The sequence below is a fragment of the Streptomyces sp. NPDC006393 genome (assembly GCF_040628575.1).
In the GTDB taxonomy this organism is placed as follows: domain Bacteria; phylum Actinomycetota; class Actinomycetes; order Streptomycetales; family Streptomycetaceae; genus Streptomyces.
Genome location: NZ_JBEXZD010000004.1, coordinates 55,464 through 112,528 on the forward strand (window position 1 = coordinate 55,464; position 57,065 = coordinate 112,528).

Consider the following 57,065-nt stretch of genomic DNA (forward strand, 5'->3'; position numbering starts at 1 on the left):
CCCTGGTGCTGGCCGGCGCCCGCGGACACGGCCGCTGGCATCTGGACAACATCCGCCGGCTCCAGGCCAAAGGGCTGGTCCGGCTGGCCGGGATCTGCGAACTGACCCCGCTCACCGAGGCGGAGCTCCCCGCGGGGCTGGGCGCACCGGCGCAGTCCGCCGACTTCGGTGCCCTCCTGGACGCCACGGGCGCGCGGATCGCCGTGATCTGCACCCCCATCCCCACCCACACCGAGCTGGCGCTCGCCGCGGCCCGGCGGGGCGTGCACCTGCTGCTGGAGAAGCCGCCCGCCCCCTCCTACGCCGAGTTCCGCCGCATGGCCGACGGCGTCGCCGCGGCCGGTGTCGCCTGCCAGATCGGCTTCCAGTCGCTCGGCTCGCACGCCGTCCCGGCGATCCGGGAGCTGATCGACCAGGGCGCGATCGGGCGGGTCGCGGGCGTCGGCGGGGCGGGCGCCTGGGCGCGCGACGAGGCGTACTACCGGCGCGCACCCTGGGCGGGCAGGCGCCGCCTGAACGGCGCCGACGTGGTCGACGGGGTGCTCACCAACCCCCTCGCGCACGCCACCGCCACCGCCCTCGCCCTGGTCGGCACCACCGGCGCCGGCGACGTCACCGGCATCGAGACCGAGCTGTGGCGGGCCAACTCCATCGAGTCCGACGACACCTCCTGCGTACGCGTCACCACCGCCCGCGGCCCGGTCACCGTCGCCGCGACCCTGTGCGCCGAGCGCCCGGACGAGCCGTACGTCCTGGTGCACGGCGGCAGCGGCCGGATCACCTTCTGGTACAAGCAGGACCGCGTGCTGGTGCAGCGGGCCGGGCACGGCCCGGAAGAGCTCCACTTCGGCCGGACCGACCTGCTGGAGAACCTCGTCGCCCATCTCACCACCGGCGCCGACCTGCTGGTCCCGCCCGCGTCGACGGACGCGTTCATGCGCGTCGTCGAGGCGGTCCGCACCGCCCCCGACCCCGAGCCGCTGCCCGCCGGGGCCTGGCGGACCCTGCCCGGCGAGCGGCGCCGGGTCGTGCCGGGTATCGACGGGCTCGTCGCGGCCGCCGCCGACACCCTCTCCCTCTACTCCGAGCTCGGCGCCCCCTGGGCCCCGTCGAAGGAGGTGACCGCCCGATGACGCCGAGCGACTCGCTCGTGCTGCGTGTCGCGGGCCGTCCCGTCGCCCGCTACGTCACCCGTCCCGAGCTGCCCGTACGGCTCTCCCCGCGCCCCTATCTGCACCCCGTCACCACCCTGTCCGGCACGGCCGTCACCGAAATCGGCCCCGCCGACCACCTTCACCACCTCGGCGTCGGTGTCGCCGTTCCCGACGTCGAGGGGCACAACTTCTGGGGGGGCCGTACCTTCGTGCGCGGCCGGGGCTCGACCGAGCTGGACAACCACGGCACCCAGCGGCACACAGGCTTCCAGCTGCGCGACCCGGACGGCTTCGTCCAGGAGCTGCGCTGGGTGGCCGCGGGCCGCGAACTGCTGCGCGAGCGCCGTACCGTCGCGGCCCTCGCCCTCACCGACACCGCCTGGGCGCTGGACTTCACCTTCTCGCTCACCAACGTCACCCAGGGGCCCGTGTCGCTGGGCAGCCCGGCCACCAACGGCCGCCCCGGCGCGGCCTACGGCGGCTTCTTCTGGCGCGCCCGCAAGGAGGACGAGCCCCCGCACGTCTTCACCCCCGACCGGGACGGCGAGGAGCAGGCGCACGGCAGCCGCGCCGACTGGCTGGCCCTGGCCGGCTCCAACTGGACGCTCGTGTTCGCCGGGGCCACCGACACCACCCGGCGCGACGCGTGGTTCGTGCGCGCCGCCGAGTACCCGGGCGTGGGCTCGTCGCTGGCCCTGGACGAGCCGCTGCCGGTCCCGGCCGGCGAGACCGTCGTCCGCCGGATCGTCACCGTCGTCGCCGACGGCCGCCTCGGCCGGGGCGAGGCGGCGGCACTGGTCCGCAAGGCGGTGACCCCATGAGCCTGCCCAGCGCCCACCGCGGCGACGGCACGTACACCAACCCGGTCCTCGACGCCGACTGGTCCGACCCCGACGTCCTGTGCGTCGGCGACGACTACTACCTGACCGCCTCCAGCTTCGGCCGTGCCCCCGGGCTGCCGCTGCTGCACTCCCGCGACCTGGTGAACTGGACGCTGATCGGCCACGCCCTCCAGCGTCTGGAGCCGGACGCCGAGTTCCGCTCCCCGCGCCACGACCGCGGGGTGTGGGCGCCGTCGCTGCGCCACCACGACGACCGCTTCTGGATCTTCTGGGGCGACCCCGACCAGGGCATCTTCCAGGTCAACGCGCCCTCGGTCCGCGGCCCGTGGACCCGCCCGCACCTGCTGAAGGCGGGCAAGGGCCTGATCGACCCGTGCCCGCTGTGGGACGACGAGACCGGCGAGGCCTACCTCGTGCACGCCTGGGCCAAGTCCCGCTCCGGGATCAAGAACCGGCTCACCGGCCACCGGATGCACCCCGACGGCACCGAACTCCTCGACGAGGGCAAGGTGATCGTCGACGCGGACCACATCCCCGGCTGGTTCACCCTCGAGGGCCCCAAGCTCTACAGGCACGACGGCTGGTTCTGGATCCTGGCGCCCGCCGGGGGAGTGGAGACCGGCTGGCAGGGCGCCTTCCGCTCCCGCGGGTTCTTCGGGCCGTACGAGGAGAAGGTCGTCCTGGAGCAGAAGGACACCGACGTCAACGGCCCCCACCAGGGCGGCTGGGTGCGCACCCCGTCCGGCGAGGACTGGTTCCTGCACTTCCAGCAGCGCGGCGCCTACGGCCGTGTCGTACACCTCCAGCCGATGCGCTGGGGAACGGACGGCTGGCCGGTCATCGGCGACGACGGCGCCCCCGTCGCCGTACACGCACGGCCCGCTCTGCCGCCGCAGCCGCCCGCCGCGCCCGCCACCGACGACGACTTCCCCGGCGGACGGTACGGCCGGCAGTGGCAGTGGACCGCCAACCCCCGTCACGGCTGGGCCACCGAGCACTCCGGCGACGGCCTGCGGCTGACCTGCGTCCGCGCGTCCGGCGCCCACGATCTGCGCGCCCTGCCGCACGTCCTCACCCAGCGGCTGCCGGGCCGCCCCTGCGCGGTCGAGGCCGACCTGCGGCTGGACAGCGCCGAGCCCGGGGCAAGGGCGGGGCTCGCGGTCCTCGGCGACGCCTATTGCTGGATCGGGCTGGAGCGGCAGGCGGACGGGACGGCCCGCCTGGTGCACCGGTTCGCCGAACAGGGCGCCGACAGGGAACGGGACGCCGGCCACCCGGCTGCCGCGCCCGGAGCGCGGGCCCGGCTGCGCGTCGAGATCGGCGCGGGGGCGCGCTGCCGCTTCTCGTACGACCTCGGCGACGGGTTCCGGCCCTCCGGCCAGGTGTTCGCCGCCTCCCCCTGGCGCTGGGTCGGCGCCCTGCTCGGCCTGTTCGCCCTCGCGCCCGCCGGTCAGGGACACGCCGGCGCGGCCGGCTTCACGCGGTTCCGCATCACCGCGCTGCCCGCTCGCTGAGGCACGCGCGGACCCCGCACAGCTAGTGCCCCGGCAGGCAACGTTCGCCCCGTCGCGCAAACGTTGCCTGCCGGGGCACTAGAAGCACCCGTTGGATCCAGAAGAAGAGAGCCGATCAATGAAGATCAACATCCACAGAAGCAGGCGCCGCGCCGCCCTGGCCGTCGCCCTGGGCTCCGCGCTCGCGCTGACCGCCACCGCGTGCGGCGACGACGGCAGCGGCACCGGGGGGAGCAAGGGCTCCGAAGGCTCCGGCAAGGGCGAGATCACCTTCTGGGACAGCAACGGGGGTGTGCGCACCGACATCTGGAAGCAGGTCATCGCCGACTTCGAGAAGAAGTACCCGGACATCAAGGTCAACTATGTCGGCATCCCGGCCGCGAGCGCCCAGTCCAAGTACGACACCGCCATCCAGGGCGGCGGGCTGCCCGACGTCGGCGGTGTGGGCACGGCGATGCTCGCCGAGATCGCGGCCCAGGGAGCCCTGGAGCCGCTGGACGGCAGGCTCGAGAAGAGCCCGCTGAACGGCAAGCTGAGCCCGGGTCTGCTCTCGGTCAGCAAGGCGGCGGGCGGCGGCGACACCCTCTACCAGGTGCCGACCTCGGCCAACAACGGCACGCTGTGGTACCGCACGGACCTGTTCGAGAAGGCCGGTCTGGACGCCCCGGCCACCTGGTCGAAGTTCTACGAGGCCGCCGACAAGCTCACCGACAAGGGCAAGAACGCCTTCGGGTTCACCATCCGCGGCGGCGAGGGGGCCATCGCCCCGGCCCTGGACGCCGTGTACGGCCAGACCGGCATCACCTCCTTCTGGAACGGCGACAAGACCACCGTCAACGACCCGAAGAACGTGGCCGCGCTGGAGAAGTACGTCGCGCTGTACAAGAAGGACACCCCGTCCGCGGACGTCAACAACGACTTCACCAAGATGGTCGCCCAGTGGGACAGCGGCACCATCGGCATGCTGAGCCACAACCTCGGCTCCTACCAGGACCACCTGAAGGCGCTGGGCAAGGACAAGTTCCGGGGCATCCCCAACCCCACCATGGACGACGGCACGCGCGTGCAGGTGTCCAACCCGGTCGACGGACTGGGCCTGTTCAAGGCGAGCAAGAACAAGGCGGCCGCCTGGAAGTTCATCGAGTTCGCCGTCTCGCACGAGGAGAACTCCAAGTTCAACCAGTCCGCCGGGCAGGTGCCGGCCAACACCGACGCCGCCAAGGACGCCTGGATCCAGCAGAGCGAGCCGACCAAGCTGGCCGCCGAGGCGCTCAACGGCGCCGACACCAAGATCGTGCAGCTGCCGTACTACCTGCCCGACTGGAACACCATCTCCAAGGCCGACAACGAGCCGAACTTCCAGAAGGTGCTGCTCGGCAAGATGACCGCCAAGGAGTTCCTGGACACGCTGGCCGACCAGCTGAACAAGGCGCAGGCCGAGTGGAAGCAGCAGAAGGGCTGATCTCCGCCGTGTCACTGACCCGCAGACAGGCAGGCTCCGCGGCCCTCGCCGCCCTTCCGCTCGCCCTGGCGGCGACCGGAACGGCACGGGCCGCGGGCCGCCGCACCCGCACCCTGTACATCGCCGGCGACTCCACCGCCGCGCGGAAGTACACCGACGAGGCCCCCGAGACCGGCTGGGGCATGGCCCTGCCCTTCTTCCTCCGCGACGGGGTGACGGTCGCCGACCACGCCGTGAACGGCCGCAGTTCCAAGAGCTTCATCGACGAGGGCCGGCTCGCGGAGATCCTCGCCGCCATCCGGCCGCACGACATCCTGCTCGTCCAGTTCGCCCACAACGACGAGAAGTCCGCCGACCCCACCCGCTACACCGAGCCCTGGACGACGTACCAGGACTGCCTGCGCCAGTACCTCGACGGGGCGCGGGAACGCGGCGCGCGGCCCGTGCTCGCCACCCCGGTCGAGCGGCGCCGCTTCGACGGCGACGGCAACGCCGTGCCGACCCACGGCGACTACCCGGCGGCGATGCGCGCGCTCGCCGAGGCCGAGCGCGTACCGCTGCTCGACATCGAGGCGCTGTCGCTCGCGCTGTGGCAGCGGCTCGGGGTGGAGGAGACCAAGACCTACTTCAACTGGACCGCCACCGAGCAGGACAACACGCACTTCAACCCGCCGGGCGCGATCGCCGTGGCGCGGCTGGTCGCCGGGGAGCTGTTGCGCACCCGCGTGCTCACCCCGCACGACGTCGTCCGGCTGCACGACGAGATCCCCCCGTCCTGGATCACCTGGCCCGCTCCGTAGAAACGGCTCGTACACCTCGTACACAAGGAGACCCGTACAGTGCGCAGACCGATATGTCATGGGCGTGTCATGACGGTGGCCGTGGGCTGCACCGCCCTCGTCCTCGCCGTCACCGGCACCGCCTCCGCCCAGCCCTGCCACCACCACACCCCCGACCCCGCCCGCCAGGTGCTGGCCGCCAAGGACGGCTGGGCCTCCTACGGCACCGGCACCACCGGCGGCGCCGAGGCCGACGCCGCCCACGTCTACACCGTCACCACCTGGGACGCCTTCAAGGCCGCCCTCGCCGACGGCGGCGACCAGCCGAAGATCATCAAGGTCAGGGGGACGATCGACGCCGACGGACCGGGCTGCGACTCCTTCGCCGCCCCCGGCTACGACTTCGACACCTACCTGACGACCTACGCCCCCGAGACCTGGGGCCGCGACAAGGACCTCTCCGCCGAACCCGACGACAGCCCCGAAGGGCTGCGCCGCGCCTCGCAGGCACGGCAGGACGCCTACATCAAGGCCTACGTCCCCGCCAACACCACCGTCATCGGCATCGGCAAGGGCGCCGGCTTCAAGGGCGCCAGCCTCCAGATCAAGGACGTGGACAACGTCATCGTCCGCAACCTCGCCTTCGAGAGCCCGCTGGACTGCTTCCCGCAGTGGGACCCGACCGACACCGCCGACGGCAACTGGAACTCCGAGTACGACAGCGCGGTCGTCTACGGCTCCACCCATGTGTGGATGGACCACAACACCTTCACCGACGGCGACCACCCCGACAGCACCCTGCCGCACTACTACGGCCGGATCTACGAGCAGCACGACGGCGAACTGGACATCGTCAAGGGCGCCGACTACGTGACCGCCTCCTGGAACGTCTTCGCCGACCACGACAAGACGATCCTGATCGGCAACAGCGACAGCGCGTCCACCGCCGCCGTCGACCGCGGCCACCTGAAGGCCACCTTCCACCACAACCTGTTCGCGAACCTCGTCGAACGCGCCCCGCGCGTCCGCTTCGGCCAGGTCGACTCCTACAACAACCACTTCGTGGCGGGCGCGGACTACGGCTACAGCTACGGCATCGGCATGGAGTCCCAGCTCGTCGCCGAGCACAACGCGTTCACGCTGCCGAGCGGCGTCGGCGCCGGCACGATCCTGAAGAAGTGGAAGGAGGCGCCGGTCACCGCCGCCGACAACTACGTCAACGGCCGGCCCACCGACCTGATCGCCGTCCACAACGCCGAGGTCCCCGCCGAGATCCTTCAGCCGGGCGCGGGCTGGACGCCCACCCTGCGTACCCGCGTCGACTCCCCGCGGGCCGTCCCCGCGCTCGTCGACCACGGCGCGGGCGCCGGCCACCTGCGCTGACCCGCTGAAGCCGCCGGGCCGGGGCGGACCGGCACACCGCCCCGGCCCACGGACACGAACCCCTGCCCACCGACACGGCCCCCACCCCGACAGGCCCCCACGGAACCCCGCATCCTCGCCCAGGAGCATCCGCATGCCCTCCAGACGGCACTTCCTCCTCGCCTCCGCCGCCTCGGCCGCCGCGCTCGGCGTCGCCGCCCTGCCCGCGGGACCCGCCCAGGCGGCCCCCGCCCGCTCGCACCCCTTCGGCCGCCACGGCTCACCGGCCGCCCGCCTCACCCCGCGGACCCTCTACGTCGACCCGCACGGCCGCGGCGACTTCACCACCGTCCGGGCGGCGGTGGACGCGGCCACCGGCACCGGCCGGACCCTGGTCCTGGCGCCCGGCACCTACCGGGAGACGGTCGCCGTGGACGCCTCCCGCACGGACATGACCTGGCTCGGCGCCACGGGAGACCCCCGGGACGTGGTGATCGTGTACGACAACGCGGCCGGCACGCAGAAGCCGGACGGCTCGGGCACCTACGGCACCAGCGGCTCGGCCACGACGACGCTCCAGGCGGACGGCTTCACCGCCCACGCGGTCACCTTCGCCAACGACTGGCTGCGCGCCGACCACCCGGACATCACCGGCACCCAGGCGGTCGCGCTGAAGGTGCTGGGCGACCGCTCGGCGTTCCGGCGGTGCCGCTTCCTCGGCCACCAGGACACCCTGTACGCCGACTCGACGTCCCTCGCGGCCTTCCCCCGCCAGTACTTCGCGCACTGCTACGTCGAGGGCGACGTCGACTTCGTCTTCGGCCGGGCCACGGCGGTGTTCGAGGGCTGCCACTTCCACACCCTGAACCGCACGGACCTGGCGGCCGCCCCGTACGGCTTCGTCTTCGCCCCCTCCACCTCGGTCGCCAACCCGCGCGGCTACCTGGTCACGCAAGGCCGCGTCACCAGCGAGGCCCCGGACGGGTACTACAAGCTGGCCCGCCCCTGGGTGCCCAGCTCCGACACCACCGCCCGTCCGATGCTGACCGTCCGGGAGACCTGGCTGGGGCCCGGCATCGACGCGGTGGCGCCCTACACGAACATGCGCGACACCTACCCCTGGCAGGCCCAGCGCTTCGCCGAGTACCGCAACACGGGCCCCGGCGCGAAGATCACCGCCCCGGAGAACCGCCCCCAACTCACCCGCTCCGAGGCGGACTCGGCGACGAGGGAGGCGTATATGGGGGAGTGGACGCCGTGGAGGGGCCGCTGACCGGACGAGGAGCGGTGGGGGCGGGCGCGCTCAGCCCAGGCGCCACAGGGCGTAGGCGGCGACCAGCAGCACAAGTCCCGCCCCCGCCATGAGCGAGCCCAGGAACCGCAGGTACCCGGGCGTCGCGAACAGGGTCGGCGACCCGCCGAGACGCCCGCTCGCCGCCCACAGCTCCTCGTTCCTGCGGCGGATCCGCTCGGCCCGGCGCGTGGTGATGCCGCGCACGTCGAACGCCCAGTTCACACCGCACCACAGGGCGAGGAGGCCGCCCACGGTGAAGACGACGGTGATCACCGCGGACCTCCGTTCATTCCGATGGTGAGATGCTGCATCACTCTTGCGCTTCTCGCATTGTCACAAAACTCACGACAGGACCGTCCTCGGTCTCGGTCGCGCTGACCTCGAAAGCCCGATCCGGGAATGCCTCGTGCAAGGAGCGACGCCAGGAGGCGGCGATGTCCTCCGCCAGAGCGAGGGCGCCCCTTTCGGATTCCTGGTCCTCTGGGATGTCGATGTACAGCCACAGGCGGAGCTGATTCAGCGTCGCTTCGATCGCAGTGGTGTCGCCCTTCAGGTGCTCGTGCCACGTGCGGAAGTTGTCCGGGGTGTACACACGGTCCCACAGGACACAGCCCGCCACTTCCACGAATTCCGGCATGAACACGTGTGAGAAAGCGGCCCAGTCGCCAAGGCCCGCGCGCTGCGAAAGGTAGTCCAGATAGTCAGCGTCTCCGCCTGTCTCCTGCGTCCACTGTCGTACGTTCGGAAAGCACTGCGGGTCCATGGGGTTGGGGTTCCTCCGCACTCCGTTGCCGTGTTCAAGCAGTGATCGAAACATATGCCTCGTCGACCGTCTCCAGCCTCGACGCGGAGGCTCCCTGCACGAACATGCGCGAGGCCTACCCCTGGCAGGAGAGCGTGCCCGGGAACCGCAGGTATCCGGGCGTCGCGAAAAGCGTCGGCGACCTGCCGAGACGCCCGCTCGCCGCCCACAGCTCCTCGTTGCGGCGGCGAATCCACCCGGCCCGGCGCGTGGTGATCCCGCGTACGTCGAACGCCCAGGTCACGTCGATTACGCCTCAGCACCACTGCGCCATACTGCCCCAGGTCCCGGCAGCGCACTGTGATGGAGGCGTCGGTCAACGCGATCTCGTGCAGGCAGCCGCCGTCCTCGTCCGGGAGGATCTCGTCGAGGAGCACGGTGTCGACCAGCATCCAGTAAATGTCGTGGGCGTAGTCGATGGAGAAGTGCCGCACTCCCGAATAGGTGATGCGAACCCGCTGGATTCCCAGACGGCCGTGACGTACTTCATGCACGGTCTTCCGAGGCGAGCGGGCGGAACGCCGACAGAGCGTCCTGGTAGTCGGACGATGCCGCATCCTCTGGAGGGAGAGTGCGGGACAAGGCTTCGGCAGCGGATGCGATCGCCGCAGCGAGCTCGGGTGCGGTCGTGCGGGCGATGAGACCGTCCTTCGTGGCGACGGACACGCCGTCCTTCGCGCGCCGGAACACGAGACCGAAGGAAGTGTCGACGCCGGTGAACGCGTATGTCTTGGCGCTGCTTCGCAGAAAGGGGCCCAGGCCGTCCAGGAGTTGCACGACAGACAGGTAGATCATCATGCCTTGGTCCGGGGAGTGTCCCGCCGACTGCGCCGTGCCGAGATCGCCGGTGACGTGGATGTCTCCCAGGTCGAATCCGCTGGGTCGGCCCTGGCCGGGGCGAACAGTGAACTGCACGGTGATCACGGCGTGTAACTCTTTCCTACGGGGAAGAAGGTGATGATGCGGTTTCCGTCCTCCGAGTCGACGACCAGTCGGTACCGGGCTCGCATTCCGTTGACGACCATTCTCTTTTCGAAGGTCTGCATCCGACGCGCGGGGTCCGATACCCGTGTCCCCTTGTCGATCATCGTCTGCGCGGCTTTCTCCACCTGTGCACGGGTGGTCGACGGGGGCATGAGGTCACCATGACCGCCGGAGGCGGTGCCGGCGATGTGCCGCTCGTCGATGTGCTGCCACCCCTCCTTGGGGTTGCCGTTCTCCATTCTGGGAGATGTGCGGCAAGCCGCGAGTCCATGGGGATCGATCCAGGTGAGAGGGTTCGGCCCGTACCAACAGGGATTTGGGCCGGCGTCGAGTCCGAGCGGATCGGGTGATATGTAGCGCGCGGTCTCCGGGTCGTAGTACCGGTGGAAATTGTGGTGCAGACCCGTCTCGGCGTCCCAGTACTGGCCCGGAAAGCGGATGGGGCAATCCACGGACTCGCTGTCGTCCGTCGGAGCCGGGTATGCGTTCCCCCAAAGAGTCGTACGGCGCTGCCATGCCACGTCGCCGTCGACGGACACAAGCTCGGCCGGCGTCCCGACCAGGTCCGTGATGACCGCATGAAAACGGGTGGCGCGGTCGGGGTCGGCCGTCGCATCCTCCGCCAGCCGGGCGAAGAACGAGGTGCCCGGGTGCCGGACCGCGGGTCTGTGGTCGATCTGGGCGACAGGACGGTGCGTTCCCGGTGCGTACTCCCACATCTTGACCCTGCCGTCAGCCGTGCTCTGCTCGGCCACCTGACTGCCGTCCCAGCACCATTCCGTGCGTTCGCCGGCCGGACCGGAGCCGTCCGTACGGTATTTCGCGGTGCGGCGGCCGATCGCATCGTATGCGTAGCGCCAGTGCTCGCCCTCGGGGGTGATGGCGTCGGTGAGCCGGTCCTCGGAGTTCCAGCTGTACGTCCAGTGCCGCTTCTGCCCATTGAGCAGTCTGCGGGTCTTGCGGACCAGGCGGCCTTGAGCGTCGTACTCGTACTCGGTGCGCCCGGAGCGGCGGATCAGGGTGCCCTCGAACTCACGATCACCGGATGCGTCGTGATGCGGAGCGGCGACGTGGACCACGTTGCCGACGACGTCGTATGCGTACGTCTCGGCCCAGCCGTGCGCTCGTACTCCCGTGACGCGTCCCATGGTGTCCACGTCGAAACGGCGGGTTCCGGACGTCAGTTCTCGGATCTCTGTCACATGACCGTCGGCCTGGTAGGCGTAGGCGCGATGCTGAAGGAGGCGCTCGGTACCCGCAGGTACATGCGCCGCCAGGGACTGAGTGGTGAGACGGTCGCCTCGGTCCCAGGTCTGGGTGAGCGTAACCGCCTTCCCGATACGCCGCTGGACTTCGCGTCCCACGGCATCATGGACGAACCGCAGTTCGCCGTTTCCGCTTTCCAGACTGATGGGCCTGCCCGCGGGGTCGTATGTCCACCGCGACACCATCCCGCTCGGTGTCTGCCGACCGGTGCGGCGGCCGAGGGCGTCGTACGTGTACCGGATCGTGCGACCATTGACCGTCTCGGTCAGAATCCGCCCCAGTGCGTCCCGCTCCATGGTGACATCGGCGTCCGCATTGGCCGCGCGGACCAGAGCGCCGTCGGGCCCGTAGACGAACGTGACATCCTCCGTACCGGACCGATGCTCCACGACCCGCCCCAGGGCGTCCCGGGTGAAGCGCATGGTTTCCCCGGCGCCGTTGGTACGGGAGGCGAGCCTGCCCGCCGCGTCATGCGCATACGTCAGCGTCCGGCCGTCGAAGTCCGTCTCCGCGACCAGGCGCCCCGCCTCGTCGTAGCGGTACGACCAGGTCAGGCCCTGGGGGTTGGTGACACCGGTCAGGCGCAGCTCGGTGTCGTAGGCGAACGCGTACCTCGCGCCGTCCGGATCAGTGCGTGTCGCCGGGAGGTCGAACGGTGCGGTGGTCTGGTGGGTGGTGTTGCCGGCCGGGTCCGTGTGGCTGAGCAGGTTGCCCTCGGCGTCCCACGTCCAGGACTCGCGGGTGCCGTCGGGGTACTCCCGCCAGGCCGGCTTGCCCTCCACCGTCCACTTCATGCGGGTGGTGTGGCCCAGAGGATCGGTGATCTCGACGACCCGGCCGAAGGCGTCCCGGTGGACGGTCGTGGTGTGGCCGAGTTCGTCGGTCAGCGCGACGGGCAGGCCAGCCCCGTCGTAGGCCACGGTGCGGGTGTGGCCCAGGGCGTTCGTGATGGTGGCCGGACGGCCGGAGGCGTCGTTGTCGTAGCGCGTCTCGGCCCCGGCCGGGTCGACCGTCGTCAGCAGGTTGCCGCAGTCGTCGTAGGTGTGGCGCCAGGTCGCGCCGCCCGGTTCGACCACCTCCGTGGGCAGGCCGTGCGTGCCGTACGTCGCGCGTGCCACCGCACCGTCCGGGAGGACGAGTTCGGTGAGGTTGCCAGCCTCGTCGTACGCGTACCGTGTCGTGTGCCCCAGCGGATCGGTCACCGCGACCGGCCGTACCCCGCACTCGTCCCACTCCGTGCGCGTGACGTGGCCGAGGGGATCCGTCTTCTCCACCACCAGGCCCTCGGCGTTGTACCGGTGGACGGACGTGCGGCCGAGCGAGTCCGTGTACGTCGTCGTGCGGGCCGTGTCGTCGTAGGTCAGGGTGCCGGACAGGATGCCGTCCACGCCGTCGGTGCGGGTCACGCGGCCGCGCTCGTCGTAGACGTAGGAGAACCAGGTGCCGTTGCGGTCGGTCCAGCGGGTCATCCTGCCGTCGGCGTCGTAGGCGAACCTCATCGGCTCACCGCTGGAGTTGACGACCTCCGTGAGGTTGCCGGACCGGTCGTAGCCGTAGCGCATGACGACCGTGCCCTCGTCGGCAGGGCTCTCGGCGCCGTAACGGGATGGGGGCTCGGCCAGGAGGCGCAGGGCGGTGATGCGCGGGCCCCAGGTGTCGACGGCCACGTAGGAGCCGCCCGAGTGGCGGATGCCGGACGGTACGCCGTCGTCGTCGCGCTCGATGTCGATCCGGTTGCCGTTGCGGTCGCTCCAGGACTCCAGCGGCAGGTGGAAGGTGCCGAAGGAGGCGGCCGGGACCGGGGCGGCGAAGGTGCGGACGACGCCCGTCGCCGGGTCCGTCACCGTCATCGCGCCGTCCGGCTTGCCGTCCCACTCCAGTGGCCAGCGGGCGCCCTTCATGGGCAGCGTGGGCACGCCCGGCTCCGGTACCGGGTACACCAGGCGCATGCCGTCCGCCGCGGCGAAGACGACACCCTCGCCGTCGATCTGGAGGCATTCGTCCAGGGTGGAGATCCACGTCGGGCCGAAGCAGACGCCACCCCGGTACGAGGACAGGTGGGTGCGGGTGAACACCAGCGGCAGCGAACCCGGCAGGCTCAGGTCCGTCTGCGTCATCAGCATCGCGCCGGTGGCCACGTCGATCGGCTCGCCGACGCAGGGGGTGCGCTCGGCGTTGCGGGCCGCCGGGCCCAGTTCCACCAGATCCGGGCGGAGCGACGGGGGGCGCAGCAGCGGCGGGGTGATGTCGCCCAGCCCGCCCTCGAGACCCGCCTTCAGTACGCCGCCGCCGGCGCCCAGCGCGCCGCCGAAGATCATGCCGTCCTTGGCGGCCTGGTTGATCTCGTCGAGACTGAGGCCGTGCTGCAGACCGGTGGCCATCTTCAGGGGCTGGGCCACGGCGAGGTCGACCGTGACCGACTCCACACCGCCGAAGGCGGCGGCGACCAGGGTGCCCGCCGCGATCTCCGCCACCGTCGCGGAGACGGCCACCCCCAGGGTGGCGCCGAGTTCCACGATCGCGTCGGCGGCGGCCACGGCGGCACCCGACGCCAGTCCCGCCGTGAAGAACGCCAGTGCCACGCCACCCGCGATGACGGCGGCGTCGATGCCTATCTGTACCCAGAGCTTGTGGATGGCGTCGTCGATCGCGTCGGCGAACTTGTCCAGCGCCTTGGCCATCTCCCGCGCGGATTCGGCGAGGTCGCTGAGCCAGCCGCCGTCCTGGCCCTTGGCGTAACGGCCCCAGAACTTCTCGAACGCGTCGATCGCGTGGCCCGTGTTGTGGTGGATGATCGACGACGCGCTGCGGTGCACGGGTCCCCGGACGTCGTCGACCGACTCCGCGAAGGTCCGCCAGGCCTTCGCCGCGTCCCGCAGCTTGCCGGAGTCGGCTTCCGGCCACCACAGGCCCAGTTTCAGAAGGATCTTGCGGGCCTCGTCCTCAACGCTCACCGGCACCGCCGTGCTTGCCGTCGACCTTCACTTCGGTGAAGATGCCCGCGATGAGCCGGTCGTTGTCCACGTGGCCGTCCGCCATGTCCACCATGGCCTCGTGAATGCTCGTCAGGCCCAGCACGAGGATGCCCGCCGAGCTCTCGATCTTCTTCTGGAGCGGCTTGTAGGCGTCGCCGAACTCGTTCCCCTGCTTGTCGTGGCCCCAGGGTTCGCCCAGCCCGTCAAGGGACTTGATGAGGACGGTCAGCGCCTTGCTCAGGTCCTCGGCGCCCTTGTGGAAGTCCGGCGCCGCCCGTTTGATGTCGGCGGTCTTGATGTCCAGGACCTTGCTCGGGTCCTTGCCTTCCCCCACCTGACAGTCCTTCCCCCGTTCGCGATCGCGGCTCCCGACCCTAGGGGAGGCGGGTCAAGGGGAGGTCATGTCGCAACCACGTGCGGGCAATGCCCTGTGTGAAGGAATTGCGTATCGATCGGGTAACGCCCCTCGCGACTCATGCGCAATGCGCGTAGACAGTGCGTGACCTGGTGTCGCGTCATGTGTTTGGCGCGATCTCGCCGGTCACGTCCATCGACCAGATCCGGAGATCCCATGCGGAAGTCCCTCAGAGTCGCCGCCGTCGCCGCGGCCTGTGCCGTCGCCGGTGGCGCCCTCTACGGCGCCGGTGCCGCCACCGCCGGGCAGTCCACCGCCAACTCCACCCACGAGCCCTACAACATCGGGCTGCTGACCAAGGACATCGACACCTACTACGGCACCACGCAGGACGCCGCCGGCGTCTACCAGGCGTCCCCGGACAGCCCGTACGCCAAGGACCTGGCGCGCATCGACGCCGACGCCAAGCGGTACATCGACAAGGCGGCCCGCCAGGCCGGGCACAAGGGCCACAAGCCGGCCGTCGTCTTCGACATCGACGACACGCTGCTGCTCAGCCTGGACTACGAGAAGAAGAACAACTACGGCTACAACAGCGCCACCTGGGCGGCCTACGTCAACCAGGCCGACCGGCCCGAGGTCTTCGGCAGCCCCGAGCTCGTGCGGTACGCCGCGAGCAAGGGCGTCACCGTCTTCTACAACTCGGGCCTGAGCGAGGCCCAGCGCTCCGCCGCCGTGGAGAACCTGAAGAAGGTCGGCGCCGACGTCAACCTCGACGCCGGCCACATGTTCCTCAAGGACGCGGCCAACCCGCCGGCCTACCTGAGCGGCTGCGCCACCCCGGGCGCCTGGAAGTGCACCACCGTCCAGTACAAGTCCGGCACCCGCAAGCACATCGAGGACCTCGGGTACGACATCGTCGCCAACTTCGGCGACCAGTACTCCGACCTCGACGGCGGCTACGCCGACCGCACCTACAAGCTGCCCAACCCGACGTACTTCGTCAGCTGAGCCGCTCGGCGCGCGGGCGGCACGGCGTCCGGCGGCCGGTCCGCTACGGGTCCGCCCCGGGCGCGGTGCCGCCGGGCGCCGTGCCCTCGGTCCACGCGCTGTCGCTGCCGCCGTCGCCGTCGCGCGGCCTGAAGTCGCCCGTCACCGACCGGTGCCGGCCCTGCGCGGTGGCCGTCGCCGTGTAGCGGTCCTGCCGCGCGTTCCGGCCGCCGCGGTCGTGGTTGTACTGCCCCGCGAACACCCACGTGCCCGCCGGGACCGTGCGCCCGGCCTTGAGCGTCCATGTGTAGACGAGGAACCCGTTCCGTTCGCCGACCGTGAGGGTGAAGTCCGGCTCCGGGAGCGACCGCCAGGCCCCGGTCGAGGCCACCCCGCCGGTCTGGGCGACCTCCAGCCGTACGGTGAGCGCGGTCAGCGGCTCGGAGGTCCTGAGGGTGATGTCGCTCTGCGCCCAGTAGTCGTTGCTGTGCGGGTCCACCGAGGCGTCCGCCCGCAGCGGACCGTCCCGCTCGGTGGTGGCGGGACCGGCGTCCGGGGACGGCACGGGGCTGGGCGCCGGCGGGACCGCCACGGTCTGCCGCTGCGGCCGCGGGGTGTCCCGCACCGCGGAGGACACCGCGTAGCCGCCCACCGCCAGTACCCCGGCGACCGCGGCCGTCGCCCCGGCCACCCGCAGCCAGCCGAGCGCCCCGGCCACCCGCGGCCGACCGGTCGCCCCGGTCCGCGCGGCCCGCAGGACGGGCCGGTCCGCGGCGTCCATGCCGCGCTCGATCCGCGCCAGGATGCGCGCGCGGTCGGGCTCGTGCGCCCCCGCCGCCTCGTGCAGCCGGGCGCGCAGCCGCTCGTGCACGTCCCGCCGCATGGTCATCGGTCCCTTCCTCCGCCACCGCCGGTGCGTGCCATGGCCGTGTGCACCCGGTCGGGGCCGTCCGGGATGCCGAGCAGGCGGTGCAGTTCGGCCATCCCCTTCGAGGTCTGGCTCTTCACCGTACCCACGGACACCCCGAGGGCCAGCGCGGTGTCCTTCTCGGACAGGTCGAAGGCGTGCCGCAGCACCACGCAGGCGCGTTTGCGGAACGGCAGCCGGCGCAGCGCCTCCTGGACGTCGACGACCCCCGCCACGTCCGGGTCCTCGGTCCTCTCCCCGCGCTGCGAGAAGAACAGGGCGACCCGGCGCCGCTCGCGCACGGCGCTGCGGATCCGGGTGCGGGCCAGGTTCGCCACGACCCCGCGCGCGTACGCCACCGGGTGGCCGGCCGCGCGCACCCGGTCCCAGCGGTGCCACAGCGCCAGCAGGGCGTCCGCGGCCAGGTCGTCCGCCGCGTCCGGTTCCCCGGTCAACAGATGGGCCAGCCGGGCCAGTTCGGCGTAGTGACGCTCGAAGAAGGCGTGGAACTCCGCGCGGGCGGCGCCGTCGACGACTGTCCCCACGGTCTCTCCTCGCAGCGGCTCCCCGACGCCGAACAGCCGTGCGCGCCGGATACGGGTCCGGGGACTGTAGCAGCGAACCGTGCGGGGCCTCGAACACCGTGTGGCAGACCGAACCGAACCGGCCGGAGCCGGCGAGCGACCGCCCGCCTGGTCCGCGAGGGCCGCCCGCATCATCTAGTCCGCGAGGGCCGCTCGCATCATCTAGTCCGCGAGGGCCGCTCGCATCATCGCCTTGGCCACCGGTGCCGCCAGGCCGTTGCCGCTGACCTCCGAGCGGGCCGCGTCCGACTGCTCGACGACCACCGCGACCGCGACCTGCTTGCCCGTCGCCTCCGACGTGCCGTAGGACGTGAACCAGGCGTAGGGCACCTTGCTGTTGTTCTCGCCGTGCTGGGCGGTGCCCGTCTTGCCGCCCACCGTCACACCGGGGATCCGGGCGTTGGTGCCGGTGCCCTGCTCGACCACCGTACGCATCGCCGACCGCAGCTGCTCGGCGGTGCGGGAGCTGACGATCCGCTTGCTGTCGGTGGAGTCGTCGTAGTTCCGCAGCACGTCGCCGTCGCCGTCGGTGGTCCGCGAAACCATGTGCGGGGAGACGAGCTCGCCGCCGTGGGCGATGGCCGCCGACACCATCGCCATCTGGAGCGGAGTGGCGGTGACGTCGAACTGGCCGATGCCGGTGAGCGCGGTCTGCGCCTTGTCCATGCCGGAGGGGTACACGCTCGGATAGGCGCGCACCGGCACGTCCTGGGACTCGTCGTCGAAGCCGAACTTCTCGGCCATCGCCCGCACCTTGTCCTGGCCCAGGTCGACGGCCATCTTCGCGAAGACGTTGTTGCAGGAGTACTGGAGCGCGGTGCGGATGGTGGCGTTCTCGCAGGGTGCGCTCGGGTTCTCGTTCGACAGCACCCGTGTGGTGCCCGGCAGCGTGTAGGGGTCCGGGCTGTCCGTCCGCACGTCGACCGACGGGTACAGCCCGTCCTCCAGCGCGGCCGCAGCCACGACCAGCTTGAACGTCGAGCCCGGCGGCAGCGGCTGGCGCAGCGCGCGGTTCGTCATCGGCTTGTCGGAGTCCTTGGTCAGCTTCTTCCAGGCGTCGCCGTCGCCGGCGCTGAGCACGGTGGGGTCGTACGACGGCGTGGAGACCACCGCGAGGAGCTTCCCGGTGGCCGGGTCGATCGCGACGGCGGCGCCCTTCTTGTCGCCGAGCGCCTCGTAGGCGGCCTTCTGCACGTCCGGGTCGATCGTCGTGATCACGTCGCCGGGCGTGGCCCGCTTGCCGGTGAGGGTGTCGAGCGGGTTCTTCAGACGGTTGTCGGTGCCGTCCAGGAGGTCCTGGTAGATGCCCTCCAACTGCGTCGCGCCGTAGACCTGCGAGCTGTAGCCCGTGACCGCCGCGTACAGCTTGCCGTCGACGTACGTCCGCTTGTACTTCAGGTCGCCGCTGGTCTCGGCCGAGCCGGTGACCGCGCTGCCGCCCACCACGATGTTGCCCAGCGGCTGCGCGTACGTCTCGATCGCCCTGCGCCGGTTGTCCTTGTCGTCGGCGAGGGCCTTGCCGTCGTAGAACTGCACCCATGTCGCCCTGGCCAGCAGCGCGAACACGAGCAGCAGTGTGAAGACGGACGCCCGCCTGATCGTCTTGTTCATCCCGTTCATCCCGGGGAAGGACGAGGGGGAAGGGGCGGAACGTTCCCGTCCGCCCGGCTTCTCATCGGACGTTCATGAAGCCCGCCTCATAGGCGGCGATCACCGCCTGGGTCCGGTCCCGGGCGCCGGTCTTCGCCAGCACCGCCGCCACATGCGTCTTGACGGTGGCCGGGCCGACCTCCAGGTGCCGGGCGATCTCCGCGTTGGTCAGCCCCGTCGCCATCAGCCGCAGCACCTCGCCCTCCCGGACGGTGAGCCGCGCCACCCAGGCCGGCGGTGCCGCGGACGCGCGCGCGTGCTCCTCGGCCAGCGCCCGTACGGCCGACGGGAACAGCAGGGTGTCGCTGCGCGCGACCAGCCGCACCGCCCGCACCAGGGTGTCGGCGTCCGCCCGTTTGAGCAGGAACCCGGAGGCCCCGGCGCGCAGCGCGTCGTAGACGTAGGAGTCGTTCTCGAAGGTGGTGACGACGACGATCCGGGGCGGGGCCGCGGTGAGCGTGGCGAGGATCCGCCCGGTGGCCCGGATGCCGTCCACCTCGGGCATGCGGACGTCCATGAGGACCACGTCGGGCCGTGTCTCGCGCACGACGGACACCGCCTCGGCGCCGGTCGCCGCCTCCCCGACGACCGTCAGGTCCGGTTCGGCGGCCAGGATGGCCCGCAGGGCGGTGCGGACCATGCGCTCGTCGTCCGCGAGCACGATCCGGATGGGTGAGGCACTGCTCATACGGGTCCCTTCAGCGGCAGTCGTACCCACAGGCGCCACGCCCCGTCCGCCTCGCCCGCGTGCGCGGCGCCGCCCAGCAGCCGGGCGCGGTCGGCGACGCCCCGCAGCCCGTGGCCGCCGCCGGGCCGGGCGGTGGCCGCCGCGGTCCCCTGTCCCAGCGGGTTCTCGACGGTGATCTCCAGGTGCCCGTCCACGGCGCCGACGCGGATCGTGACCGGGACCTGCCCGCCCGCGTGCTTGAGCGCGTTGCTCAGCCCCTCCTGCACGATGCGGTAGGCCTCGCGGGAGACCACCGGAGGAAGCGCCCAGGGGTCGGTGTCCACCTCGGCGGTGATGCGCGGACCGCCGGCGCGGGTGCGGCGCAGCAGCCCGTCGAGGTCGGCGGCGAGGGTGGGCGCCGGAGCCGTGCCGGGGGCGTCGCCGTCCCGCAGCACGCCCAGGACGGCGTCGAGTTCCCCCACCGTGCGCCGTGTGGTGTCCTCGATCGCGGCGAGCGCCTCCCGTACGAACTCCGGGTCGGTGTCGAGGACACGGCGGGCCGCGCTCGCCTGGAGGGTGACGGCGCTGAGCGCGTGTCCCACACAGTCGTGCAGCTCGCGGGCGAGCCGGTTGCGCACGGCGAGGTCGGCGGCGCGGGCCTCGGCGGCGGCCAGCCGGTCCTCGGGACCGGGCCCGAGCAGGGCCGGCGCCCAGCGGGCGAGGAGGGCGCCGCAGCCCGCCGCGCAGGCGGCGAGCGCCAGCAGGGTCCCCGCGCCCGCGACCGGTGCGAGCGCCAACGCCCAGGGCCGGTCCAGGACTTCGGGCAGGCCCAGCCGGGTGTCGCGCAGGCCCGCGAAGACGGGCAGCACGATCAGCACCGCCCCGAACGGCGGCACCGACAGCGACATGCCGGAGACGATCCCGCCGAGTCCGAGGTGCAGCGTGAACCAGGCCGCCGTACGCCCCTTCGCGGCTCGGCTCCGGGCGGGCCCGTCGGCCAGAGAGCCGGCGTCCACCCCGCACAGCGCGCGCACCGCCGCCACCGACATCGGCCGGGTCAGCGGGAACAGCGAGGTGACCGCGGCCAGCGGCAACCCGACGGCGAAGGAGGCCAGTTGCAGCGGAAGCGAGGTGAACACGTCCGACGAGCCGCTGACCGGCCCGACGATCACCGCGCCCACCAGGACGTACGGCATGACGAGTGCGCCGCCGAGGATCAGGTGGATCCAGCGGCGGCGCGCCACGCGGCCCAGCAGCGGCCGGAAGAACCCCCTCACGCCACCCGCCGGTCCGGTCGCCCCGCGTGCGCGGCCGAGCGCTCGGCGAGGAAGTGCGCGCCCAGGGCCGCCACCAGCAAGCCGCTGATCATCTGGACAGCGTAGACGAGGTTCATGAGCGGTGTGGGCCGGTCGGCGGCTTCCTCCACGGCGGTCAGTGACGCCAGCGACAGCCAGCCGCCCCAGCAGGCCAGGACGCCCGAGCCCACCCAGGCCGGCACGAGCGGCGCGGCCACCGGCAGCCGGCGGCCGCGCCGGAAGGCGAGCGGAACGGCGCCGGCGACGGCGACGAGGACGAAGCAGACGTCGGTCGCCTCCAGGACGTAGAAGTCGGAGGTGCGGTCCGCGACGCGGCCCGCGCTGAGTCCCGCGGTGCCGCCGCACGCCCACACCAGGTGCATCACCAGCGGGAACAGGGCGAACGCGCAGGCCGCCACGGCGCACGCGCGCTGCGCCGGCCCGAGCGCCCCGGCGGGCAGCTCTCCCAACCGCCCCCGCCACACATGCCCCCAGCGGTCCCGGGCGTAGAGCAGGAACAGCGCGCCGAGGGCCAGGCCCTGCACGATGAAACCGGTGTACACCACCCCGAACACCCACTCGTGCAGGAACGGCCGGCGGCCGGTGCCGGACGGCTTGTCCACCGCCCCGCCCAGCGCGCGCACCAGCAGTTGCAGCGGGTAGCCGGTCATGATCGGCGCCAGCAGTCCGGTGGCCACCCACGCCGGCAGGGCCAGCAGCCAGGCGGGTACGCGCAGCCCCCACGGCGGGGTCAGCAGCAGCGCCAGCACGATCACGGCCGCGTCCAGGAGCACGCTGACGGTGTTGGCGACGGCCATGGCCGTGCGGTGCTCCAGCAGCGTGCTGCCGTCCGGGATCCCGATATGGCTCCCCGCGATCCAGGCGGTCTTGAGCGACAGGTACGGCACACAGGCCGCGATCGCGACGGCCCGCAGCACGCGGCGCGGCCGGTCGAGGACGGCGCCGGGGGTGTCGGCGGTGGCGGGCGGAAGGGCGAGCGACTCGGTCATGCCTCCACGCTCCCGCCGGCACCGCGCCGCCGTCGTCGCGCGCGCCGACGATCCGCCTCCGCCGCGCGGGGGAGGCGCCCGTACACCCGTGCGCGGTCCGTACGGCCATGCGGCGCCCGTCGCGTCAGCCGCGCAGGGTGAGCACCGTCTCGTCGATCTCCTCCCCGCGTGCCTGGGCGTACCCCCGGGCCGTCGCGGTCCGCAGGAAGCCGCACTTCTCCAGCACCCGCAGCGAGCCGGCGTTGTCCGAGGCCGCCCGGGCGTACAGCGGGCGTTCGGGGACCTCGGCCAGCAGGGCGCGGAGCGCGGCCGTGGCGACGCCCTGCCCCCAGTAGGCGCGGTCCACCCAGTAGGTGACCTCCCGTTCGCCCGGCTCGCCGTACACCGCGGCGCTGCCCACCACGTCACCGTCGGCCAGGATCGTGCGCAGCACGACGGAGGAGGCGCGCACCTTGGCCCAGTGGGCGTCGAAGGCGTCCCGGTCGGCCGGGTCCTTCGGGGTGAAGGCGGCCATCCGCAGGGACTCGGGATCGTTCATCTGCCGGAAGAACACGGGCAGATCGCTGTCATGGACCTCGCGGAGCACGACTTCCACGGCTCACAGCCTCCGGGTGGCGAGCGTCAGGCGGTCACGGGCGTCGAAGAGGGCATCCTTCACCATCTGCTCGTGCGCGGGCGTCAGGCGCGCCACGGGGATCGAGCAGCTGATGGCGTCGCGGGCCGGGGTGCGGTACGGGATCGCCACGCCGAAGCAGCGCAGGCCCAGTGTGTTCTCCTCGCGGTCGACAGCGTAGCCCTGCTCGCGGATCTGGTGCAGCTCCTCGATGAGCTTCTCGCGGTCGGTGATGGTGTGCTCGGTCAGCGCGGGCAGCGTCTCCGGAAGCATCTTGCGGACCTGCTCGTCGGTGTACGTGCTCAGCAGCGCCTTGCCGAGCGAGGTGGAGTGGGCGGGCAGGCGGCGGCCGACGCGGGTGAAGGGGCGCAGGTAGTGCTGCGACTGGCGGGTGGCGAGGTAGACGACGTTGGTGCCGTCCAGACGGGCCAGGTGGATGGTCTCGGTGGTGTCGTCGGAGAGGCGGTCCAGGGTCGGCCGGGCCGCCGCGACCACCTCGTCGCCGTCGATGTAGGAGGTGCCCACCAGCAGCGCGCGCACCCCGATGCCGTACCGGGTGCCGGTCGCGTCGGTCTCCACCCAGCCCAGCTCGACGAGCGTGCGCAGCAGCATGTACAGGCTGGACTTGGGATAGCCGACGGCCTCCTGGACCGCGGCCAGGGAGTGCATACCGGGGCGGCCGGCGAAGTACTCCAGCAATTCCACGGTCCGTACCGCGGACTTGACCTGCGCCCCGCCGCCCGTCTCGCCTGCCGCCATCGCCTTGACCCCTTCGTTCGACGAGGACCTGAAGATATAGTCTCCGGAAGCATATTCATCATCAGAGACAGCGTTCAGTATATCGAACGTCCCTGAGGGATGACCCACGTACTGCGGCAAGACATGTGGAGGGACCCCCGGTGGCAGCAGCACCAGTCTGGAGCGTCGATCCCCGTACCGGGAAGCAGCGGGAACAGGTTGCGGTGGAGGCCACAGCGGAGGAGGTCGACGCCGTCGTCCGGGCCGCGCACGCGGCGCGCGGCGCGCTCGCCGACCGCACCGTGCGGGCCGCCTTCCTGCGCACGGCCGCCGACCGCCTCGAGGCGGCCCGGGACCAGCTCGTGGAGGCCGCGGACGCCGAGACCGCGCTCGGCCCGGTCCGGCTCACCGGCGAACTCGCCCGGACCTGCTACCAGCTGCGGGCCTTCGCGGGCATCGTCGACGAGGGCGCCTTCCTCGACGTGATCATCAACCACCCCGACGACACCGCCACCCCGCCGGTCCCGGACCTGCGCCGCTACAAGGTGCCGCTCGGCGTCGTCGCCGTCTACTCCGCCTCCAACTTCCCCTTCGCCTTCTCGGTCGCCGGCGGCGACACCGCGAGCGCGCTGGGCGCCGGCTGCCCGGTCGTCGTCAAGGCCCACCCGGACCACCCGGCGCTGTCCGAGCTGGTCGCCAGGGTGCTGCGGTCCGCCGCCGCCGAGCACGGCATCCCCGAGGGCGTGCTCGGGCTGGTGCACGGCTTCGAGGCGGGCATCGAGCTGATCAGGCACCCGCTGGTCGCCGCCGCGGGCTTCACCGGTTCCGTACGCGGCGGCCGGGCCCTGTTCGACGCGGCGGCGGCGCGGCCGGTGCCGATCCCCTTCCACGGCGAGCTGGGCTCCCTGAACCCCGTTCTCGTCACCGAGGCCGCCGCCGCCGAGCGGGCGGAGGCCATCGGCGCCGGGCTCGCCGGGTCGATGACGCTCGGCGTCGGCCAGTTCTGCGTCAAGCCCGGCCTGGTGCTCGTCCCGGCGGGCGCGGCGGGCGACAACCTGGTGAAGTCCCTGACGGACGCCGTCAGCGACACCGAGGCCGGCGTCCTGCTCGACCACCGCATGCGCGACAACTTCCTCGCGGGCATCGCCGAGCGCGCCGAACTGACCGACGTGGACTCGCCGGTCACCCCGGGCGCGGGCGGCGAGCACACGGTGAGCGCCGGGTTCCTCACCGTCCCGGCCGAGCGGCTGGCCCGGGAGGGCGACCACGACCTGTTGCTGGAGGAGTGCTTCGGCCCGGTCACCGTGGTGGCCCGCTACACCGACGACGGCGAGGCCACGGCGGTCCTGACCCGGCTCCCCGGCAACCTCACCGCGACCGTGCACCTGTCCGCCGAGGAGGCGGCCGGCGAGGGACGCGGCGCGGAGCTCCTGGCCGAGCTGACCCCGCTCGCCGGGCGCGTCCTCGTCAACGGCTGGCCGACCGGTGTCGCCGTGGCCCCCGCCCAGCACCACGGCGGCCCCTATCCGGCGACCACCTCCACGTCCACGTCCGTGGGCGGCACGGCGATCGAGCGCTGGCTGCGGCCGGTGACGTACCAGAACGCCCCCGAGGCGCTGCTGCCGCCGGAGCTGCGCGACGACAACCCGCTGGGCCTGCCCCGCCGCTTCGACGGCCGTCTGGAACGCTGACCCCCTGGCCGTACGGTGCGGGGAGAACTGGGAGACTCCGGCCATGGACGTAGAACTCCCCGAACTCCCCTTCGCCCTGCGCACCTACGGCCCGGACGGCGACTGGTCCTACGAGGACGGAGTCCTCACCGGCTGGGCGGGTCCCCGGCAGGACCGTTTCGTCCCGCCCACCGGTGAGGCCCTGGACCCCGCCTCCGACGCGCCCCGCCTCCTCGGGGCGCCCGAGGGCGACTTCCAGCTGATCGCCCGGGTCACGGTCGGGTTCAACGCGTCCTTCGACGCGGGCGTGCTCTACGTCCACGTCGGCGAGCGCGCCTGGGCCAAGCTCTGCCTGGAGTACTCCCCGAACGTGGCCACCATCTGCACGGTGGTCACCCGGGGACACTCCGACGACGCCAACTCCTTCACGGTCGACGGCAGCTCGGTGTGGCTGCGGGTGAGCCGCACCGGCCGCGCCTTCGCCTTCCACGCCTCCCGCGACGGCAAGCACTGGACCTTCGTACGCCTGTTCACCCTGGGCGACGAGAAGGAGACGGGCGCGGCCCTGATCGGCTTCATGACCCAGTCACCCCTGGGCGAGGGCTGCGTGGTGACCTACGACCACCTCGAGTTCCGCCCGACCTGGCCGGACGACCTGCGGGACGGCAGCTGATCCGGCCGGGTCCGGCCTGAAACCGGCGGCGCCCGCCCGCGCGTCCCCGGTTGCATGATCAGAGAACGCGTGACCGGCGCCCCGGTGATCCGCACCGCCCTGCCCGCCGAGGCCGAGGCCATCGCCGACCTGCACTTCCGGGCCCGTTCGACGTACTACCCGGACGGCGTCCCGGAGGACGACACCGACTGGTGCGAGGCCTGGCGCGGTGCCATCGAGCGCGCCGACGGACAGGTGCTGTGCGCCGTCGAGCAGGGCCGGATCGTGGGCATCGCCTCCTTCCGTACCCCGGACGGCGCACCGGCGGACACGGTCAAGCTCTTCCAGTTCCACGTCGACCCCGGCCACTGGCGCAGTGGCATCGGCACCGCTCTGCACCGGGCCTGCCTGGAGCAGTGGCGGGCCGACGGCAGGCGCACGGCCGTCCTGGAGGTGCATGTGGACAACGCCCGAGCCCAGGCCTTCTACGCCCGCCGGGGCTGGGTCCCCGACGCGGAGCGGCCGCCCGCCGAGGGGGACCACCATCTGTCCCTGCGGTACGTCGTGGGAGGGGCCGGGGGCGGGGCCGGGGCCGGGGAATGAAAGCGGGCTGGTTGAAGGTTCAGGTATCGGCGGAGAGAGCCTCCGTGCCCGTGCGAGCTGGAGAAGAGCCGAAAGTATGCGTGTCGAGATCTGGACCGATATCGCCTGTCCCTGGTGCTATGTCGGAAAGGCCCGGTTCGACAAGGCGCTGGCCGCCTTCCCGCACCGTGACCAGGTCGAGGTGATCCACCGCTCGTTCGAGCTGGACCCGCACCGGGCCAAGGGCGACGTGACGCCCGTGCTCACCATGCTCACCCGGAAGTACGGGATGAGCGAGGCGCAGGCGCAGGCCGGCGAGGACAACCTGGGCGCGCAGGCCGCCGCGGAGGGCCTGGAGTACCGCACCCGGGGCCGCGACCACGGCAACACCTTCGACATGCACCGCCTGCTCCACCTCGCCGGGGAACAGGGCCGGCAGACCGCACTGCTGGACGCGCTCTACCGGGCGAACTTCGCCGAGGAGCGGTCCGTCTTCACCGAGGGCGACGAGCGGCTGGTCGAGCTGGCCGTCGCCGCCGGGCTCGACGCCGACGCCGCCCGCGCGGTGCTCGCCGACCCCACCGCCTACGCCGACGAGGTCCGCGCCGACGAACGCGAGGCCGCCCAGCTCGGCGCCACCGGGGTGCCGTTCTTCGTGCTCGACCGGAAGTACGGCGTCTCCGGCGCCCAGCCCGCCGAGGTGTTCACGCGGGCGCTCACCCAGGCGTGGGGCGAGCGTTCCCCGCTGACCCTGCTCGACGACGGCGGCGCCGAGGCCTGCGGGCCGGACGGATGCGCGGTGCCCCAGCACTGAGGGCCGCCTGATCGCCCAGGTCAGCGCACATGCATAAGCGTTCCTTGGGAGGGTCGCGCAGAATCCTGCGATGGACTTCGACTTCACGGGGCCGCACAGTGGTCCCATGGAGACCTTCGAGAGCCTCGTCCGCGCCGAGTTCTCCCCGGAGAACACCTACCTGAACACCGCGAGCAACGGCCTGCTCCCGGCCCGCACCGTGACCGCCCTGCACCGGGCGGTGCGGCTACGGGCCGAGGGCAGGCCGCTCGGTTCCCTGTACGAGGACGTCGAAGCCGTCCGAGCGTCCTTCGCCCGGCTGGCCGGCGTACCGGTGGAGCGCGTGGCCACCGGTGCCTCCGTCGCCGAGTACGGCGCCCTGATCGCCGCCTCGCTGCCCGCCGGGGCCGAAGTCCTCACCGCCGAGGCCGACTTCTCCTCGCTGGTGAACCCCTTCCACGTGCGCGCGGACCTCACGGTGCGCGTCGTCCCGCTGGAGCGGCTCGCCGAGTCCGTCCGGCCCGGCACCGCGCTCGTCGCGGTCAGCGCCGCCCAGTCCGCCGACGGCCGCCTCGCCGACCTCCCCGCGGTGCGCGCCGCCGCCCGGGCGCACGGGGCCCGCGTCTACGTCGACGCCTCCCAGTCGGCCGGCTGGCTGCCCGTCGACCCGGACGGTCACGACTTCCTCGCCGCCGTCGGCTTCAAGTGGCTCATGGGCCCGCACGGCGCCACGTTCTTCGTCGCCCCGGGCGCCGGCGACGGCTTCGGAGGGCTCACCCCGCTGCTCGCCGGCTGGTCCGCCGGTGAGCGGCCCTGGGACAGCTGCTACGGCCCGGTCACCGAACTCGCCCACGCCGTCCGGCGGTTCGACGTCAGCCCGGGCTTGTTCAGCTACGCCGGGCTGCGCGCCTCCCTCGAGCTGATCGAGGAACTCGGCGCGGACGCCGTCCACGCGCACGACGTCGCACTGGCCGACCGGTTCCGCAAGGGGCTCGACTCCCTCGGGCACGAGCCGGTTCCGGCGCCGGGCTCCGCGATCGTGTCCGTCCCCGGACTCGGCTGTCGCCAGGGCGAGTTGAGTGCCGCCGGCATCGAGGTGTCCGACCGGGCGGGCAACCTGCGCGCCGCGTTCCATCTCTACAACACGGCCGCCGACGTGGACCGGCTGCTGGACGTGCTGGCCGGCTGAGAACGGCCACACGGACACGACCGGGCCGGGGCCTCCCGTCCCACACGAAGAGGCCCCGGCCCGGTCGTCGGCGCGGCGCCGCGTCAGAGCGGTGCTGCGCCAGGCATCACTTCACCGGAGTGAAATCCCTCGCCCCGATGAACTCCGGCCGCCGCACCGGTGCCGCGAACGGCTCCACCGCCGTGTTCTCCACGCTGTTGAACACGATGAAGACGTTGCTGCGCGGGTACGGCGTGATGTTGTCGCCGGAGCCGTGCATGCAGTTGCAGTCGAACCAGGTGGCCGAGCCGGCCTTGCCGGTGAACAGCCTGATGCCGTACTCGCCCGCGAGCTTTGTCAGCGCCTCGTCGGACGGGGTGCCCGCGTCCTGCATCTGGAGCGACTTCTTGTAGTTGTCCTGGGGCGTGGCGCCGGCGCAGCCCAGGAACGTCCGGTGCGACCCCGGCATGATCATCAGGCCGCCGTTGGTGTCGAAGTTCTCGGTCAGCGCGATCGAGACGGACACCGCGCGCATGTTCGGCAGGCCGTCCTCGGCGTGCCAGGTCTCGAAGTCCGAGTGCCAGTAGAAGCCGCTGGCCCCGAAGCCCGGCTTGACGTTGATCCGGGACTGGTGGACGTACACGTCCGAGCCGAGGATCTGCCGCGCCCGGCCGACCACCCGTTCGTCGCGCACCAGGTTCGCGAACACCTCGCTGATCCGGTGCACCTCGAAGACCGAGCGGATCTCCTTGGACTTGGGCTCGACGATCGAACGCTCGTTGGCCCGGATCGCCGGGTCGCTCACCAGCCGGTCCAGTTCCCGCTTGTAGACGGCGACCTCGTCCGGGGCGATGAGCTGGTCGACGGCGAGGAAGCCGTCGCGCTCGAACGCCTGGAGGTCGGCGCCCGCGATCGGTCCGGGCGCGTCCGGGGAGCCCCAGACGACCGGGTCCTGGCGGGGCACGGTCACCTCGGTGGCGCCACGGGTCGGGTAGAGATCCTTCACAGGGGCGGTGGTCATGGTCCTCACACCTCCTCGGGCTCGGTGAGCAGCGGGTAGACGCCGTTCTCGTCGTGGTCCTCGCGGCCGGTCACGGGCGGGTTGAAGACGCAGATGCAGTGGAAGTCCTCCTTGACCTTGAGCGTGTGCCGCTCGTGGCCGTTCAGGAGGTACATCGTGCCCGGCGTGATGTGGTAAGTCTTCCCGGTCTCGCGGTCGGTCAGCTCCGCGTCGCCCTTCGTGCAGACGACGGCCTCGATGTGGTTCGCGTACCACATGTCGGTCTCCGTACCCGCGTACAGGATCGTCTCGTGCACGGAGAAGCCGACCTTCTCCTTGGCGAGGACGATGCGCTTGCTCTCCCAGGTGCCGGATGCCGCCTTCACATGCCGGTCGGTGCCTTCGATCTCCTTGAACGAACGGACGATCACGGTGTTGCGATGCCTCCTAGGTGGGGTTCTGACAGGTTGGGGGTTCGGACAGGTAGGGGTTCGGACAGGTAGGGGTTCGGGCGGGTGGGGGTCAGACCGTTTCCCGCACGGCGCGGGCGAGGGCGCGCAGCCCCTCGTCCAGTTCGTCCGGGGTGATGGTGAGGGCCGGCAGGAGCTTGACGACCTCGCTCTCCGGGCCCGACGTCTCGACGAGCAGACCGAGTTCGAAGGCGCGCCGGGCGACCCGCGAGGCACGCGCCTTGTCGTGGAACTCCATGCCCCACACCAGGCCGCGGCCTCGGTACTCCTTGACGTCGGCCAGGTTCTCCTCGGTGATGGAGATCAGCGCCTGCTCGATCTGCTCGCCGCGCCCCCGGGTCTGCTTCTCCATGGCCGACCCGTCGGCCCAGTAGGCCTCCAGGGCGGCCGTCGCGGTGACGAACGCCGGGTTGTTGCCGCGGAAGGTGCCGTTGTGCTCGCCCGGCTCCCAGATGTCCAACTCGGGCTTGAACAGGCACAGCGACATGGGCAGCCCGTATCCGCTGATGGACTTGGACACGGTGACGATGTCCGGCGTGATCCCGGCCTCCTCGAAGGAGAAGAACGCGCCGGTGCGCCCGCAGCCCATCTGGATGTCGTCGACGATCAGCAGCATGTCCTGGCGCGCGCACAGGTCGGCGAGCGCCCGCAGCCACTCGGGGCGTGCCACGTTGATGCCGCCCTCGCCCTGCACGGTCTCGACGATCACCGCGGCCGGCTTGTTGAGCCCGGAGCCCTGGTCCTCCAGGATCCGCTCGAACCAGAGGAAGTCCGGGACCTGGCCGTCGAAGTAGTTGTCGAACGGCATGGGCGTGCCGTGCACCAGCGGAATGCCGGCGCCGGCCCGCTTGAAGGCGTTGCCGGTGACGGCGAGGGAGCCCAGCGACATGCCGTGGAAGGCGTTGGTGAACGACACGATGGCCTCGCGCCCCTTCACCTTCCGCGCCAGCTTCAGCGCGGACTCCACGGCGTTCGTCCCGGTCGGCCCCGGGAACATCACCTTGTACGGCAGGTCGCGCGGCCGCAGCACCAGGTCCTGGAACGTCTGCAGGAACTGGCGTTTGGCGGTGGTCGACATGTCGAGTCCGTGCGTGACGCCGTCACGCTCCAGGTAGTCGATCAGCGCCCGTTTCAGGACGGGGTTGTTGTGGCCGTAGTTGAGAGAGCCGGCGCCCGCGAAGAAGTCGAGGTACTCGTGGCCGTCCTCGTCGTACAGACGGCTGCCGCGCGCGCGGTCGAAGACGGTGGGCCAGCCGCGGCAGTAGCTGCGCACCTCGGACTCCAGGGTCTCGAAGACGCTCAGGTCGGGCTGGGTGATGGTCACGACGAATCGCTCCTCGGGTGGGGAAGAGGGGGAGGTCGGGCGAGGTCGGAAAGAGGAGATGAGGCAGTGAGTGACGGTGAGGCGGGGCCGGTCGCTCAGGCGGATGGGAGGGCGAGCGGACCGATGCGGTACAGCACCTCGGGGTCGTGTGGCCCGTCCGGGAACTGCTCGGTCCCGAAGAGGACCTCGCGCTCGACCGGGGCGTTGTGGCGGGCCGCGTAGGAGGTGAACAGCCGCTCGGAGGCGGTGTTGCCCGGGGTGATCGTGGTCTCGACGGCGGTCAGCCCGCGCTCGGCGGCGACGCGCGCGGTCAGCGCGTCCAGCAGCCGGGCGGCCAGGCCCTTGCCGCGGTGGCCGGCGTCGACGGCGACCTGCCACACCAGGAGGGTGCGGGGGCGGTCGGGCCGCACGTATCCGGTGACGAAACCGACGGGCGCGCCGTCCGCGCCGCGCGCCACCGCGGAGGTGGCGGCGAAGTCGCGGCACCACAGCAGATAGCTGTACGAGGAGTTCACATCCAGCGTTCCGGAGTCCTTGGCGAGCCGCCAGAGCGCGGCGCCGTCGGCGACGGCGGGACGCTCGACGGAGACGGCGTCCGGCATTTCCGTGCGGTCGGTTCGCAGGTCTGCTTGTGCGGCAGTCATGCGAATTGAACTTACCGAGCCGAATTCAAAAATGCATCGTCGGATGCCCTTACGTGGCGCGCCCGCTTGTGTTATCACGCGGGCGCGCGTTCGCGCGTAGGGCCGACGTGATGTGGGGTTTTGTCCATCCGTGCCCGGACAAAAGGGGCGCGATTGTGGGGTGCGTCACAATGGCGTAACTCTCCCGGAATCCCTTGGAATTGCATCGCGGAGTGTTCGCGGAATCTTTGCGTTTAGGGTCCGGGAAACGGGGCAGAAGAGGACGGGAAGCTGCCCGCATAATATCCTCGGAATTACTTTGCCGCATTCATATATCGGTGACCCGTCAATACGCTGGAAGCCGGCCCCTTCGACCTCCGTCGGTCGGGGTGCCGGTATCGGGCGTGGTCCTGCGGGAAACCGGGAAACACGGCACGGCACCGTACGCCGGGACCCGCCCCGGGAGGGCGAACGCGCGCTTTCGGCCACCGTGTCGCGACCGCGGCCACCGTGCCGCCACCGCGGGCCCGGACATGGCCAGGCCGGACGCCCGGGCATCCGGCCTGGAGCGCCGGGTGGTCCGGCCGGTCCGGCCGGTCCGGGCGGTTACCGCCAGGCCGCCGCGGCGGCGGCCCGTGCGGCCGGGACGTCGACACTGGAGGAGCCGTCCGTGGCGGCCAGGGCGGTACCCAGAGCCGCGAGGCAGGCCTCGACCGTCTCTCGGGTGGCGTCGGGGCCGTAGTGGTTGACGCGGATCATCTCCTTGGCCAGGGGGCCGCCGCCGGCCGCCAGCGGGGCGGAGGGATCGGCCGCCAGGGCCCGTGCCACCAGGTCGGCGGCGGAGACGCCCGAGGGCGCGCGCAGGGTGGTCGCGACCGGGGCGGCCTCGGACGCCTGGTGCACGTAGGGCTCCAGGCCGCCGCCCAGGGCTCGCGCGCCCGCGCGGGTCGCCGCCGCGGCGGCCCGGTGACGGGCCATCACCGTGTCCAGGCCGACCGCCTCGATGCGCTCGACACACGCCTCCAGGGCGAGCATCTCCAACTGGGCCGGAGCGTGCAGCAGGGCCTTGCGGCCGCCGTCGACCCAGCGCTCCTTCCAGTCCAGGAGGGACAGGTAGGAGCGGCGCGGCGCCCGGGGGTTCGCCGCCATCCGGGTCCACGCCCGCTCGCTCACCGACACCGCCGACACCCCGGCCGGCCCGCCCATCGCCTTCTGCGCCCCGATCACGCACAGGTCCACGCCCCACACGTCCGGCAGCACCGGCTCCGCGCCGACGGAGGCGACGGCGTCCAGATAGAACAGGGCGCCCTGCTCCCGCACCACCTCACCGATCTCCGCGACCGGGTTGGTGTTGCCGGTCGCCGCCTCCGCGTGCACCAGCGACACGAAGTCGATCTCCGGGTGCTCCGCGAAGGCCTCCCGCACCTGCGCGGCGGTGACCGCCGTGTGGTACGGCACCGACAGGTCGTACACCGTCGCGCCGCAGTCCCGCAGCCAGTCGCCGAACGTCTGCCCGTACGGCCCGGTGATCACGTTCAGCGCCGTCGTACCGGGCCCGGCCGCCGCGCGGATCGCCCCCTCCAGCGGCAGCAGCGCCTCACCCTGCATGATCACCACGTCCTGCTCGGTGGCGAGCAGACGCGCCACCCGGTCCTCGATCGAGGCGAAGCGTGCGGCGCTCAGCGGGGCGAGGTCCAGGAACGGGTGCGTCACGGCGTGCTCTCTTCTCGGTTTCCCGATCGTCTGTCGATCGTCTCTCGTCGTCTCTCGATCGCCGCGGGGGCGACGGCGACGCACTCGAGCGTAACCGGCGGACGTCACCCGCCTCCCACCGGTGACGTCCGAGGGGCAGGCAGGCCGGCGGGGGAGGGAGGGGGTGGACGCGACCCCACGGCGGCTCATTAGGGTGCGGGCATGAGCGATCGCGCGGTGCTGCACGTGAAGGGGCGGGTGCTCGTCGGCCCGGACGAGGACCAGGTCCGGGACGAGCTGTGGGTGGTCGGCGGACGGATCACCTACGAGTGCCCCATCGGCGCGCGGGACGTGCGGACCGTGGAGGGCTGGGCGCTGCCCGGACTGGTCGACGCGCACTGTCACGTCGGCCTCGACGCGCACGGCCCGGTCGCGGACGACGTCTCCGAGAAGCAGGCGCTGACCGACCGCGAGGCCGGCGCGCTGCTGATCCGCGACGCCGGCTCGCCCTCCGACACCCGCTGGATCGACGGCCGCGACGACCTGCCGAAGATCATCCGGGCGGGCCGGCACATCGCCCGCACCCGCCGCTACATCCGTAACTACGCCCATGAGGTCGAGCCCGAGGACCTGGTCGCGTACGTCGCCCAGGAGGCCCGGCGCGGCGACGGCTGGGTCAAACTGGTCGGCGACTGGATCGACCGCGACCTCGGCGACCTGTCCGCCTGCTGGCCCCGCGAGGCCGCCGAGGCGGCGATCACGGAGGCGCACCGCCTCGGCGCCCGGGTCACCGCGCACTGCTTCGCCGAGGACTCCCTGCGCGACCTCGTGGAGGCGGGCATCGACTGCATCGAACACGCCACGGGCCTTACGGAGGACCTGATCCCGCTGTTCGCCGAGCGCGGCGTCGCGATCGTCCCCACCCTCGTCAACATCGCCACCTTCCCCGACCTGGCGGCCGGCGGCGAGTCGAAGTACCCGCGCTGGTCGGCGCACATGCGCAGCCTCCACGAGCGCCGCTACGACACCGTCCGCGCCGCCCACGACGCGGGCATCCCGGTGTACGTCGGCACGGACGCCGGAGGCGCTCTGCCGCACGGCCTGGTGGCCGGCGAGGTCGAGGAACTGGTCACGGCCGGCATCCCACCGCTCCAGGCCCTGTCCGCCGCGACCTGGGCGGCACGCTCGTGGCTCGGCCGGCCCGGCCTGGACGAGGGCGCGCCGGCGGACCTCGTCGTCTACGAGAGCGACCCGCGCGTGGACGTACGGGTACTGGCGGGCCCGCGCCGGGTGGTGCTGAACGGAAGGATCGTGGCCTAGCGGTGGTCGGTGGGCGGTCCGCCCGGTGGTCCGCCCAGGGGTCCACCCGGCGGCCGTCAACGGTAGTTGCCCACCCCTGTTGACGGAACGTGACCGGCGGGCAGCCCCGCTCGTTGCGCACTCCGTCGTACGCGCCGGGGCGTCCATCAGCGCCTTCGCACGGAGGGAGCAAGAGGAGGGACGACAGGGAACACCCGTGCCGAAAGAATCGAAAACCAGGCCGGAAACCCCACGATGGAGTGAAGTCACGCTGGATCGCTGTCCGTTCACTCTCAGTGCGTAATCCTTGCGGGGTCCCAAGCAGTCATCCCTGGGGGTCCCACACCGTGAACGGCCACACCTTCCGTCTGCCCGCGCGCCGTTGCGCCACCGCCGCCGCGGCCACCGTCCTGGCCGCCGGCCCGGTGACGCTGGCCGGCGCGGGCTCCGCCCACGCGACCGCCGACCACGGCCGCGCGAGCGCGTCCGTCCTGCGCACCGGCCTCGACGTCTCCCTGCTCAACAAGACGGTGCACGTCCCGCTCGCCGTCTCCCTCAACGAGGTCCAGGCGCCGCGCAGCGCCGAACAGACGGCGCTCACCGCCCGTCTCGACGGCGTGAACGGCGGAAAGCCGTTCAGCGTCCTGCGCGCGGACGTGGCGAAGTCGGCCGCGACGACCTCCGCGACCAGGGCCGAGGGCACCGTGACCCTCGCCCACGCCCGCATCCACGTCCCCGGCCTCCGCCTGCTCTCCCTCATCGAGGTCGACCAGGTCACCTCCCGCGCGACCTGCGAGGCGGGCAAGCCCCCGGTGGCGACGAGCAACGTCCTGGGCTCCGTGACGGTGCTCGGCAAGAGGGTGACGCTCACCCCCGGCGGTCCCACCGTCGTTCAGGTCCCGGGCGTCGGAGAGGTCCGCCTGGACCTCTCCCACCGCGAGACCACCTCCCGCACGGCCGCGGCGACGGCCCTCCGACTGAAGGTCTCCGTCAACCCCCTGAAGCTCAACGTCGCCGAGGTCGAGGGCACGTTGACCCTCGCCAGGACGACGTGCGAGACCCCGACGCCCGCCGAGCAGCCATCGACGCCCGCCACACCCCCCGCCCCCGACACCAAGCCCCAGGGCGCCCCCGCCGCCAAGCCCGAGCAGGACCAGGACCTCGCGGAAACAGGAGGCAGTTCCCTGACCCCGTACCTGGCAGGCGGCTCGGCCGTGCTGCTGGCAGCGGGCGGGGGAGCGGTGGCGTTCGCGCGTCGGCGCAGGGGCCGGGGCTAAGCCTGGAGGGGAGGCGGACGGTTGGGGGGCAGGCGGGGACGCGAGCTCGCAGCCACGGTGGGGGCGCAGCGGCGAAGGCAGGAAGGGGGCGGGGGCCTGTTTCCCTACCGACTCGGGCGGGCGGGTGGGCGAAGAACCTCAGACAGCGCCGTAAGAAACCCGTCTACCACCCCCCGCCCCCGCACCGCGACCCGCAGCCACTCGTCCCCCAGCCCTGGAAACGTGTCCCCGCGCCGCACCGCGTACCCCCGCTCGCGCAGCCGGCGCCGTACGTCCGCCGCCCCCGGCAGCCGCACCAGCACGAAGGGGCCCTCGGCCGGCTCCACCACCCGCACTCCGTGGGCCGCCAACGCACCCAGGTCCGCGACCAGGTGGGCCCGGTCCGCCGCGATGCGGTGGGCCGCCGCTTCCGCCTCCGCCAGGGCGTGCGGCTGCATGCACGCCTCCGCCGCCGCGAGTGCCGGGGTGGACACCGGCCACAGCGGCTGGGCGCGCTCCAGTGCGGTGACGGTCTCCGGGTCGGACAGGACGTAGCCGATGCGCAGGCCCGCCAGGCCCCAGGTCTTCGTCAGGCTGCGTAGCACCACCAGGCCGGGTACGTCCGTCCGGCCGGCCAGCGTCTCCCGTTCGCCCGGTACGGCGTCCATGAAGGCCTCGTCGACGATCAGCACGCGCCCGGGGCGGGCCAGGCGGGCGATCGTGGCCGCCGGGTGCAGTACCGACGTCGGGTTCGTCGGGTTGCCGATCACGACCAGGTCCGCGTCCTCGGGGACGGACGAGGGGTCGAGGCGGAAACCGTTCGCAGCGTGGAGCAGTACGCGGTCCACCGTGTGGCCCGCGGCCCGCAGCGCCGCCTCCGGCTCCGTGAACTGCGGGTGGACGACCACCGGTCGCCGTACCTTCAGGGCGCGCGCCAGGAGGACGAACGCCTCCGCCGCCCCCGCCGTCAGCAGCACCCGGTCCACCGGCAGCCCGTGCCGCGCCGCCACCGCCGCCCGTGCCGTCCGGCCGTCCGGATAGGAGGCCAGACCGGCGAGCGACGCGGCGATCCGGTCCCGCAGCCAGGCCGGGGGAGTGTCCGCGCGGACGTTCACCGCGAGGTCGACCAGCGCCGCCCCGTCGTCCCGCACCTCCGCGTCCCCGTGGTGCCGCAGGTCGTGAGCGTCGTGTGCGTCCCCGTACGAGCTCTCAGTGCGCATGCGAGTGGGAGTGCCCTCCGTGATGATGATGGTGGTGCCCGTGGCCGTGCCCGGTGCCGTCGTCGTCCGGGTGGAAGTGCGGCTGCTGCGGCAGCCCCACCTTGTCCTCGAAGCCCGGCAGGGCGATGCGGTACACGCACGAGTCGCAGTTCATCCGCAGATCGCCCTTCACCGCCTCCTCGTACCGTTCCAGCACCAGATCCAGCAGCTCCGGCTCGGGGCCGATGACGTCCGCGGACCGCACCTCGACCTCCGGGTGCGCCGCCGCCCACTCCCGCGTCTGCTGCCGCACCCGGTCCGGGAGGATCCCCGTGAACAGGAAGTACGGCAGGACCACGATCCGTCGTGCGCCGAGCTTCGCGCACCGCTCCAGACCGCTCGGCACGTCCGGTGCGGCCAGCGACACGAACGCCGTCTCCACGCCCGCGTATCCGCGCCCCTCCCACAGCAGCCGCGCCGCCTTGAACACCTCGGCGTTGGCGTCGGGATCGGTCGAGCCGCGCCCCACCAGCAGCACCGTCACGTCCGACCGGTCCGCGGGGCCGCCCTCCAGCGCCTCCTCCAGCCGCCGCTCCAGCACCCGCAGCAGCGAGGGGTGCGGGCCCAGCGGACGGCCGTAGGTGTACGAGATCCCCGGGTGCCGTTCCTTCTCGCGGGCCAGCGCCGCCGGGATGTCGCCCTTGGCGTGCCCGGCGGACACCAGCATCAGCGGGACGGCCGCGAACCGGCGCACACCTCGCGCCACCATGCCGGCGACCGCGTCGCCCAGCGGTGGCGGGGACAGCTCGATGAAGCCGCCGGCGACGGGCACGTCGGTCAGGCGGTGCTGCAACCGCCGGACGAAGTCGCGGAACGCCTCGGCCCCGGCGTCGTCCCGGGTGCCGTGACCGGCGATGAGCAGGGCGGGCGGCGGGGTGGTCACGATTGCTCCTCAAAGTGTGAAACGGGGTGGTACAGCAGGGCGTTCAGCGCGGCGGCGGCGACCGCCGAACCGCCCTTCTCGGACACGTTGCTCACGGCGGGCAGCCCGCTCTCACGCAACGCGGCCTTGGACTCGACCGCGCCGACGAAGCCGACGGGCAGCCCGATGACGAGGGCCGGCGCCGCGTCCAGGGTCAGCAGCTCCTCCAGCGCGGTCGGAGCGTTGCCGATCACCCACAGGGCGCCCGGGCCGACCTGCTCGTAGGCGAGCCGGATCGCGTGCGCCGAACGCGTCAGCCCCGGCCCGGACTCGGCGTCCCGCAGCCGGCAGACGGTCTCCCGCCGGGTGATCCCGGCGCCCACCATCTCGACGTCCACCACGACGGGGGCCCCGGCGTGCAGCGCCGCGTGCGCCGTCGCCAACTCACCCTCGTCCATGACGAGATCGTTCGCGTACTCCAGGTCGGCGGCGGAGTGGACGACCCGCTCCACCACCGCCCGGGTCAGCGGCGGGAAGTGCGAGGTGTCCAGGCGGGCGCGCAGCCGCCGGTAGGACTCCTGCTCGATCGGATGGACCACACGGGTCACAGGGTTCACCGGGCGCCCTCCTGCGTGCTCGCGCTCTCCTGCCAGCGGTAGCCGCGCGGGGTCACCATGCGCCCCGCGATGTTCCGGGTCGCGGTGTTGCCCACGGTGACGACCGTCATCATGTCGACCGTCGCCGGGTCAAGTCCGGCCAGCGTCGTCACCCGGCTCGACTCGTCCGGACGGGACGCGTTGCGTACGACGCCGACCGGCGTCGCCGGCTCCCGGTGCTCGGCGAGGATCGCCAGCGCCTTCGGCAGCTGCCAGTCGCGGCCCCGGGAACGCGGGTTGTAGAAGGTGACCACGATGTCCGCCTCGGCCGCGGCCCGCACCCGCCGCTCGATGACCTCCCACGGCGTGTGCAGGTCGGAGAGGCTGATGGACACGTGGTCGTGACCCAGTGGCGCGCCCAGGATCGCCCCGGCCGCCAGCGCCGCCGTCACACCGGGCACGCCGACCACGTCGATGTCGTCCGACGCCTCGGCGAGCGCGGGCGAGGCCATGGCGTACACGCCCGCGTCGCCGCTGCCGATCAGCGCGACCGCGTGCCCGCGCCGGGCCTCGGCGACCGCCGTGCGCGCCCGTTCCTCCTCGGCCCCGAGGCCCGACTCCAGGATCCGGGTGCCCGGGCGCAGCAGGTCGCGGATCTGGTCGACGTACTGGTCGAGCCCCACGAGCACGGAGGCGCGCCGCAGTTCGGCCTTGGCGCGCGGGGTCAGCAGGTCCCGGGCGCCGGGACCGAGCCCGACGACCGCGAGCCGTCCGCGCCCCGGACGCCGTACGACGGCGCAGGTCGCCATGGCCGGCAGCCCGTCGACACGCTCGGACTTCCGCTTCGGCACGAGGAGTTCACCGCCGCGCGCCAGCGCCGCCGCCTCCGCCACGGACGGGGTGCCGACGGCCGCGAGGGGGGCGCCGGACGGGTTGGGCACCTCGACGGCCGCCAGTTCCCCGGCCGGGTACGTCACCAGGGGCACCCCCAGCCGCTCGGCGGCGGTCACGATGCCCGGCTCCCGCGACTTGGCGTCCACGGTGGCGAGTTCGGCCACTGACCTCGGCGAGAGTCGCGCCTCCCGCAGGGCGCTCTCGACGAGACCGAGGACCTCCTCCACCGGAGCGCCCTTGGACGCGCCGACCCCGACCACCAGGGACGGCGGACGCAACAGCACCTCGCGCTCGCCCGGTTCGACGGCCCGGTCGGTCAGCCGGACGGTGTACGACCCCTGCGCCGAGGCCGGCAGCGGCGGCAGCGGCCACGGCACCTCCGCCTCCAGCGCCACCGGTTCGCCGTCGAGCAGGGCGCGGGAGACCACCGCCACCGACCCCTCGTACGGGAACCCGAGCGTGTCCAGCCCCGGCAGCCCCGCAGCGTCCGTCGCCGTCGTCACCACCGGCTCCGCGCCGAGCGACTCGCCCACCTCGCGGGCGAGCTCGTTGGCGCCGCCGCCGTGCCCGCCGACCAGCGACACCGCGAACCGGCCGCCCTCGTCCACGCACACCACACCCGGGTCGGCCGTCTTGTCGCCGAGCAGCGGCGCGATCAGCCGCACCACCGCACCCGTCGCCAGGAAGCACACCAGCTGCTCGCACTCCGCGAACGCGGCCCGCACCGCCTCCCCGACGGGACCCTCGTACACCCGGGTGCGGTCCGGCCACGCCGCGGCCAGCCGGTCCCGCGCCGCCGCCCCCGCCGCGGTGGCGGAAATCAGGCCGATCACTGGAGAACTCCTTCGTCGGAAATTGGGGTTCTGACGCCCCAGAGCAGAAACACAGGATTGGTGGCCGCCAGCCGGGTCACGTCCCCCGGCAGCGGCGCCAGCCGCGACGACTGGAGCAGCACGCCGTCGCACACGAAACCGGCGGAGGTGAGCGCCTCCCGTGCCGCCGGCACCCGGTCCAGCGCGGCCATGGCGACGACCACGGTCCGCCGCGCACGCCGCGCGCACGCGCCGACGATCGCGGGCAGGTCGGCGCCCCCGCCGCCGACGAACACCGCGTCGGGATCCTCCAGGCCGTCCAGGGCGGACGGCGCCGCGCCCCGCACCACACGCACGTCCACGCCGTGGGCCCGCGCGTTCGCACGGACGCGCTCCGCACCGTCCGCCGTCTTCTCGACGGCGACGACGGCCGCGCCGAGCCGCGCGCACTCCACGGCCACCGAGCCCGACCCGGCGCCCACGTCCCACACCAGGTCGCCGAGGCGCGGCCCGAGCCGGGCCAGGGCCAGCGCCCGCACCTCGAACTTGGTGATCATCGAGTCGCGGTGCGCGAACGCGTCCTCGCCCAGCGCCCAACCGGCGGGCAGGTCCGCGGCCCCGGCGACCGTGCGGACCGCACCCAGCGCCCGCGCCTCGTCCAGGCAGACCACCACGCTCACCGCCGGCCCCCAGTCGCGGGCGGCGGCCTCCGCGGGCGTCACCCGCTCCACCCGCTCCCGCTGCGGATCGCCGAGCGCGCTCGCCACGACCAGCACCCGGTCGCCGCAGGTACCTGCCAGCGCGGCCCCCAGCTCGGCCGGCCCGGCGCCCGGCCCGGTCAGCACGGCGACCTTCGGCCGGGCCCGGCAGACGTTGACGGCCGTGCGCAGCTCCCTGCCGTGCGCGCTGACGACCACGGCGTCGTCCCAGGGCAGCCCGATCCGCGCGAAGGCGGCGGCGACGGAGGAGACACCCGGACGGACGTCCAGCCGCCCGGACCCGAACCGCTCGGCCAGCGCCCGCACGATCCCGAAGAACCCGGGGTCGCCGGAGGCGAGCACGACCACGCGCCGCTCCTTGCCGGCGTACTCCTCGATGACGTCGAGGGCGGGCGCCAGCGGCCCCAGCACCACCCGCTCGGCGGTCTCCGGGAGCGGTGCGGCGTCCAGGTGCCGCCGTCCGCCCACGACGAGCTCGGCGCCGCGCAGCACCGCACCGTCGTATGCCGCGCCCGTGCCCGTACCGACGACCGTGATCCTCGAGGTCATGTGCTCGCACCCCGGGCGCGCAGGGCCTTGCGGGCCTCGGGGTCGGCCTTGCGGTAGCCGTGGAAGTGGCCGGGGTGGTAGAGGTGCGAGCGGGTGCCGTGCGCGTCCAGCGCCGGCCCGACCAGGAAGAGGGTGTGCTTCCAGAGCCTGTGCTCCTTGACCGTCTCCTCCAGCGTGCCGATCGTGCACTTGACGACCAGCTCCTCCGGCCAGGTCGCCTGGTACGCCACGACGACCGGTGTGGACGTCGGGTAGCCGCCCTCCAGCAGCTCCCGCACCAGCTGCCCGCTGCGCGCCGCCGACAGGAAGACGGCCATGGTGGTGCCGTGCCGGGCGAACTCGCGCACCTCCTCGCCGGGCGGCATCGGCGTCTTGCCGCCGCCCAGCCGGGTCAGCACGACCGACTGCGCCACCTCGGGAATGGTCAGCTCGCGCTGCGCGAGCGCGGCCACGGCGGAGAAGGACGACACACCGGGCACGACCTCCGTGGCGATCCCGATGCGCGCGCACCGGTCGAGCTGCTCCTGCGTGCCGCCCCACAGCGCCGGGTCGCCGGAGTGGATGCGGGCCACCTTCAGGCCCTCGGCACGGGCCCGCTCGTACACGGCGACGACGTCCTCCAGGGACATGGCCGCCGAGTCCAGGATCTCCGCGCCCTCACGCGCGTGTTCGAGGACCTCCGCCTGGACCAGGCTGGCCGCCCAGATCACGACGTCGGCCTCGGCGATCGCGCGCGCGGCACGGAACGTCAGCAGGTCGGCGGCGCCGGGGCCGGCACCGACGAAGGTCACCTTGCCGGTGGGGGCATCGGCCATGGGGTCGGATCCTCTCGTACGGAATGTCATGGTGTGTGGGGGTGGGAAGACGGCCGGATGTGCGCGATCGGGGGTTGATCGGATAGCAAGGGCGTATGGCGGTCTTCGTCGCGCTCGGCGCGTTCCTGATGACGCTGGCCGGCGGCTGGACGGCACAGCGGGTGACCGACCGTCGCCACCTGGTCCTCGGGCTGGCGGGCGGCCTGATGCTGGGCGTGGTCGGCCTGGACCTGCTGCCGGAGGCGCTGCACGCGGCGGGCCGGGAGGTGTTCGGCGTCCCCGCGGCCCTGCTGCTGTTCGTGGCCGGCTTCCTGATGGCCCACCTGGTCGAGCGGCTGCTGGCCGCACGGCAGGCCGCGCACGGCGGCGAGGAGCGTGATCACCATCGCGCGCCCGAGGTGGGCCTGACGGCCGCCGCGGCGATGGTCGGCCACAGCGCGATGGACGGCCTGGCGATCGGCGCGGCCTTCCAGGTGGGCGGCGGCATGGGCGCGGCCGTGGCGCTCGCCGTGATCGCGCACGACTTCGCCGACGGCTTCAACACCTTCACCCTCACCAGCCTGTACGGCAACGCCCGCCGCAAGGCTCTCGCGATGCTCTTCGCGGACGCCGTCGCGCCCATCGCCGGAGCGGCCGCGTCGGCGTTCCTCACCATCCCGGAGCCGGTCCTCGGCGGCTATCTCGGTCTGTTCGGCGGTGCGCTGCTGTACCTCGCCGCCGCCGAGATCCTGCCCGAGGCCCACCACGAGCACCCGGCCCGCTCCACCCTGCTGTGCACGGTGGCCGGCGCCGCGTTCATCTGGCTGGTGGTCGGCATCTCCGGATGACCGCGCGGCCGGATCGCCGGACGTTCGCGTAGCCGGATCGCCGGACGACCGCGTAACCGGATCGCCGGACGACCGCATGCCGGGTGTCACAGCTTCCCGCCCCGCCCGCCGTCCCGCCCGGGCGGCGCGATCAGCGTCGACAGATACGGCAGCGGCGACCCGTCCAGCTCGGCGGCCGGCCGCACCGACTCCTCGGGCAGCCCGAGGGCCGACCCCCACACGGCGTCCCCGAGCCGCCCGGTCTCCCTCAGCGCCTCGGCGACCTCGGCGGCCTGTCGCCCGAACTTGTACGCCACGACCGTCCCCGGCCCGGCCAGCGCCTCCTTCAGCACGGCGGACCCGGCGGTCACCGGCACCAGCGTCAACGGTTCGGTGCCCTCGGTGAGCACGGCCCCGGACCGCGCCGCCAGATCCTGCATGGCGGTGATGCCGGGCACCGTCTCCACGACCACGCCGGGCACCAGATCCGCGACGGTCTGCGCGAGATACGTGAACGTCGAGTACACGTTGGGGTCGCCGATGGTGGCGAAGGCGACCGAACCGTGGTCCCTCAGCAGCCCGGCGACCCGCTCGCCCGCCGCGTCCCACGCGGCCTCCCGGCGCGCCCGGTCGGACCGCTCGTTCAGCGCGAACACCACCCGGACGACCTTCTCCCCGGGCACGTAGTGCAGCACGGTCGCCTCGGCGCGCCCGCGCTCCCCGGTGTCCATCACGGGGACGACGACGACATCGGCGGCGCGCAGCGCGCCCACGCCCTTGACGGTCACCAGTTCCGGATCGCCCGGACCGACCCCGACCCCGATCAGCCTGCTGCTCATGACGTCCGGCACCTCTCCACGAACCGACGGGCGACACCGGGCGCGGCGGCCCAGTGCGTGTGCAGATAACTCGCGTGCACGCCCTGCTGTACGAAACCCTCGACCCGCCGCACGGGAGCCCTCAGCCCCCAGGCGGGAGCCGCACCGGCGCCGGGTTCGACGACCGTGCGGTGGAACTCGTGCCCCCGTATCCGCGTCCCGGCGGCGGCCAGCGCACTGTCCCCGACGGCCACCGCGTCCCGGTAGCCGAGGGTCAGCCGCTCGGTCATGCGTGCGGTGGCGTCGAGCACGCCGCACATGGGGCGGCCGTCCAGCTCCCGGCACAGATACAGCAGCCCGGCGCACTCGGCGGCGACGGGAGCACCGCTCAGCGCGAGTTCGGCGACGGCCTTGCGGAGGGGTTCGTTGGCGGACAGCTCGGCGGCGTACACCTCGGGGAACCCGCCGCCGATCACGAGCCCGCGCGTCCCTTCGGGCAGGCGCTCGTCGCGGAGCGGATCGAAGGGGACGACGTCGGCACCGGCGGCGGTGAGCAGCTCGGCGTGCTCGGCGTAGGAGAACGTGAACGCCTCCCCACCGGCGACGGCGACCACCGCCCCGCCCGGGGACGGCCCGGCCACCGCCCCGCCCGGGGACGGCCCGGCCACTGTCCTGTCCGGGGACGCTCCGGCCACTGTCCCGTCCGGGGACGGCCCGGCCATCGCCCCGTCCGGGGAAGCTCCGGCCACTGTCCCGTCCGGGGACGGCCCGGCCACTGTCCTGTCCGGGGACGCTCCGGCCACCGTTCCGTCCGGGGAAGCTCCGGCCACTGTCCCGTCCAGGGATGCTCCGGCCACCGTCCCGTCCGGGGACGGCCAGGCCACGGCCTCGGCCGGGTCCCAGGCCGCGTCCGTCAGCGGACCCGCGCTCCGCGCCAGCGTCACCAGCGCGTCCAGGTCACAGCCGTCGGAGACCTGCGCCCCCATCGCCGCGACCGCCTCCACGGCCGCCGCCCGCCGCTCGGCGACCGGCACCAGACCGAGGTGCCGCGACGGCGTGTCGACCTGCGGCGCCCGCCGCAGCACCCCCAGCACAGGCACCCCGACCGAGTCCAGCGCCTCCCGCAACAGCACCTCGTGCCGATCCGTGGCGACCTTGTTGAGGATCACCCCTCCGACCCGCACCCGCGGATCCCAGGTCACGAACCCGTGCACCAGCGCGGCCACCGACCGCGACTGCGAGGACGCGTCCACGACCAGCACGACAGGGGCCCGCAGCAGCTTCGCCACCTGCGCCGTGGACGCCAGCTCACCCTCGCCCGCCGCCCCGTCGTACAACCCCATCACGCCCTCGACGACCGCGATGTCGCACCCGCGCGCCCCGTGCCGGAACAGCGGCGCGACCAGCTCGGGCCCGCACAGGTAGGCGTCCAGGTTGCGCCCCACGCGCCCGGTGGCGAGCGCGTGGTACCCGGGGTCGATGTAGTCCGGCCCGACCTTGTGCGGGGACACGGACAGCCCCCGCCCGGCCAGGGCGGCCATCAGCCCCGTGGCGACGGTGGTCTTGCCGCTGCCGGAGGCCGGTGCGGCGACGACCAGCCGGGGCACGGACGGGGAACTCACCACTCGATGCCCCTCTGACCCTTCTGCCCGGCGTCCATGGGGTGCTTGACCTTGGACATGTCGGTGACGAGGTCGGCGAAGCCGACGAGCTTCTCCGGCGCGTTCCGCCCGGTGATCACCACATGCTGGGTGCCCGGCCGGTCGCGCAGCACCTCGACGACCTCATCGGTGTCGACCCAGCCCCAGTGCATCGGGTACGCGAACTCGTCCAGCACGTACAGCCGGTACGTCTCGGCCGCCAGGTCCCGCTTGACCTGCTCCCAGCCCTCGCGGGCCTTGGCCTCGTTGTCCATCTGGGCATCCCGCTGGACCCACGACCAGCCCTCGCCCATCTTGTGCCAGGCGACGCTCCCGCCCTCGCCGGAGTCGCCGAGCACGCGCAGCGCCCGCTCCTCGCCGACCCGCCACTTCGCCGACTTGACGAACTGGAACACCCCGATCGGCCAGCCCTGGTTCCAGGCGCGCAGCGCCAGCCCGAAGGCCGCGGTGGACTTGCCCTTGCCGACCCCGGTGTGCACGACCACGAGCGGCCGGTTGCGCCGCTGACGCGTCGTCAGCCCGTCGTCCGGTACGGCGCTCGGCTGTCCCTGTGGCATTACGCGGCCCTCCTGTCGCCCTGAACGTCCCTGACCAGCCCGGCGATCGACTCCGCGCGCAGCTCGTCGAGCGTGACGGCCGTACCGCCCAGCTCTCCGGCGAGCTGCCCGGCGAGCCCCAGCCGCACCGGCCCCGACTCGCAGTCCACGACCACGGACGCGACACCCTCGGCCGCGAGCAGCCGCGCGGCCCGCCCGGCCAGCGCCACCGGCTCCGGGCCACCGGTGGCCCGCCCGTCGGTCACCACGACCATCAGCGCCCGCCGCGCCGGGTCCCGCAGTCGCTCCACCCGCAGTACCTCGTGCGCCTTGAGCAGCCCGGCGGCGAGCGGCGTACGCCCGCCGGTGGGCAGCGACTGAAGCCGGGCCGCCGCCGCGTCCACCGACGACGTCGGCGGCAGCACGACCTCACCGGCCGAACCCCGGAAGGTCACCAGACCCACCTTGTCCCGTCGCTGGTAGGCGTCCAGCAGCAGCGACAGCACCGCGCCCTTCACGGCGCCCATGCGCTGCCGCGCCGCCATGGACCCCGAGGCGTCCACCACGAACAGCACGAGGTTGCCCTCGCGCCCCTCCCGCGTCGCCTGCCGCAGATCGTCCCGGCGCAGCACGAGCCCCGGCCCGGACCGCCCCCGCGCCCGCTGGTGCGGCGCCGCGGCCCGCACGGTCGCCGCCAGGTGCAGCTTGGTCAGCGCGCCCCGCGGACGCCGGGCCCCGGTCGTGCGCCCGTGCTCGGAGCGCGCCCGGGACCGCCGCCCGGCGGCACCCTCGCCGAGACCGGGCACGCTCAGCACCTTCGTGCGGAAGGGCTCGACGGCCCGTACGGCCGGCTGCTCGCGCCCACCGGACGCCTGCGGGTCGCCGCCCTCACCGGTCTCGGGCTCGGCAGCGGTACCGCCGTCCTGCCGCGGACCACCCTGGGGTGCCGGCTGCCCACCGCCCCCGTCCGGGCCGCCCCCTTCCGGACCGCCGTCGGGGTCGGGATCGTCGTCGGGGGACCCGCCGGAGAACTCCTCCAGCGTCTCGTCCAGCTTGTCCTCGTCGAGGCCGGGCGCGTCGAAGGGGTTGCGGCGCCTGCGGTGCGGCAGCGCGAGCAGCGCGGCCTGCCGGACGTCCTCGGCGAGCACGTCCGTGCGCCCGGCCCACGCGGCCAGCGCGGTCGCCGTGCGCGCCATCACGATGTCGGCGCGCATGCCGTCCACCTCGAAGGCCGCGCAGGTGGCCGCGATCTGCCGCAGCGCCCCGTCGCCCAGCCGTACGGACGGCAGCAACTCCCGCGCCGCCACGATCCGTCGCCGTACGGCCGCCTCCTCCTCGGCCCACCGGGCGGCGAAGGCGGCCGGATCGTCGTCGTAGGCCAGCCGGCGCCGCACGACCTCCACCCGCTGGTCGGGCTCCCGCGAGGCCGCGACCTCCACGGTCAGTCCGAACCGGTCCAGGAGCTGCGGCCGCAGCTCGCCCTCCTCCGGGTTCATGGTGCCGACGAGCAGGAACCGCGCCGCGTGCCGCACCGAGACGCCCTCGCGCTCGACGTAGGAGGCGCCCATCGCCGCCGCGTCCAGCAAGAGGTCGACCAGGTGGTCGTGAAGGAGGTTGACCTCGTCGACGTACAGGATCCCGCGGTGCGCGTCGGCCAGCAGACCCGGCTCGAACGCCTTCACGCCCTCGGCGAGCGCCCGCTCGATGTCGAGCGCGCCGACCAGCCGGTCCTCGGAGGCACCCACCGGCAACTCCACCATCCGGGCGGGCCGTTCGGCCCCGGATGCCGCCTCGTGCGGCCCGTCCGGGCACCCGGGGTCGGGCGCCGCCGGGTCACAGGAGAACCGGCAGCCGGGGACGACCGCCACCTCGGGCAGCAGCGCCGACAGGGCTCGTACGGCCGTCGACTTGGCGGTGCCCTTCTCGCCGCGCACCAGCACGCCGCCCACCGCCGGCGAGACGGCGTTCAGCAGCAGCGCGAGCCGCAGGTCGTCCTGGCCGACGACGGCCGTAAAGGGGAAGGGGGTGGTCACTGGTCGCCCTCCAAGTCGCCTTCCAGCTCCAGATAGGTGGCGCGCAGCCGCTCCAGCGTGTCCGCGTCCGGCTCGGCCCACAGCCCCCGGTCGGCCGCCTCCAGCAGCCGCTCGGTGATCCCGCGCAGCGCCCACGGGTTGGACTGCTTCATGAAGTCCCGGTTCTCCGGGTCGAAGACGTACTCCGCGCTGAGCTTCTCGTACATCCAGTCGTCGACCACGCCCGCCGTGGCGTCGTAGCCGAACAGGTAGTCCACGGTCGCCGCCATCTCGAAGGCGCCCTTGTAGCCGTGCCGGCGCATCGCCGCCATCCAGCGCGGGTTGACCACCCGCGCGCGGAACACGCGGTGGGTCTCCTCGCCGAGGGTGCGGGTCCTCACCTGGTCCGGTACGGCGCTGTCGCCCACGTACGCCTCGGGGTTGGCGCCGGTCAGATGCCGGACCATGGCGACCATGCCGCCGTGGTACTGGAAGTAGTCGTCGGCGTCCACCAGGTCGTGCTCGCGGGTGTCGACGTTCTTCGCGGCGACCGCGATCCGCCGGAACGCGGTCTCCATGTCCCCGCGCGCCGCCCGCCCGTCGAGCCCGCGCCCGTAGGCGTAGCCGCCCCAGACCGCGTACACCTCGGCCAGGTCCGCGTCGCTGCGCCAGTTCCGGGCGTCGATCAGCGGCAGCAGACCCGCGCCGTACGCGCCCGGCTTGGAGCCGAAGATCCGGGCCGTGGCCCGGCGCCGGTCGCCGTGCGCGGCGGTGTCCTCGTCGGCGTGCGCCTTCACGAAGTTGCTCCCGGCGGGCTCGTCCAGCTCGGCCACGGCCCGTACCGCGTCGTCGATCAGGCCGACGACGTGCGGGAACGCGTCCCGGAAGAACCCGGAGATCCGGACCGTGACGTCGATGCGCGGCCGGCCCAGCTCGGCCAGGGGGACCACCTCGAAGCCCGTCACCCGCCGCGAGGCGTCGTCCCACACGGGCCGGCAGCCCAGGAGTGCCAGGATCTCGGCGATGTCGTCGCCCTGGGTGCGCATCGCGGACGTGCCCCACACCGTCAGCCCGACGGACTTCGGGTACTCCCCGGTGTCGGCCAGATACCGCTGGACGAGAGAGTCCGCGAGCGACTGCCCGACCTCCCAGCTGAGCCGGGAGGGAATCGCCTTGGGGTCGACGGAGTAGAAGTTCCGGCCCGTCGGAAGCACGTTGACCAGACCGCGGGTCGGCGAGCCCGACGGACCCGCCGGGACGTAACCGCCGTCCAGCGCCCGCAGGATGTGCCCGATCTCGTCGGTGGTCCGCGCCAGCCGGGGCACGACCTCGTCGCAGGCGAACTCCAGCACCGCGACGGCGTCCGGGAGCTCGGTGCCGAGCGCCTCATCCAGGACCGCCCGTACGGCCGTGCGGTCCCAGGCCCGTCCCTCCAAGCTCTCCGCGATCCGCCGGCACAGCTGCTCCAGCAGGTCGATCGCGTCCGCCGCCGTACGGGACGGCCCGTCCACCAGGTCCGTCAGCTCCACCGGCACCTTCACCGGGGCGCCCGGCTCGGCCAGCAACTCCTTCTCCACCAGCCCGAAACGGTCGGCCAGGCAAGCCCTCAGGCCCGGCAGGGCGTTCGCCTGCCCGCCCCACACCTGCGAGGCGCGCAGTACGGCGAGGACGAGGTTCACGCGCGGCTCGCCGACCGGGCCGCCGCCGAGGATGTGGAGACCGTCCCTGATCTGCACGTCCTTGATCTCGCACAGATAGCCGTCGATGTGCATGACGAACTCGTCGAACTCGTCGTCGTCCGGCTGCTCGGCCACGTGCAGGTCGTGGTGGAGCTCGGCGGCCTTCACCAGTGTCCAGATCTGCGCCCGCACCGCCGGTGCCTTCGCCGGGTCGAGGTCGCTCACCAGCGCGTACTCGTCCAGCAGCTGCTCCAGCTTGGCCAGATCGCCGTAGGTGTCGGCGCGCGCCATCGGCGGCACGAGGTGGTCGACGACCGTGGCGTGCCCGCGCCGCTTGGCCTGGGTGCCCTCACCGGGGTCGTTGACGATGAACGGGTAGATCAGCGGAAGGTCGCCGAGGACCGCGTCCGGGGCGCAGCCGCCCGACAGCCCGAGCCCCTTGCCCGGCAGCCACTCCATCGTGCCGTGCTTGCCCATGTGCACGATCGCGTCGGCGCCGAAACTGTTCTCCAGCCAGCGGTAGGCCGCCATGTAGTGGTGCGAGGGCGGCATGTCCGGGTCGTGATAGATCGCGATCGGGTTCTCGCCGAAGCCGCGCGGCGGCTGGATCATCACGACGACGTTCCCGAACCGCAGCGACGCCAGCACGATGTCGTCGCCGTCGACGTAGAGCGAACCCGGCGGCTCGCCCCACGCCTGAAGCATCCCGTCCCTCAGCTCCGGGTCGAGCTTGTCGAACCACGCCCGGTAGTCGGCGAGCGGCACCCGTGCGGGCGCGGCGGCCAGCTGCTCCTCCGTCAGCCACTCCACGTCGTGACCGCCGGCCTCGATGAGCCGGTGGATCAAGTCGTCGCCGCCGGAGGGGTATTCGGTGAGCGAGTACCCGGCGTCCCTGAGCGCGTCGAGCACCCGTACCGCCGAAGCCGGCGTGTCCAGCCCCACCGCGTTGCCGACGCGCGAGTGCTTCGTCGGGTACGCGGTGAAGACCAGTGCGAGCTTCTTGTCCGCGTTCGGCTTGTGCCTCAACCGCGCGTGCCGTACGGCGATCCCGGCCACCCGGGCGGCCCGCTCCGGGTCGGCGACGTACACCGGCACGTCGTCCGGACCCTGCTCCTTGAAGGAGAACGGCACGGTGATCAGCCGGCCGTCGAACTCCGGGATCGCGACCTGCATCGCCGCGTCCATGGGGGACAGGGCGGCGTCGGACTCGTCCCAGGCGCGCTTCGACGACGTCAGGCACAGCCCTTGCAGGACGGGGATGTCGAGGTCGCCCAGCGCGCCGACGTCCCAGGACTCCTCGTCTCCGCCCGCCGACGCCTGCGAGGCGTGCGTGCCGCCGGCGGCGAGCACGGTCGCGACCAGGGCGTCGGCCCGCCCCAGCAGCTCGTACAGCCCGGCGTCCGCGCCGCGCAGCGAACCGCAGTACACCGGCAGCGCGTTGGCACCCCGGGCCTCGATCGCCTCGCACAGGGTGTCCACGAAGGCGGTGTTCCCGCTGAGTTCGTGGGCGCGGTAGAAGAGCACGCCGACGGTCGGACGGCCGTCCCGGAGCTCGGGGGAGCCGTGGACGCCGTGCTCCGGCATCTTCCGCGGCTCGTCGAAGCCCTCGCCGGTCAGCAGCACGGTGTCGGACAGGAACCGGGACAGCTCGAGCAGGTTCGCGGGGCCGCCCTCGACCAGGTACCTGAGGGCCTCGGCCACCACACCGGCCGGCACGGACGACTCGGCCATCAGTTCGGCGTCCGGCACGGCCTCCCCGCCCAGCAGCACCGTCGGGACCCCGGACACCCTCAGCGCGGCCAGCCCCTCCTCCCAGGCGCGCTTGCCGCCGAGCAGCCGTACGACGGCGAGGTCCGCGCCGTCGAGCAGGCCGGGCAGCTCCCGCGCCACGTCCACCCGGGTGGGGTTGCCGATCCGGTAGGAGGCGCCGGAGGCGCGGGCCGCCAGCAGATCCGTGTCGGCGGTCGACAACAACAACACTGTGCTCATGCGGGCGCTCCCGGGGGGATGAAAGGCAGTCCTTGCGGCGCGCCCGACTCGATGAGCCGCCACAGCGCGTCCGTGTCCGCGTGCTGTTCGATCAGGTCGCCGAGCCGGTCCAGCTGCTCCTCGCGCAGCGCGGCGAACGAGGTGTCCGGGGCCGGTGTGAAACGGCGGCCCGCGGCGGCCGCGACCTCGCGCAGGAACGCCCGCCGGAAGGCGTCCGACTCCAGCGCACCGTGCCAGTGCGTGCCCCAGGTCCGGCCGACCCGGCAGCCGTCCAGGAAGGGCTCACCGCCGGTCACTTCGGCGACCCCATGATGGATCTCGTACCCCTCGACCCGTTCCCCGAGGGCCTCGCCCACCGGCCGGGTGAGGGTCTTCTCGCGGGCGAACCGCACCCGGACGGGCAGCACACCGAGCCCGGGGACGGCCCCGGCGCGCGACTCCACCTCGTCCTCGATGTGCTCGCCGAGGATCTGGAAGCCGCCGCAGATCCCGAGGACCGGGCGCCCGTCGGTGGCCCGCCGGACCAGTGCGTCCGCGAGTCCGCGCTCGCGCAGCCACTGAAGCGCCCGTACGGTCCCGCGCGTGCCCGGGACCACCACCAGGTCGGCGTCGGCCAGCTCCTCCGGACGGTCCACGAACCGCACGACGACACCGGGCTCGGCGGCGAGCGCGTCCACGTCGGTGAAGTTGGACATCAGCGGGATCGCGCACACGGCGACGCGCAGCACGTCCTCGCCGACGGGCGGGGCCACGGTGGACTCGCGGACGGTGCCCCGCAGGGACACACGCAGCCCGTCCTCCTCGTCGATGCCGAGCCCGTGCCGGAAGGGCAGGACGCCGTACGTGCGCCGCCCGGTGAGGTCCCGGAGCATGTCCAGTCCGGGCTCCAGCAGGCTGACGTCCCCGCGGAACTTGTTGACGAGGAACCCGGCGACGAGCGCCTGGTCCTCCGGTGAGAGCAGCGCGATGGTCCCGAAGAACGAGGCGAAGACACCGCCGCGGTCGATGTCCCCGACGACCAGCACGGGAAGCCGCGCGTTCCGCGCGATCCCCATGTTCACGATGTCCGTCCGGCGCAGATTGATCTCCGCCGGAGACCCCGCCCCCTCACAGATCACGGCGTCATACGTGCCCCGCAGCTCGGTGAGGCAGTCCAGCACGGTGCCCAGGAGCTTCTGCTGGCGTCCGCCGTGGTAGCCGCGCGCGCTCATCTCGCCCACCGGCCTGCCCAGCAGCACCACCTGGCTGCTCCGCTCCCCGCCCGGCTTGAGCAGCACCGGGTTCATCAGCGCGGTCGGCTCGATCCGGCAGGCCTGGGCCTGCATGGCCTGCGCCCGCCCGATCTCCGCGCCCTCGCGCGTGACGAAGGAGTTGAGGGACATGTTCTGCGCCTTGAAGGGCGCGACCTTGACGCCTTGCCGCACCAGCCACCGGCAGATCCCGGCCGTGACGACGCTCTTCCCGGCGTCGGAGGTGGTGCCGGCGACGAGCAGACCGCCGCTCATGACGTACGTCCCTTCGTCCGACGGTTGCTGTGAATGCCGTGGCTGCCGCGGTCGCCGCGGTTGCACAGGAGCCTGACGGCGGCGCAGGTGCCGAGCGCGAGCCAGCTCACGCGCCGTGAGAGCCGTACGGCCCGCTCGATGTCACCGACCCGCACGGCGCGCCCGGCGCCGTTGAGCACCGGCCGGTGCTCCACGCGCCCCCCGTACGACAACGTGCCGCCCATCCGCACCCCGAGCGCCCCCGCGAACGAGGCCTCGACCGGACCGGCGTTGGGGCTCGGGTGCCGGCCGGCGTCGGCGCGCCAGGCGCGCAGGGCGCCCCGCGGGTCCGGGCCGGCCACGGCCGCGAGGACGGCGGTGAGCCGCGCACCCGGCCATCCGGCGAGGTCGTCCAGGCGGGCCGAGGCCCAGCCGAAGCGCCGGTACCGGGGTGACCTGTGCCCGACCATGGCGTCCAGGGTGTTGACGGCCCGGAACGCGGCGAGCCCCGGCACCCCGGCGGCGGCGCCCCACACCAGCGCGCCCACCACGGCGTCGGAGGTGTTCTCGGCGACCGACTCCACGACCGCCCGGGCGATCCCGTCGGCGTCGAGCGCCTGTGGATCCCGCCCGCACAGGTGCGGCAGCCGCGCCCGGGCCGCCGCCACGTCGCCCGCTTCCAGCGCGCGCCCGATGGTGCGCGCCTCCCGGGCGAGGGAGGTCCCGCCGACCACGGCCCAGGTGGCGGCGCCGGTCAGGACGACGGAGGCGGCGGGGGAGGTACGGACGGCGCGCGCGGCGGCGGCACCGAGCGCGGCGGCGCCGCCGGCGCACAGAGCCGTGTGAAGTGCGCCCCAGGCCCGATGGTCCCGCCACAGCACGCGTTCCACGGCGCCCGCGGCGCGGCCGAACAGGGCGACCGGATGTCCGCGGCGAGGATCGCCGAGGAGGAGGTCACCGAGGAGGCCGGCGGCGGCGCCGTACGCGAAGACGCGATCGGCACCCATGGGTTCAGCCGACTTCGGGGTCGGGGAGAGCGTCGCTGATGGACCTCGGTCGGCAGCCGCGCATGGCGATATGTCCTCACTCAGGGTGTCCACGCCCTGGTTCGACGAGACCGGCGGTGAGAGTTCCTGGCTCCCGGGGTTCCTACCCCGGTGACAGTGGCGGGACCGCGCCGGATTCGCACCGGCTTCCTCTCCTGCCGCCGTACATGGCTCCGGCAGTCCACCACGCGCCGCGAACAGCCGTCAACTCGCCGTTGACCTGCGACGGGATACTGAGATGAGGCCCACATCGCCGACGCGAAAAGCCCGCCCCGCCCGTTCGCCGAGGTGGCGACGCGGGCGGGGCGGGAGGTGGGACGCTCTTGACTTCCGGGGGTTCGACAGCGGTCCTGACCGGCTGTCAGCCCTTGCCGACGATGAGGTAGATGCCGTAGGCCACCGCGGCGGCGCAGGCGGCGAAGCAGACGTAGGCGCCGGTGACCGCGAGGGTCCCGCCGCCGCTGCCCTGCGCGACGGCCCGCTCCCGCCGGGACAGACCCGCGATGCCGAGGGTGAACAGGGCCACCAGGCCCACGGTGACCGCGAGGCTGACGCCGAAGACGGAGCCGAGGGCTGCCCAGTCGATCTTCATGGTGATGCTTCCTTGGGTGCCGGGTGTGCGGGGATCAGACGGTGGCGGCCGGCGGGGTGGCCGAGGCGGACGCGGTCGGCGCGGGCACCGGATCGATGACGACGGGCTTGTCGATGACGGACGTGTCGATGACGGGCGGGTCGATGACCGTCGCGTCGATCACGGGCGCGTCGATGACGGGCGTGTCGATGACGGGCGTGGTCGGCTGGGCGGGGATCGTCGCGGTGAGCGGCTCGACGGCGGGGGACACGTCCGTCGAGACCGGTGCCGTCGAGGCGGAGGCCGGTGCCGTGGGTGCGGGGGCGGGGGCCGCAGGGGGCGGGGTCACGGCGGCGATCGCCTGGGTCACGACGCCGGCCGGCTCCTCGGCCGCGGGCTCGATGACGTTGGTGTGGTCGACGACCTGGCGGCGGGAGATCTTCCAGATCGCCGCGCTCGAGGCCACGAGGAACACGGCGACGAGCGCGGTGCCCCAGTCGCCCAGCCCGGTGACGGCCTCCGCGCCCGCGCCGACCAGGGCCGCGGCGGGCAGCGTGAGCACCCAGGCGACCGCCATGCGGCCCGCGGTGGACCAGCGGACCACACCGCCCTTGCGGCCCAGGCCCGCGCCCATCACCGAGCCGGAGACGACGTGCGTGGTGGAGAGCGAGAAGCCGAGGTGCGAGGAGGCGAGGATGGCGGTGGCCGCGCTGGTCTGGGCGGCGAAGCCCTGCTGCGGCTGGAGGTCGGTCAGGCCGGTGCCCATGGTGCGGATGATGCGCCAGCCACCGATGTAGGTGCCGAGCGCGATCGCGAGGCCCGCCGAGAGGATGACCCAGGTGGGAGGGTTGGAGCCGGGGGCGATGGCGCCACCGGCGATCAGGGCGAGGGTGATGACGCCCATCGTCTTCTGGGCGTCGTTGGTGCCGTGGGCCAGCGAGACCAGGCCCGCGGAGGCGATCTGCCCGGCGCGGTGGCCCTTCGCGGCCGCCTTGCCGTCCGCCTTCCTGCCGATCGTGTACGACAGCCGGGTCGCGACCATCGCGGCGAGGCCCGCGACGACCGGGGCGGCCACCGCCGGGATGATGACCTTGGTGACCAGGGCGTCACCGTGCACCGCGCCGACGCCCGCCGAGGCGATCGTGGCGCCGATCAGACCGCCCATCAGGGCGTGCGAGGAACTGGACGGAAGCCCGACCAGCCAGGTCAGCAGGTTCCAGAGGATCGCGCCGACCAGGGCGGCGAAAATGACCTCGGGACGGATGCCGGCCTCGTCGACGAGACCCTTGGAGATCGTGTTGGCGACCTCCACGGAGAGGAAGGCGCCCACCAGGTTGAGCGCGGCGGACATGGCCACCGCGACCTTGGGCTTGAGTGCGCCGGTCGAGATGGTGGTGGCCATCGCGTTGGCGGTGTCGTGGAAACCGTTCGTGAAATCGAACGCGAGTGCGGTTACCACCACAATCGCGAGGATCAGCGAGAAGCTTTCCATTTACCCAGGCAATCGTTCGAGCGTCATTGGCTGGTCGAACGTAGGTAACCAGGGTGAACGGAAGATGAACTGGGCCGGTCTTCGGAGTGTCTGAATCTGCTTCCCGGAGGTTCCGTTTCGCCGCCGCGGGCCGCTGTCCGTGGCCCGGCGGAGCGGCTGTCCCTGGCCTGCCGCACCCCCGGGCTGAAAGGATCACGGCATGGCTGAGCGGGACACGCGAGTGACGGATGCAACAGACCCGGTGCGCTCCCGGGAGGCGCGGGAGCCCGAGGCCCGCGCCTGGCGCGAGCTGGTCGCGACGGCCCGGCGCACGGTGGCCGACGGGCTGGTGGTCGGCACCTCCGGCAACGTGTCGGTGCGGGTGGGGGAGACCGTGCTGGTCACGCCGTCGGGCGTGCCGTACGACCGGCTCACGGCGGACGACGTCACCGGCGTCGGACTCGACGGCCGGCAGGTGCTCGGCACCCTGGTCCCGACCAGCGAGCTGCCCATGCACCTGGCGATCTACCGCGCCACCGACGCGGCCGCCGTCGTCCACACCCACGCCGTGCACGCGACGGCCGTCTCGACACTCGTCCCCGAACTGCCCCTGGTCCACTACATGGCCGCCGCGCTCGGCGGTCCGGTGCGTGTCGCACCCTACGCGACCTACGGCAGCGAGGAACTGGCCGAGAACATGCTGCGCGCCCTCGC

Annotated in this window: 50 protein-coding genes and 1 riboswitch (2 of these 51 cut by a window edge); of the genes, 17 read left to right on the forward strand and 33 right to left on the reverse strand. The window is 72.9% G+C overall.

All coding sequences use genetic code 11. The features are described 5' to 3' along the window. The 7 genes from ABZ484_RS03290 to ABZ484_RS03320 form a co-directional block, all read left to right on the forward strand. Positions 1 to 1,133, forward strand: partial view of a Gfo/Idh/MocA family oxidoreductase gene (locus tag ABZ484_RS03290; RefSeq protein ID WP_358864186.1) — the 3' portion only. The gene continues 25 nt to the left of window position 1, outside the view; 1,133 of the gene's 1,158 nt are visible here — the last part of the coding sequence; the start codon falls outside the window, past its left edge; the stop codon is at positions 1,131 to 1,133. After that, the gene (locus ABZ484_RS03295) at positions 1,130 to 1,975 is read left to right on the forward strand and encodes a PmoA family protein (protein WP_358864187.1); all 846 of its coding nucleotides are present in this window, start codon (positions 1,130 to 1,132) and stop codon (positions 1,973 to 1,975) included. The genes ABZ484_RS03290 and ABZ484_RS03295 overlap by 4 nt, the downstream gene beginning before the upstream one ends. After that, complete coding sequence (locus tag ABZ484_RS03300; protein ID WP_358864188.1) at positions 1,972 to 3,510, forward strand: family 43 glycosylhydrolase; 1,539 nt, start codon at positions 1,972 to 1,974, stop codon at positions 3,508 to 3,510. The genes ABZ484_RS03295 and ABZ484_RS03300 overlap by 4 nt, the downstream gene beginning before the upstream one ends. Before the next feature lie 118 nt (positions 3,511 to 3,628). Beyond that, positions 3,629 to 4,972 (forward strand): sugar ABC transporter substrate-binding protein, encoded by a 1,344-nt coding sequence (locus ABZ484_RS03305; RefSeq protein WP_358864189.1) that lies wholly within the window; start codon positions 3,629 to 3,631, stop codon positions 4,970 to 4,972. 8 nt (positions 4,973 to 4,980) lie between these two features. Further along, the gene (locus ABZ484_RS03310) at positions 4,981 to 5,772 is read left to right on the forward strand and encodes a rhamnogalacturonan acetylesterase (RefSeq protein ID WP_358864275.1); all 792 of its coding nucleotides are present in this window, start codon (positions 4,981 to 4,983) and stop codon (positions 5,770 to 5,772) included. Between the two features lie 69 nt (positions 5,773 to 5,841). Continuing rightward, the gene (locus ABZ484_RS03315; RefSeq protein WP_358864190.1) at positions 5,842 to 7,134 is read left to right on the forward strand and encodes a pectate lyase; all 1,293 of its coding nucleotides are present in this window, start codon (positions 5,842 to 5,844) and stop codon (positions 7,132 to 7,134) included. 133 nt (positions 7,135 to 7,267) lie between these two features. Beyond that, positions 7,268 to 8,386 (forward strand): pectinesterase family protein, encoded by a 1,119-nt coding sequence (locus tag ABZ484_RS03320; RefSeq protein ID WP_358864191.1) that lies wholly within the window; start codon positions 7,268 to 7,270, stop codon positions 8,384 to 8,386. A 30-nt stretch (positions 8,387 to 8,416) separates the two neighbouring features. Here the strand turns inward: ABZ484_RS03320 and ABZ484_RS03325 are convergent, their stop codons facing one another. The 5 genes from ABZ484_RS03325 to ABZ484_RS03345 form a co-directional block, all read right to left on the reverse strand. Then, complete coding sequence (locus tag ABZ484_RS03325; protein ID WP_358864192.1) at positions 8,417 to 8,680, reverse strand: hypothetical protein; 264 nt, start codon at positions 8,678 to 8,680, stop codon at positions 8,417 to 8,419. A gap of 37 nt (positions 8,681 to 8,717) precedes the next feature. Next, entirely contained in the window at positions 8,718 to 9,170 is a 453-nt protein-coding gene (locus tag ABZ484_RS03330) for a hypothetical protein (protein WP_358864193.1), read from the reverse strand. A 525-nt stretch (positions 9,171 to 9,695) separates the two neighbouring features. After that, positions 9,696 to 10,133: a hypothetical protein gene (locus tag ABZ484_RS03335; RefSeq protein ID WP_358864194.1), complete on the reverse strand. Its 438-nt coding sequence runs from the start codon at positions 10,131 to 10,133 to the stop codon at positions 9,696 to 9,698. Continuing rightward, positions 10,130 to 14,413 (reverse strand): RHS repeat-associated core domain-containing protein, encoded by a 4,284-nt coding sequence (locus tag ABZ484_RS03340; RefSeq protein WP_358864195.1) that lies wholly within the window; start codon positions 14,411 to 14,413, stop codon positions 10,130 to 10,132. The genes ABZ484_RS03335 and ABZ484_RS03340 overlap by 4 nt, the downstream gene beginning before the upstream one ends. Further along, positions 14,403 to 14,768, reverse strand: coding sequence for a hypothetical protein (locus tag ABZ484_RS03345; RefSeq protein WP_358864196.1), 366 nt, complete (start codon positions 14,766 to 14,768; stop codon positions 14,403 to 14,405). Before ABZ484_RS03345 ends, ABZ484_RS03340 begins: the two co-directional genes overlap by 11 nt. A 237-nt stretch (positions 14,769 to 15,005) precedes the next feature. Here ABZ484_RS03345 and ABZ484_RS03350 point away from each other — a divergent pair, with 237 nt between their 5' ends. Further along, positions 15,006 to 15,800, forward strand: a complete 795-nt coding sequence (locus ABZ484_RS03350; RefSeq protein WP_358864197.1) for an HAD family acid phosphatase — start codon at positions 15,006 to 15,008, stop codon at positions 15,798 to 15,800. Between the two features lie 43 nt (positions 15,801 to 15,843). Here the strand turns inward: ABZ484_RS03350 and ABZ484_RS03355 are convergent, their stop codons facing one another. The 8 genes from ABZ484_RS03355 to ABZ484_RS03390 all read right to left on the reverse strand — a co-directional run bounded on the left by ABZ484_RS03355 (position 15,844) and on the right by ABZ484_RS03390 (position 23,264). After that, a complete protein-coding gene (locus tag ABZ484_RS03355; RefSeq protein WP_358864198.1) occupies positions 15,844 to 16,668 on the reverse strand; it encodes a hypothetical protein in 825 nt (274 codons plus the stop codon). After that, positions 16,665 to 17,231 carry a SigE family RNA polymerase sigma factor gene (locus tag ABZ484_RS03360; RefSeq protein WP_358864199.1) on the reverse strand — a complete coding sequence of 189 codons (567 nt, stop codon included), beginning with the start codon at positions 17,229 to 17,231 and terminating at the stop codon, positions 16,665 to 16,667. The genes ABZ484_RS03355 and ABZ484_RS03360 overlap by 4 nt, the downstream gene beginning before the upstream one ends. Before the next feature lie 201 nt (positions 17,232 to 17,432). Then, entirely contained in the window at positions 17,433 to 18,881 is a 1,449-nt protein-coding gene (locus ABZ484_RS03365) for a penicillin-binding protein 2 (protein WP_358864200.1), read from the reverse strand. Between the two features lie 61 nt (positions 18,882 to 18,942). Beyond that, positions 18,943 to 19,608, reverse strand: coding sequence for a response regulator transcription factor (locus ABZ484_RS03370; protein WP_358864201.1), 666 nt, complete (start codon positions 19,606 to 19,608; stop codon positions 18,943 to 18,945). Further along, on the reverse strand, positions 19,605 to 20,864 hold the full coding sequence (locus ABZ484_RS03375; protein WP_358864202.1) for a histidine kinase: 1,260 nt from the start codon (positions 20,862 to 20,864) through the stop codon (positions 19,605 to 19,607). Before ABZ484_RS03375 ends, ABZ484_RS03370 begins: the two co-directional genes overlap by 4 nt. Then, entirely contained in the window at positions 20,861 to 21,892 is a 1,032-nt protein-coding gene (locus ABZ484_RS03380) for a hypothetical protein (protein ID WP_358864203.1), read from the reverse strand. The genes ABZ484_RS03375 and ABZ484_RS03380 overlap by 4 nt, the downstream gene beginning before the upstream one ends. Before the next feature lie 124 nt (positions 21,893 to 22,016). Beyond that, complete coding sequence (locus ABZ484_RS03385; RefSeq protein WP_358864204.1) at positions 22,017 to 22,487, reverse strand: GNAT family N-acetyltransferase; 471 nt, start codon at positions 22,485 to 22,487, stop codon at positions 22,017 to 22,019. A 3-nt stretch (positions 22,488 to 22,490) separates the two neighbouring features. After that, complete coding sequence (locus tag ABZ484_RS03390; protein WP_030180087.1) at positions 22,491 to 23,264, reverse strand: IclR family transcriptional regulator; 774 nt, start codon at positions 23,262 to 23,264, stop codon at positions 22,491 to 22,493. 140 nt (positions 23,265 to 23,404) lie between these two features. On the opposite strand from ABZ484_RS03390, the gene ABZ484_RS03395 reads away from it, so the two are divergent. From ABZ484_RS03395 to ABZ484_RS03415, 5 genes are all read left to right on the forward strand, one after another. Beyond that, positions 23,405 to 24,934, forward strand: coding sequence for an aldehyde dehydrogenase (NADP(+)) (locus ABZ484_RS03395; protein ID WP_358864205.1), 1,530 nt, complete (start codon positions 23,405 to 23,407; stop codon positions 24,932 to 24,934). Positions 24,935 to 24,977: 43 nt separating this feature from the next. Further along, the gene (locus tag ABZ484_RS03400; RefSeq protein WP_358864206.1) at positions 24,978 to 25,586 is read left to right on the forward strand and encodes a DUF1349 domain-containing protein; all 609 of its coding nucleotides are present in this window, start codon (positions 24,978 to 24,980) and stop codon (positions 25,584 to 25,586) included. 54 nt (positions 25,587 to 25,640) lie between these two features. Further along, positions 25,641 to 26,168, forward strand: coding sequence for a GNAT family N-acetyltransferase (locus tag ABZ484_RS03405; RefSeq protein ID WP_358864207.1), 528 nt, complete (start codon positions 25,641 to 25,643; stop codon positions 26,166 to 26,168). Between the two features lie 76 nt (positions 26,169 to 26,244). Beyond that, the gene (locus tag ABZ484_RS03410; RefSeq protein ID WP_358864208.1) at positions 26,245 to 26,961 is read left to right on the forward strand and encodes a DsbA family oxidoreductase; all 717 of its coding nucleotides are present in this window, start codon (positions 26,245 to 26,247) and stop codon (positions 26,959 to 26,961) included. 70 nt (positions 26,962 to 27,031) lie between these two features. Beyond that, positions 27,032 to 28,129, forward strand: a complete 1,098-nt coding sequence (locus tag ABZ484_RS03415) for an aminotransferase class V-fold PLP-dependent enzyme (protein ID WP_358864209.1) — start codon at positions 27,032 to 27,034, stop codon at positions 28,127 to 28,129. Positions 28,130 to 28,235: 106 nt separating this feature from the next. Here ABZ484_RS03415 and thpD read toward each other — a convergent pair whose 3' ends face one another. From thpD to ABZ484_RS03440, 5 genes are all read right to left on the reverse strand, one after another. Then, positions 28,236 to 29,129: an ectoine hydroxylase gene (thpD, locus tag ABZ484_RS03420; protein ID WP_358864210.1), complete on the reverse strand. Its 894-nt coding sequence runs from the start codon at positions 29,127 to 29,129 to the stop codon at positions 28,236 to 28,238. 5 nt (positions 29,130 to 29,134) lie between these two features. Then, entirely contained in the window at positions 29,135 to 29,539 is a 405-nt protein-coding gene (locus tag ABZ484_RS03425; protein WP_358864211.1) for an ectoine synthase, read from the reverse strand. 91 nt (positions 29,540 to 29,630) lie between these two features. Continuing rightward, positions 29,631 to 30,902: a diaminobutyrate--2-oxoglutarate transaminase gene (ectB, locus tag ABZ484_RS03430; protein WP_358864212.1), complete on the reverse strand. Its 1,272-nt coding sequence runs from the start codon at positions 30,900 to 30,902 to the stop codon at positions 29,631 to 29,633. Positions 30,903 to 30,997: 95 nt separating this feature from the next. Then, positions 30,998 to 31,546 (reverse strand): diaminobutyrate acetyltransferase, encoded by a 549-nt coding sequence (gene ectA / locus ABZ484_RS03435; RefSeq protein WP_358864213.1) that lies wholly within the window; start codon positions 31,544 to 31,546, stop codon positions 30,998 to 31,000. Between the two features lie 585 nt (positions 31,547 to 32,131). Next, a complete protein-coding gene (locus tag ABZ484_RS03440) occupies positions 32,132 to 33,238 on the reverse strand; it encodes an aminotransferase class V-fold PLP-dependent enzyme (RefSeq protein ID WP_358864214.1) in 1,107 nt (368 codons plus the stop codon). A gap of 201 nt (positions 33,239 to 33,439) precedes the next feature. On the opposite strand from ABZ484_RS03440, the gene ABZ484_RS03445 reads away from it, so the two are divergent. Both ABZ484_RS03445 and ABZ484_RS03450 read left to right on the forward strand, forming a co-directional pair. Beyond that, entirely contained in the window at positions 33,440 to 34,537 is a 1,098-nt protein-coding gene (locus ABZ484_RS03445) for an amidohydrolase family protein (RefSeq protein WP_358864215.1), read from the forward strand. 326 nt (positions 34,538 to 34,863) lie between these two features. Next, positions 34,864 to 35,793 carry an SCO1860 family LAETG-anchored protein gene (locus tag ABZ484_RS03450; protein ID WP_358864216.1) on the forward strand — a complete coding sequence of 310 codons (930 nt, stop codon included), beginning with the start codon at positions 34,864 to 34,866 and terminating at the stop codon, positions 35,791 to 35,793. Positions 35,794 to 35,897: 104 nt separating this feature from the next. Here the strand turns inward: ABZ484_RS03450 and cobC are convergent, their stop codons facing one another. From cobC to cobM, 6 genes are read right to left on the reverse strand one after another with little or no spacing between them, the layout of a single operon-like run. Then, positions 35,898 to 36,992 (reverse strand): Rv2231c family pyridoxal phosphate-dependent protein CobC, encoded by a 1,095-nt coding sequence (gene cobC / locus ABZ484_RS03455; RefSeq protein WP_358864217.1) that lies wholly within the window; start codon positions 36,990 to 36,992, stop codon positions 35,898 to 35,900. After that, positions 36,982 to 37,914 (reverse strand): sirohydrochlorin chelatase, encoded by a 933-nt coding sequence (locus ABZ484_RS03460; RefSeq protein ID WP_358864218.1) that lies wholly within the window; start codon positions 37,912 to 37,914, stop codon positions 36,982 to 36,984. The genes cobC and ABZ484_RS03460 overlap by 11 nt, the downstream gene beginning before the upstream one ends. Beyond that, positions 37,911 to 38,501, reverse strand: coding sequence for a precorrin-8X methylmutase (locus ABZ484_RS03465; protein WP_358864276.1), 591 nt, complete (start codon positions 38,499 to 38,501; stop codon positions 37,911 to 37,913). The genes ABZ484_RS03460 and ABZ484_RS03465 overlap by 4 nt, the downstream gene beginning before the upstream one ends. A 5-nt stretch (positions 38,502 to 38,506) precedes the next feature. Then, positions 38,507 to 40,216 (reverse strand): precorrin-3B C(17)-methyltransferase, encoded by a 1,710-nt coding sequence (gene cobJ, locus ABZ484_RS03470; protein ID WP_358864219.1) that lies wholly within the window; start codon positions 40,214 to 40,216, stop codon positions 38,507 to 38,509. Next, complete coding sequence (gene cbiE / locus ABZ484_RS03475; RefSeq protein WP_358864220.1) at positions 40,213 to 41,463, reverse strand: precorrin-6y C5,15-methyltransferase (decarboxylating) subunit CbiE; 1,251 nt, start codon at positions 41,461 to 41,463, stop codon at positions 40,213 to 40,215. Before cbiE ends, cobJ begins: the two co-directional genes overlap by 4 nt. Then, entirely contained in the window at positions 41,460 to 42,278 is an 819-nt protein-coding gene (gene cobM, locus ABZ484_RS03480) for a precorrin-4 C(11)-methyltransferase (protein ID WP_306183831.1), read from the reverse strand. The genes cbiE and cobM overlap by 4 nt, the downstream gene beginning before the upstream one ends. A gap of 95 nt (positions 42,279 to 42,373) precedes the next feature. On the opposite strand from cobM, the gene ABZ484_RS03485 reads away from it, so the two are divergent. Beyond that, entirely contained in the window at positions 42,374 to 43,105 is a 732-nt protein-coding gene (locus ABZ484_RS03485) for a ZIP family metal transporter (RefSeq protein WP_030180852.1), read from the forward strand. 86 nt (positions 43,106 to 43,191) lie between these two features. Here the strand turns inward: ABZ484_RS03485 and cobI are convergent, their stop codons facing one another. The 9 genes from cobI to ABZ484_RS03530 all read right to left on the reverse strand — a co-directional run bounded on the left by cobI (position 43,192) and on the right by ABZ484_RS03530 (position 56,372). Beyond that, complete coding sequence (gene cobI / locus ABZ484_RS03490) at positions 43,192 to 43,923, reverse strand: precorrin-2 C(20)-methyltransferase (RefSeq protein ID WP_358864221.1); 732 nt, start codon at positions 43,921 to 43,923, stop codon at positions 43,192 to 43,194. Continuing rightward, entirely contained in the window at positions 43,920 to 45,527 is a 1,608-nt protein-coding gene (locus ABZ484_RS03495; protein WP_358864222.1) for a cobyrinate a,c-diamide synthase, read from the reverse strand. Before ABZ484_RS03495 ends, cobI begins: the two co-directional genes overlap by 4 nt. Further along, entirely contained in the window at positions 45,521 to 46,120 is a 600-nt protein-coding gene (gene cobO, locus ABZ484_RS03500) for a cob(I)yrinic acid a,c-diamide adenosyltransferase (RefSeq protein ID WP_358864223.1), read from the reverse strand. Before cobO ends, ABZ484_RS03495 begins: the two co-directional genes overlap by 7 nt. Then, a complete protein-coding gene (locus tag ABZ484_RS03505) occupies positions 46,120 to 48,132 on the reverse strand; it encodes a putative cobaltochelatase (RefSeq protein WP_358864224.1) in 2,013 nt (670 codons plus the stop codon). The genes cobO and ABZ484_RS03505 overlap by 1 nt, the downstream gene beginning before the upstream one ends. Beyond that, complete coding sequence (gene cobN, locus ABZ484_RS03510) at positions 48,129 to 51,779, reverse strand: cobaltochelatase subunit CobN (protein ID WP_358864225.1); 3,651 nt, start codon at positions 51,777 to 51,779, stop codon at positions 48,129 to 48,131. The genes ABZ484_RS03505 and cobN overlap by 4 nt, the downstream gene beginning before the upstream one ends. Beyond that, positions 51,776 to 53,284, reverse strand: a complete 1,509-nt coding sequence (locus tag ABZ484_RS03515) for a cobyric acid synthase (RefSeq protein WP_358864226.1) — start codon at positions 53,282 to 53,284, stop codon at positions 51,776 to 51,778. The genes cobN and ABZ484_RS03515 overlap by 4 nt, the downstream gene beginning before the upstream one ends. Beyond that, positions 53,281 to 54,270 carry a cobalamin biosynthesis protein gene (locus tag ABZ484_RS03520; protein WP_358864227.1) on the reverse strand — a complete coding sequence of 330 codons (990 nt, stop codon included), beginning with the start codon at positions 54,268 to 54,270 and terminating at the stop codon, positions 53,281 to 53,283. Before ABZ484_RS03520 ends, ABZ484_RS03515 begins: the two co-directional genes overlap by 4 nt. Positions 54,271 to 54,369: 99 nt before the next feature. Then, positions 54,370 to 54,511: riboswitch (cobalamin riboswitch) on the reverse strand. A gap of 159 nt (positions 54,512 to 54,670) precedes the next feature. Further along, positions 54,671 to 54,901: a hypothetical protein gene (locus ABZ484_RS03525; RefSeq protein WP_358864228.1), complete on the reverse strand. Its 231-nt coding sequence runs from the start codon at positions 54,899 to 54,901 to the stop codon at positions 54,671 to 54,673. Between the two features lie 34 nt (positions 54,902 to 54,935). Next, positions 54,936 to 56,372, reverse strand: coding sequence for an inorganic phosphate transporter (locus tag ABZ484_RS03530; protein WP_358864229.1), 1,437 nt, complete (start codon positions 56,370 to 56,372; stop codon positions 54,936 to 54,938). A gap of 199 nt (positions 56,373 to 56,571) precedes the next feature. Between ABZ484_RS03530 and ABZ484_RS03535 the strand changes: the two genes are divergently transcribed. Continuing rightward, positions 56,572 to 57,065: the 5' portion of a class II aldolase/adducin family protein gene (locus ABZ484_RS03535; protein ID WP_358864230.1), read on the forward strand. 214 nt of this gene lie beyond the right edge of the window; the window shows 494 of its 708 coding nt (coding positions 1-494); its start codon is at positions 56,572 to 56,574; the stop codon falls past the right edge of the window.

Excerpts from the sequence above, each read along its gene's own strand:
- ABZ484_RS03295 (WP_358864187.1), top strand. The coding sequence starts at position 1,130 with ATGACGCCGAGCGACTCGCTCGTGCTGCGTGTCGCGGGCCGTCCCGTC.
- ABZ484_RS03300 (WP_358864188.1), top strand. The coding sequence starts at position 1,972 with ATGAGCCTGCCCAGCGCCCACCGCGGCGACGGCACGTACACCAACCCG.
- ABZ484_RS03305 (WP_358864189.1), top strand. The coding sequence starts at position 3,629 with ATGAAGATCAACATCCACAGAAGCAGGCGCCGCGCCGCCCTGGCCGTC.
- ABZ484_RS03315 (WP_358864190.1), top strand. The coding sequence starts at position 5,842 with ATGACGGTGGCCGTGGGCTGCACCGCCCTCGTCCTCGCCGTCACCGGC.
- ABZ484_RS03320 (WP_358864191.1), top strand. The coding sequence starts at position 7,268 with ATGCCCTCCAGACGGCACTTCCTCCTCGCCTCCGCCGCCTCGGCCGCC.
- ABZ484_RS03330 (WP_358864193.1), bottom strand. The coding sequence starts at position 9,170 with ATGGACCCGCAGTGCTTTCCGAACGTACGACAGTGGACGCAGGAGACA.
- ABZ484_RS03350 (WP_358864197.1), top strand. The coding sequence starts at position 15,006 with ATGCGGAAGTCCCTCAGAGTCGCCGCCGTCGCCGCGGCCTGTGCCGTC.
- ABZ484_RS03355 (WP_358864198.1), bottom strand. The coding sequence starts at position 16,668 with ATGACCATGCGGCGGGACGTGCACGAGCGGCTGCGCGCCCGGCTGCAC.
- ABZ484_RS03365 (WP_358864200.1), bottom strand. The coding sequence starts at position 18,881 with ATGAACAAGACGATCAGGCGGGCGTCCGTCTTCACACTGCTGCTCGTG.
- ABZ484_RS03370 (WP_358864201.1), bottom strand. The coding sequence starts at position 19,608 with ATGAGCAGTGCCTCACCCATCCGGATCGTGCTCGCGGACGACGAGCGC.
- ABZ484_RS03380 (WP_358864203.1), bottom strand. The coding sequence starts at position 21,892 with ATGACCGAGTCGCTCGCCCTTCCGCCCGCCACCGCCGACACCCCCGGC.
- ABZ484_RS03390 (WP_030180087.1), bottom strand. The coding sequence starts at position 23,264 with ATGGCGGCAGGCGAGACGGGCGGCGGGGCGCAGGTCAAGTCCGCGGTA.
- ABZ484_RS03400 (WP_358864206.1), top strand. The coding sequence starts at position 24,978 with ATGGACGTAGAACTCCCCGAACTCCCCTTCGCCCTGCGCACCTACGGC.
- ABZ484_RS03405 (WP_358864207.1), top strand. The coding sequence starts at position 25,641 with ATGATCAGAGAACGCGTGACCGGCGCCCCGGTGATCCGCACCGCCCTG.
- ABZ484_RS03410 (WP_358864208.1), top strand. The coding sequence starts at position 26,245 with ATGCGTGTCGAGATCTGGACCGATATCGCCTGTCCCTGGTGCTATGTC.
- ABZ484_RS03415 (WP_358864209.1), top strand. The coding sequence starts at position 27,032 with ATGGACTTCGACTTCACGGGGCCGCACAGTGGTCCCATGGAGACCTTC.
- thpD (WP_358864210.1), bottom strand. The coding sequence starts at position 29,129 with ATGACCACCGCCCCTGTGAAGGATCTCTACCCGACCCGTGGCGCCACC.
- ectA (WP_358864213.1), bottom strand. The coding sequence starts at position 31,546 with ATGACTGCCGCACAAGCAGACCTGCGAACCGACCGCACGGAAATGCCG.
- ABZ484_RS03445 (WP_358864215.1), top strand. The coding sequence starts at position 33,440 with ATGAGCGATCGCGCGGTGCTGCACGTGAAGGGGCGGGTGCTCGTCGGC.
- cobC (WP_358864217.1), bottom strand. The coding sequence starts at position 36,992 with ATGCGCACTGAGAGCTCGTACGGGGACGCACACGACGCTCACGACCTG.
- cbiE (WP_358864220.1), bottom strand. The coding sequence starts at position 41,463 with ATGACCTCGAGGATCACGGTCGTCGGTACGGGCACGGGCGCGGCATAC.
- cobM (WP_306183831.1), bottom strand. The coding sequence starts at position 42,278 with ATGGCCGATGCCCCCACCGGCAAGGTGACCTTCGTCGGTGCCGGCCCC.
- ABZ484_RS03485 (WP_030180852.1), top strand. The coding sequence starts at position 42,374 with ATGGCGGTCTTCGTCGCGCTCGGCGCGTTCCTGATGACGCTGGCCGGC.
- cobI (WP_358864221.1), bottom strand. The coding sequence starts at position 43,923 with ATGAGCAGCAGGCTGATCGGGGTCGGGGTCGGTCCGGGCGATCCGGAA.
- cobO (WP_358864223.1), bottom strand. The coding sequence starts at position 46,120 with ATGCCACAGGGACAGCCGAGCGCCGTACCGGACGACGGGCTGACGACG.
- cobN (WP_358864225.1), bottom strand. The coding sequence starts at position 51,779 with ATGAGCACAGTGTTGTTGTTGTCGACCGCCGACACGGATCTGCTGGCG.
- ABZ484_RS03515 (WP_358864226.1), bottom strand. The coding sequence starts at position 53,284 with ATGAGCGGCGGTCTGCTCGTCGCCGGCACCACCTCCGACGCCGGGAAG.
- ABZ484_RS03520 (WP_358864227.1), bottom strand. The coding sequence starts at position 54,270 with ATGGGTGCCGATCGCGTCTTCGCGTACGGCGCCGCCGCCGGCCTCCTC.
- ABZ484_RS03525 (WP_358864228.1), bottom strand. The coding sequence starts at position 54,901 with ATGAAGATCGACTGGGCAGCCCTCGGCTCCGTCTTCGGCGTCAGCCTC.
- ABZ484_RS03530 (WP_358864229.1), bottom strand. The coding sequence starts at position 56,372 with ATGGAAAGCTTCTCGCTGATCCTCGCGATTGTGGTGGTAACCGCACTC.